General features: G+C 73.9%; 41 protein-coding genes (1 of these 41 running past the window's edge). 18 read left to right on the top strand and 23 right to left on the bottom strand.

All coding sequences use genetic code 11. The annotated features are described in order from the left end of the window. Positions 1-241, bottom strand: the 5' portion of a protein-coding gene (locus ABEB07_RS10565) for a hypothetical protein (RefSeq protein WP_425588984.1). It extends 200 nt beyond the left edge of the window; only the first 241 of its 441 coding nucleotides appear in the window; the start codon lies at positions 239-241; its stop codon lies beyond the left edge, outside the window. A 587-nt stretch (positions 242-828) separates the two neighbouring features. On the opposite strand from ABEB07_RS10565, the gene ABEB07_RS10560 reads away from it, so the two are divergent. From ABEB07_RS10560 to ABEB07_RS10535, 6 genes are all read left to right on the top strand, one after another. Beyond that, the gene (locus tag ABEB07_RS10560) at positions 829-1,314 is read left to right on the top strand and encodes a hypothetical protein (RefSeq protein WP_345668038.1); all 486 of its coding nucleotides are present in this window, start codon (positions 829-831) and stop codon (positions 1,312-1,314) included. Between the two features lie 11 nt (positions 1,315-1,325). Beyond that, the gene (locus tag ABEB07_RS10555) at positions 1,326-3,626 is read left to right on the top strand and encodes a hypothetical protein (RefSeq protein WP_345668036.1); all 2,301 of its coding nucleotides are present in this window, start codon (positions 1,326-1,328) and stop codon (positions 3,624-3,626) included. Then, positions 3,623-4,144, top strand: coding sequence for a hypothetical protein (locus ABEB07_RS10550; protein ID WP_345668034.1), 522 nt, complete (start codon positions 3,623-3,625; stop codon positions 4,142-4,144). The genes ABEB07_RS10555 and ABEB07_RS10550 overlap by 4 nt, the downstream gene beginning before the upstream one ends. Positions 4,145-4,398: 254 nt before the next feature. Further along, positions 4,399-4,911, top strand: a complete 513-nt coding sequence (locus tag ABEB07_RS10545; RefSeq protein WP_345668032.1) for a hypothetical protein — start codon at positions 4,399-4,401, stop codon at positions 4,909-4,911. Between the two features lie 126 nt (positions 4,912-5,037). After that, positions 5,038-7,350 (top strand): hypothetical protein, encoded by a 2,313-nt coding sequence (locus ABEB07_RS10540; protein WP_345668031.1) that lies wholly within the window; start codon positions 5,038-5,040, stop codon positions 7,348-7,350. A gap of 214 nt (positions 7,351-7,564) precedes the next feature. Beyond that, entirely contained in the window at positions 7,565-7,909 is a 345-nt protein-coding gene (locus tag ABEB07_RS10535; protein WP_345668030.1) for a hypothetical protein, read from the top strand. Between the two features lie 24 nt (positions 7,910-7,933). Here ABEB07_RS10535 and mycP read toward each other — a convergent pair whose 3' ends face one another. Both mycP and eccB read right to left on the bottom strand, forming a co-directional pair. After that, positions 7,934-9,202: a type VII secretion-associated serine protease mycosin gene (mycP, locus tag ABEB07_RS10530; protein ID WP_345668029.1), complete on the bottom strand. Its 1,269-nt coding sequence runs from the start codon at positions 9,200-9,202 to the stop codon at positions 7,934-7,936. Positions 9,203-9,222: 20 nt separating this feature from the next. Beyond that, positions 9,223-10,755 carry a type VII secretion protein EccB gene (gene eccB, locus ABEB07_RS10525; RefSeq protein WP_345668028.1) on the bottom strand — a complete coding sequence of 511 codons (1,533 nt, stop codon included), beginning with the start codon at positions 10,753-10,755 and terminating at the stop codon, positions 9,223-9,225. 340 nt (positions 10,756-11,095) lie between these two features. Here eccB and eccE point away from each other — a divergent pair, with 340 nt between their 5' ends. The 8 genes from eccE (at position 11,096) to ABEB07_RS10485 (ending at position 23,563) form a co-directional block, all read left to right on the top strand. Next, positions 11,096-12,301 (top strand): type VII secretion protein EccE, encoded by a 1,206-nt coding sequence (gene eccE / locus ABEB07_RS10520; RefSeq protein ID WP_425588985.1) that lies wholly within the window; start codon positions 11,096-11,098, stop codon positions 12,299-12,301. Then, the gene (locus tag ABEB07_RS10515; RefSeq protein WP_345668026.1) at positions 12,298-13,080 is read left to right on the top strand and encodes a hypothetical protein; all 783 of its coding nucleotides are present in this window, start codon (positions 12,298-12,300) and stop codon (positions 13,078-13,080) included. Before eccE ends, ABEB07_RS10515 begins: the two co-directional genes overlap by 4 nt. A 486-nt stretch (positions 13,081-13,566) precedes the next feature. Further along, positions 13,567-17,139, top strand: a complete 3,573-nt coding sequence (locus ABEB07_RS10510; protein WP_345668024.1) for an SCO5717 family growth-regulating ATPase — start codon at positions 13,567-13,569, stop codon at positions 17,137-17,139. A 421-nt stretch (positions 17,140-17,560) separates the two neighbouring features. Continuing rightward, positions 17,561-19,465: an ABC transporter substrate-binding protein gene (locus ABEB07_RS10505; protein WP_345668022.1), complete on the top strand. Its 1,905-nt coding sequence runs from the start codon at positions 17,561-17,563 to the stop codon at positions 19,463-19,465. Between the two features lie 12 nt (positions 19,466-19,477). Further along, positions 19,478-20,554, top strand: a complete 1,077-nt coding sequence (locus ABEB07_RS10500) for an ABC transporter permease (protein ID WP_345668020.1) — start codon at positions 19,478-19,480, stop codon at positions 20,552-20,554. Then, positions 20,551-21,513, top strand: a complete 963-nt coding sequence (locus ABEB07_RS10495; RefSeq protein WP_345668018.1) for an ABC transporter permease — start codon at positions 20,551-20,553, stop codon at positions 21,511-21,513. The genes ABEB07_RS10500 and ABEB07_RS10495 overlap by 4 nt, the downstream gene beginning before the upstream one ends. Beyond that, positions 21,510-22,508 carry an ABC transporter ATP-binding protein gene (locus tag ABEB07_RS10490; RefSeq protein ID WP_176150741.1) on the top strand — a complete coding sequence of 333 codons (999 nt, stop codon included), beginning with the start codon at positions 21,510-21,512 and terminating at the stop codon, positions 22,506-22,508. Before ABEB07_RS10495 ends, ABEB07_RS10490 begins: the two co-directional genes overlap by 4 nt. Next, complete coding sequence (locus ABEB07_RS10485; protein ID WP_345668017.1) at positions 22,505-23,563, top strand: ABC transporter ATP-binding protein; 1,059 nt, start codon at positions 22,505-22,507, stop codon at positions 23,561-23,563. Before ABEB07_RS10490 ends, ABEB07_RS10485 begins: the two co-directional genes overlap by 4 nt. Positions 23,564-23,868: 305 nt before the next feature. On the opposite strand, the gene ABEB07_RS10480 is transcribed toward ABEB07_RS10485, so the two are convergent. From ABEB07_RS10480 to rimP, 9 genes are all read right to left on the bottom strand, one after another. Beyond that, entirely contained in the window at positions 23,869-24,816 is a 948-nt protein-coding gene (locus tag ABEB07_RS10480; RefSeq protein ID WP_164584179.1) for a bifunctional riboflavin kinase/FAD synthetase, read from the bottom strand. Between the two features lie 214 nt (positions 24,817-25,030). Then, complete coding sequence (locus ABEB07_RS10475; protein WP_345668016.1) at positions 25,031-29,248, bottom strand: trypsin-like peptidase domain-containing protein; 4,218 nt, start codon at positions 29,246-29,248, stop codon at positions 25,031-25,033. 263 nt (positions 29,249-29,511) lie between these two features. Next, positions 29,512-30,417 carry a tRNA pseudouridine(55) synthase TruB gene (gene truB / locus ABEB07_RS10470; RefSeq protein ID WP_345668015.1) on the bottom strand — a complete coding sequence of 302 codons (906 nt, stop codon included), beginning with the start codon at positions 30,415-30,417 and terminating at the stop codon, positions 29,512-29,514. Next, positions 30,414-30,881 (bottom strand): 30S ribosome-binding factor RbfA, encoded by a 468-nt coding sequence (gene rbfA / locus ABEB07_RS10465; RefSeq protein ID WP_164587727.1) that lies wholly within the window; start codon positions 30,879-30,881, stop codon positions 30,414-30,416. The genes truB and rbfA overlap by 4 nt, the downstream gene beginning before the upstream one ends. Positions 30,882-30,972: 91 nt before the next feature. Further along, positions 30,973-31,269, bottom strand: a complete 297-nt coding sequence (locus ABEB07_RS10460) for a DUF503 domain-containing protein (RefSeq protein WP_164587726.1) — start codon at positions 31,267-31,269, stop codon at positions 30,973-30,975. 241 nt (positions 31,270-31,510) lie between these two features. Further along, positions 31,511-34,582, bottom strand: a complete 3,072-nt coding sequence (infB, locus tag ABEB07_RS10455; protein WP_345668014.1) for a translation initiation factor IF-2 — start codon at positions 34,580-34,582, stop codon at positions 31,511-31,513. A gap of 150 nt (positions 34,583-34,732) precedes the next feature. Continuing rightward, a complete protein-coding gene (locus ABEB07_RS10450) occupies positions 34,733-35,029 on the bottom strand; it encodes a DUF448 domain-containing protein (protein WP_164585122.1) in 297 nt (98 codons plus the stop codon). Positions 35,030-35,131: 102 nt separating this feature from the next. Continuing rightward, positions 35,132-36,118, bottom strand: a complete 987-nt coding sequence (nusA, locus tag ABEB07_RS10445; protein ID WP_164585123.1) for a transcription termination factor NusA — start codon at positions 36,116-36,118, stop codon at positions 35,132-35,134. Positions 36,119-36,120: 2 nt separating this feature from the next. Continuing rightward, positions 36,121-36,630, bottom strand: coding sequence for a ribosome maturation factor RimP (rimP, locus tag ABEB07_RS10440; RefSeq protein WP_164585124.1), 510 nt, complete (start codon positions 36,628-36,630; stop codon positions 36,121-36,123). 295 nt (positions 36,631-36,925) lie between these two features. Here rimP and ABEB07_RS10435 point away from each other — a divergent pair, with 295 nt between their 5' ends. From ABEB07_RS10435 to ABEB07_RS10425, 3 genes are all read left to right on the top strand, one after another. Beyond that, entirely contained in the window at positions 36,926-37,648 is a 723-nt protein-coding gene (locus ABEB07_RS10435) for a hypothetical protein (protein WP_345668010.1), read from the top strand. After that, entirely contained in the window at positions 37,645-38,112 is a 468-nt protein-coding gene (locus ABEB07_RS10430; protein WP_345668008.1) for a ferritin-like domain-containing protein, read from the top strand. Before ABEB07_RS10435 ends, ABEB07_RS10430 begins: the two co-directional genes overlap by 4 nt. A gap of 118 nt (positions 38,113-38,230) precedes the next feature. Beyond that, complete coding sequence (locus ABEB07_RS10425; RefSeq protein ID WP_345668007.1) at positions 38,231-39,166, top strand: aminoglycoside phosphotransferase family protein; 936 nt, start codon at positions 38,231-38,233, stop codon at positions 39,164-39,166. Positions 39,167-39,268: 102 nt separating this feature from the next. Here the strand turns inward: ABEB07_RS10425 and ABEB07_RS10420 are convergent, their stop codons facing one another. The 3 genes from ABEB07_RS10420 to ABEB07_RS10410 form a co-directional block, all read right to left on the bottom strand. After that, a complete protein-coding gene (locus ABEB07_RS10420) occupies positions 39,269-40,972 on the bottom strand; it encodes a proline--tRNA ligase (RefSeq protein WP_345668006.1) in 1,704 nt (567 codons plus the stop codon). An 86-nt stretch (positions 40,973-41,058) separates the two neighbouring features. After that, a complete protein-coding gene (locus ABEB07_RS10415) occupies positions 41,059-41,643 on the bottom strand; it encodes a GNAT family N-acetyltransferase (protein WP_176150731.1) in 585 nt (194 codons plus the stop codon). A 36-nt stretch (positions 41,644-41,679) separates the two neighbouring features. Continuing rightward, on the bottom strand, positions 41,680-42,528 hold the full coding sequence (locus ABEB07_RS10410) for a GNAT family N-acetyltransferase (RefSeq protein ID WP_176150730.1): 849 nt from the start codon (positions 42,526-42,528) through the stop codon (positions 41,680-41,682). 265 nt (positions 42,529-42,793) lie between these two features. On the opposite strand from ABEB07_RS10410, the gene ABEB07_RS10405 reads away from it, so the two are divergent. Continuing rightward, a complete protein-coding gene (locus ABEB07_RS10405) occupies positions 42,794-44,779 on the top strand; it encodes a SpoIIE family protein phosphatase (protein ID WP_345668005.1) in 1,986 nt (661 codons plus the stop codon). Between the two features lie 78 nt (positions 44,780-44,857). Here the strand turns inward: ABEB07_RS10405 and ispG are convergent, their stop codons facing one another. The 8 genes from ispG to ABEB07_RS10365 form a co-directional block, all read right to left on the bottom strand. After that, a complete protein-coding gene (ispG, locus tag ABEB07_RS10400; RefSeq protein ID WP_164584914.1) occupies positions 44,858-46,015 on the bottom strand; it encodes a flavodoxin-dependent (E)-4-hydroxy-3-methylbut-2-enyl-diphosphate synthase in 1,158 nt (385 codons plus the stop codon). A 183-nt stretch (positions 46,016-46,198) separates the two neighbouring features. Further along, complete coding sequence (locus tag ABEB07_RS10395; RefSeq protein ID WP_176152148.1) at positions 46,199-47,491, bottom strand: M50 family metallopeptidase; 1,293 nt, start codon at positions 47,489-47,491, stop codon at positions 46,199-46,201. Between the two features lie 8 nt (positions 47,492-47,499). Further along, positions 47,500-48,762, bottom strand: a complete 1,263-nt coding sequence (dxr, locus tag ABEB07_RS10390; protein WP_345668004.1) for a 1-deoxy-D-xylulose-5-phosphate reductoisomerase — start codon at positions 48,760-48,762, stop codon at positions 47,500-47,502. A 63-nt stretch (positions 48,763-48,825) separates the two neighbouring features. Then, complete coding sequence (locus tag ABEB07_RS10385) at positions 48,826-49,056, bottom strand: hypothetical protein (RefSeq protein ID WP_345668003.1); 231 nt, start codon at positions 49,054-49,056, stop codon at positions 48,826-48,828. Between the two features lie 60 nt (positions 49,057-49,116). Beyond that, on the bottom strand, positions 49,117-51,054 hold the full coding sequence (locus ABEB07_RS10380; RefSeq protein WP_345668002.1) for an acyl-CoA dehydrogenase family protein: 1,938 nt from the start codon (positions 51,052-51,054) through the stop codon (positions 49,117-49,119). Between the two features lie 350 nt (positions 51,055-51,404). Beyond that, positions 51,405-52,850, bottom strand: coding sequence for an aldehyde dehydrogenase family protein (locus ABEB07_RS10375; RefSeq protein WP_345668001.1), 1,446 nt, complete (start codon positions 52,848-52,850; stop codon positions 51,405-51,407). Positions 52,851-53,428: 578 nt separating this feature from the next. Beyond that, positions 53,429-55,141 (bottom strand): PucR family transcriptional regulator, encoded by a 1,713-nt coding sequence (locus ABEB07_RS10370; RefSeq protein WP_345668000.1) that lies wholly within the window; start codon positions 55,139-55,141, stop codon positions 53,429-53,431. A gap of 180 nt (positions 55,142-55,321) precedes the next feature. Then, positions 55,322-57,671, bottom strand: a 2,350-nt coding sequence (locus tag ABEB07_RS10365) for an ATP/GTP-binding protein (protein WP_345667999.1), incomplete at its 5' end; no start/stop codon positions are given.

Raw genomic sequence — 57,671 nt, 5'->3', positions numbered from 1 at the left:
CGTGGACGTCGTGGTACTGGTCGTACAGATCGTGCGCCTCGGGGAAGCCGCCGCTCCCGTTGGCCAGCGATCCGAGCCTGATCGTCTGCGCGCTCACCCGCTTCGGATTGCCCGCCGACCCCTCGAGATCGCGCAGCACCGCGTCGACCCGCTTCACGAACTGGTCCAGCGCTTCGCCGCTGGCCTCCAGGTTCGCTGCCCTGGTGGTCGACACTCCTCCCACCATGTCCGCCGGAAGCACGACACTCCTCCCCGTTTCCCCGTGTACGCATCGTCGCGGGCCGGTCGGTGTGCTTCGCTCGATCGCAAAGGCGGCCGGGGCTCGCAACGCGTTCACCACTCTAGTCAGGCCCCGCAACCGGTCCAACCCAGATGTGCCCCAACCTCGTTACAACAGACGGCCGGCGATCGGTTTGCGCGCTTTGCCGTTGCCACCGCGAGGCGCCGTGCGGGGCCTGGCGCGGCGGGGCCCGGCTCTGGGCGCGCGTCGTCGGGGCGGGCGCCGGGCGCGGTCGCCGGTCCGGTACGGACTTCCACGGAACCTCCACACTTGCGGGTGACGCGGCGGGCGGCCCGGGCGGCGGGCGGCCCCGTGACCCGGCGACCTGCGGGTTCGCCGGGCGGGCGGCGTCCCGCCGGTGTCCTGCCGCCTCCGGGGGCGTGCCTCCCCGCCCGGCGTTCGGGCCGGACATTCGCGCCATGGCGGACGGGCCGCGGTCCTCGCCCGCCCCGGGTTGCTAACTTGACCGCGCACCGGACACCGCGACACCGCGACATCAGTGCCCCTCCGCGTGGACGGCGGGCGGGCGCACGGGGAAGGGGGCCACCATGGCGTGGGACGAGTGGGAGAAGCTCAAGACGCGCGCGGCCGAACGGCAGTCGACCGGCATGCGCCTCAACCACGTGGACCCGGACGGCGGGAGCGGGAACGCGGGCGACAGTTCCGGTGACCTGGTGGCGCACACGGACGACCTCGGCGCGGTCGGACACGAGGCGTACATCCTGTGGGACGGGATCAGGAGCGAGGCCGACATCGCCGGGGCCGGTGCGGGCAAGGGCGACACCGGTTCGACCATGCAGGCGGCGGCCGCGCTGAAGTCCCACGGTTTCGCCACCGGCGGCGCCCTGGAGACGACCGTGTCGGTGTGGACGACGCAGGTCAAGTCCGTACTGCAGGCTTGCGCGCACATCTCCAACCACCTCGACTACACCAAGGCGCGCCACTCGGCGGACGACGCTCAGATCTCCGCCGAACTGCGCCGCCGCGACGGCTCGGCCGTGTCGGTGTCCGCGCTGAACGGCTACTTCACGTAGGGAGACGGCCGATGGCCCTGAAGTACACGGACCTCCTCGACGTCGACCTCGGCAAGCTCGGTACGGCGGTCTCGGACTGGAAGAAGACCGTCGACGGTCTCAAGAAGCTGGCGGACAGCGCCCGCACCGGCCTGGCGGCGAAGTCGGACGCGGCGCGGTGGGCCGGCGTCAACGCCACGGTGACACGGGAGTTCATCACCAAGACGGCCAAGGAGATCTCGGATCTGCACGCCGAGGCGAACAGCGTCCGCCAGGTGCTCGACGACGGCCACACCGAACTCCTCGCGCTGCAGAAGCAGATCAGGACGGCCGTGCGGGACGACGCGGGCGACCTCGGCGTCCGGGTCGACGATCTCGGGGGCGGCAAGGTCCGCTGCTACTTCCCGCACGTCCGGGGCGACAGCGACGAACGTTCGGAGGACCAGCTCAAGGCGCGGCAGGAGCTGGAGAACCGGATCAACGACATCCTGTCGCACGCCGCGGAGATCGACGACTCCGTCGCCCGCGCGCTGGGCAGGATCCACGGCGGCGACGCGTACGACGCGGGGCACAGCACGTACGGGTCCCTGAACGACGCCGAGGCCGAGCGCGCGGTGGAGCTGGCCCGCAAGGGCGACGCGATGTCGGACGCGGAGCTGCGCGAGCTGAACCGGCTGCTGCGGTTCAACTCCCGTGAGAGGGACGGCGAGTTCGCGACGCAGTTCTACCAGGGGCTCGGCGGTCCGGAGAAGACGCTGCAGTTCTACGCCGAGATGTCCGTCGACGGCACCGATCCCGGCGCGGCGAAGACCCGGCTCGACGAGGTGCGGGACCTGCAGAAGGTCATGGGGTACACGCTGGCCAACGCCACCGACCCGGACCACAAGTACCACCTGTCGGACGACTGGAACACCCGGTTCCGGCGCCTGGGCACCCAGCCGATCGGCTGGGAGCGCGGGCAGATGAACAAGCCGTACGGCTACCAGGTGCTCGGCGGCCTGCTGCGCTACGGCGACTACGACGCGCGGTTCCTCACGCCCATCGCGGAGCACATCACCCAGCTCCACAAGGAGGACCCGTACCGCTTCGCGCTGAACAAGCCGGCCGGCAGCCCGGACGCCTACGGTTTCAATCCGTCCGGGAAGCTGGGGACCGGCAACGACCCCCTCAACAGCGTGCTGGAGGCACTGGGGCACAGCCCCGAGGCGTCGGAGAAGTTCTTCACCCAGCCGCCGACCGCCTACAACGAGGACGGCACGGTCAAGAAGGACGGGCACCTCGGCTTCGGTTCGTATCTCGACCTGTTCACCGACAAGGACTTCGAGTGGACGGTCGACACCAATGACACGAACGTCCTGGCCGACGAGGACAAGACGAAGAAGGCCCTGGCCTTCGGCCCCGAGGCCCTCGGCCACGCCCTGGAATCGGCGACGACGGGACGCCCGTACGACAGCGACGACACCGGCGCCGCCATCCGGCACACGGAGGCACGGTCGCAGCTGGTGCATGACATCGTCGACAAGTTCGGCCAGAATCCCGAACTCATCCGGCACAACGAGAACGGCGATCTGGAAGGCGAGGAGACCGGTCCGCTCTACGCGTTGCGCGGAAGCCTCGGAGACATGAGCGCCGAATACATGGTCGACTTCCAGCAGTCACTCGCGCATTCCAAGGGCGACCAGTTCGCTACCTTCGGGGTCTCCGCGGAGCTCTCTCCGACAGAGGCACATCGATTCCTCGCCGAAGTCGGCCAGGACCCGCACGCCTACGCGTCGATCACCACCGCGCAGCAGGCACAGACAGCGCGCATCGTGAATGACGTGATGAACGGGAGCAGCCACTCGTCCGTATCGGACGTGAACCGACTCAGCGACGCCACCTATCCCGGCGGAGTGATCGCGGGCATCATGAGCGAGGCGCGGGCGGACGCCGTCCTCGACTACCACGCGGCTTCGGACAAGGAGTTCAACGAGGCCGCCGCGGACAAGCAGAAGTGGGTGAACCGCATCCTGGGGATGGGGCTGGAGAAGGTGGGCGAGCGGGTTCCCGTCGCCGGCGCTCCTCTCGAATGGGCCTCGGAGGACATCCAGGAGTCCATCATGAAGAGCATCGAGCAGGACTCGTCGGACCAGGCCGAGACGGATGCCACGCGGGCGTACGACTCGGGGCGCCAGGCAGCCAGGGACTCGGCGATGCAGGCTGTCGAGATCGCGACGCGGGGCAAGGGAATGGACCCCGATACGCTCAACGACCTCGGCAATGCCGCAGCGAATGGTGCGGACCAGGGACACACCACCGGGGCGAAGATGGAAAGCGCGGGAGACGCGTCGTGATCCGCGGCAGAGGAGTCGCCCTGCTCGGCGTCCTCGTGGGGCTGGCGCTGAGCGGGTGCTCCGCAGGCGAGAAGAAGAACTACACCGTGCCGCAGGAGTTGTGCGGCGCGAAGGTGACGCCAGGGCTGACGAGCGCCTTGCTTCCGGCGGGAGACAAGCTGCGGGTGGAGCCGTCGCAGTCGGGCGGTCCCAGTCCGCGCCAGTTCTGCGACGTCCTGGTGGACGGAAACATCGAGCTCAAGGTCGAAGGCGGGTGGCAGCCCTCCGGGACCACGGCGCAGCAGGCGGCGAGCAAGGCGTTGACGTTCGAGACCCGCTCGACCGAAGGCGGAAGGTTCGCGCTCTCGGACGACAAGGCTTTCACCGTGGTCGACTGCGCGAACGCCGAGCACAAGGCCGGGAGGTTCTCTTTCGAAGTCGCCATCTCCCATCCCGACGGTGATATCGGCGAGAAGACGCAGCGTTTCCTCGCCGCTTTCTCCGAGTCCTACGCGAAGAAACTGCCCTGCCGGAATTGACCTGGGCGGCCGTCTACGGCCGGCGGAGCCGGACGAGGAGGCCGTGAAGAGGCTCGCCACCGGTTCTGCCGCCGCCTGCACGGAGCGGGAGTCCTCCAGACCCGGTTCCTGTGCCTGTCGCCCTCGGATGCGCCAACCGGTCTGCACCGAACCTCCACATCGGGCAATTCCCCCAGAGTGGACATGACCCAATCTTTCCCTTCCGGCGGTTGCTAACTTGACCGTGCTGCATGGTGTGCGGAAGGGGTTGTGGGATGGCGTGGGACGAGTGGGAGCGGCTCAAGGCCGAGGCCGGTGAGCGGCAGTCGGCTCGGATGCAGTTGAACCATGTCGATCCCGGGGGCGGCACCTACGGGCCGTACGTCGTGCCGAGCCAGTACGGCGATCTGAAGGTCAAGAACGGTCGGTTGGAGAAGATCGGCACGTCCGCGCACACGCTGTACAACCAGCTGTGGGACAAGGCCCGTGTCGCCGTCCCCAGCAGTGACTCCGCCGCGACGGACCTGTCCAAGCAGGGCTTCGCGCTGGGCACCGGCCTCCAGCACGTGTCGGACCGCTGGGAGCAGCAGCTGAAGTCGCTGATGGACGCGTGTGCGCAGATCGCCAACCACATGCACGTCACCAAGAAGCTGCACGCCGGTGACGACGGCTACATCCAGCGGCAGATGAGCAGCATCGACACGCTGGACGCGGGCTTCGACGAGCGGGTCGGTGCGCCGGGCAGGAAGAACCCCGTCCACGGGACGCCCCCCGCGAAGAAGGACTAGCGGAGCCCTGCGGGGGTGCCGTCCCGGCACAGACGCGGTCGCCCCGCACGCCTCCGGTCCTCGCCGACACCGACATCAGCCGACCGTACTCGCCACCTCCAGCCACCTCCAGGGGACGACGAACCGATGGATCTCGAGGCCCTGCGCCACGCCAACTTCAGCCTGCTCGGCGACGCCGTCACCGACTGGTCGACGCTCGTCACCCACCTCAGGGAACTGAGGAAGGACGCCGACGACACCCTGCGCAAGGCGGCGGGCGAGGCGGACTGGGCGGGTGTGAACGCCCAGGTGTCCAAGGAGTTCATCGGCAAGACCGCCGGGGAGTTCGCCGACGCCCACACGCAGGCCACGACGATCCGCGACATCCTCCAGGACACCCTGGGGGAGCTGAAGGGCTACCACCAGCAGCTCACCGAGGCCATCGCGCGCGGGGAGAAGCAGGGGATGAGGGTGTCCTCCGGCGGCGGAGGCGGGTTCACCGTCACAGCCGGCGAGGCCGGCGACGCGGCGGGGCAGAAGGCCGAGCAGGGCGATGTCGACGCGCTGTGCCGGGAGATCCAGGGCATCCTCGACAAGGCGACGGAGAGCGACACTTCGGCCAGTACCGTCCTCCAGGCGATCTCCGACCAGAGCGCGCTCGGCTTCTCGGACGCCCAGTACAAGGACCGCGACTCCGCGGACGCGGCCGTCAAGGAGGCCGACGCGCTGGCCGCGCTGGCGGGGAAGAAGCCCGAGGACCTGACGGTCGAGGACTTCGACCGGCTGAACACGGGGCTGAGGAAGTACGCCGACGACCCGCTGTTCGCGGAGCGGTTCGCGACCGATCTGGGGCCGCGCAAGACGTTGGAGTTCTGGTCCGGGCTCAATGATCCGGCCCGGGGGAACTGGGACGTCGGGCAGAAGCGGCACGATCAGTTCGACGACGTGCAGCGCAACCTGGGGCTGGCGCTCGCCCACGCCACACAGAGCGACTCGGCGAAGATGACCGAGTGGAAGCGCACGATGATCGACCTCGGTGACAAGCCGCTGTACGGCAACCACGGCGGGCCGATGGGGTTCCAGGTGATGAGCAACCTGATGCGGACCGGGGACTACGACGACCGGTTCCTGAAGGACTACGGCACCAAGCTCATGGCGACCGAGCGCGAGCTCACCGACAAGGGGCGGCACGGGAACGGCTTCTGGCGGTGGTCGCCGTCGATTCCGCTGCTCAACCGGATCGGCGAGGACAGCGGCGCCGATCCGCTCACCGGTTACCTCAAGGGCCTGTCCAACAGTCCGGACGCCGCGACGGAGTTCTTCAACCAGGAGTACGTCTCGAAGAACGATCCGGACGACCCCTTCGAGCGGGACACGGACGACAACGGCAAGAAGGGGAAGGTCTCGCTGTCCAACTTCCAGTACCTGTTCGAGGAGCGGGAGTGGCCGCAGGAGAGCGACTCCCACGGGGACGATCTGGACACCGGGAAGAACAATCTCGCGCTCGCGCTGGAGGCGGCGACGACGGGGCATCCGGCGGGCGAACTGCCGACGGCCGACACCGCCCCGCACACCAAGGGCCAGGCGAGCCTGTTCAACTCCCTCGTCTCGTCCGTGGCGGACGACCCCGAGCGCCTCACCAAGAACGGCTACATGTCCGACAGCATGGGCCAAATCGCTTCGGAGTACCTCCCGGACATCAACAGGGCGACGAGTGACGTCACCAGGGACGCCGACTCGAAGTCCTGGCAGGCCGTGGAGCGGTTGTTCCCGGTCGCCGGGAGCGACGCCGAGCTGGGTCACACGGACGTCACGAAGTTCCTGTACGCCGTGGGCCAGAACGAGGAGGGGTACGCCGCCGTCGAGGTCGGTCAGCAGGCGTACACGGCCAAGTTGATGGATCACCACCTGAACCCCGAGCTGCCCGCCGACCAGCGTTTCTCTCAGGATCCGCAGACCACGGTCCACTACATCTCCGAACGTTCGGGAGAAGTGTCGGGAACCCTCGGACTCGGACGCCAGCAGGCCCTCGGCGAGGCGGCTTCCGAGAAGGACAAGGACTACGACTACGCGGTGTCCCAGTACAAGAACTGGATCTCCGGCGGGGTCGGGACGGCGGTCGGGGTGGGTACGTCCGGCATCGCGACACCGTGGGTCGGAGCCGCGGTCGGAGGCGGTGCGGGCACCGTCACCAGTGCCGTGCTGGAGAAGGTCTTCAAGGATGCCGAAGGACATGCTCTGGACGACGCCGCCGACGCGATGGGCGACCGTTGGCAGGCCGGCCTCACCAAGAACAACGAGTACGTCGGCCTCGGCGCGCAGAGCGCCGCGGAGAAGTACCACCTGACCAATGCCGGGGATGTGGACACCTGGGCCCGGGAGGGCGCTCGCCAGGGGTACATCAACGCGCGGGCCGTCCTGGACGGACAGGCTCCCGGGAGCACCACCAACTTCGGATGACCCTCTCCCCCATCGGACGATCATGAACCTTTCACGCACCCTCGCACACCGTCGCTCCTTCCTCACCGTGTCGGGAGCGATCGCCTTGCTCATCGCTCTGCCGGGATGCGGGGGGAGCACGCAGAAGCGCGAGTACACGGTGCCGGACTCCCTGTGCGGGACGTCCGTCGACGCGCAAGCACTCTCGGCGTTCCTTCCCTCCGGGAAGAGGCTCATGACCAAGGCGACCACGACGGCGCAGGGTTTCAAGTGCGGCGTGACCGTGGACGGCAAGCTGGTCGTCACCACCTCTCAGGAATGGTGGAACGCCATGTCCGTACGCGAGTTCGCGCGGGGCATGACCCTGGACGACCCCGACCACGACACGGACGACGGTGTGTACGCCTACTCGGGACATCAGGCGTTCGGCAAGGCCGACAGCTGCCACAGCGCCAAGCACAAGGGCCAGGTGCTGTTCACGGCGATCCAGGCCACCGGCTCCGACCACCGCGACGCCGGCGCCATGAAGCGTCTGATCACCCGCTACACGCAGGCATCCACGAAGACACGGTGCGGTTGACGACCGCGCCGGAAAGCCGCGTCCTCACAACGCCCCGCTCGCCCTCCCCCGGCGCCGGCGGGCGTCTCGTACCGCTATCGCTGTGCCGCTGAGGGCCGCTACCAGGATCAGGGCGCTGATCGCCACGTAGGTGCCCAGGCGGTGGTTGCGTTGGGTGGGGGTCTCGCCGAAGTGGAGGGGGGCGACGGCGGGGGGCTGGGCGCGGGTGACGCCGCCCTCGGGACGGGGGGACTGGACCGGGCGGGCCGGGTCGACGTCGGTGAGGGCCCGGACCGGGTCGACCACGCCCCAGCCGACCAGGCGGTCGTGGCCGGGGATGGAGCGCTCCGCCGTCTGCTCGATCTGGGCGACGATCTCGCGGGCGCTCCAGTCGGGGTACTTGGACTTCAGCAGGGCGGCCACGCCGGCCACGTAGGGCGCGGAGAAGCTGGTGCCGTTGTCGGAGCAGTGGCCGCCGCCGGGGACCGTCGAGATCATGTCCACGCCGGGTGCGGCCACGCCGACGAACTCGCCGGACTGGGAGAACGCGGCGCGCTCGTTGTTGCGGTCGGAGGCAGCCACCGCGAGGACGCCCTCGTAGGACGCCGGGTAGGTGATCTGGACGGTGCCGCCGAGGCCGTCGTTGCCGGCCGAGGCGACGACCACGACCTGGTGGCCGAGGGCGTAGTCGACGGCCTGTTCGAGCGCGGAGTCGGGGCGTACGGCGTTCGCCGTGTCCTGGGAGATGTTGATGACGTCGGCGCCGGCGCCGACCGCGTGCCGGATGGCGTCCGCGAGGGTCTTGGCCGTGCCGTCGCCCTCCGCGTCGTTCTGCTTGATCGGGATGATCGTCGCGTCGGGGGCGAGGCCGACGAAGCCGGTGCCCTTGGCGGGGCGGGCCGCGATGATGCCGGCGACGCGGGTGCCGTGGCCCACGGTGTCCGTGGTGCCGTGGGCGTCGCCGCGCTCGATCTTCTCGCCCCTGGCGTTCTTCGGGGGCAGGTTGTTCATGCCCTTGGACGCGTCCACCGCCTGCTTGAGCTGCGGGTTCTTGACGTCGACGCCCGTGTCGATCACGGCGACCCGGACGCCCTTGCCGGTGGACAGCGCCCACAGTTCGTCGAGGTTGACGCGTTGCAGGGCCCAGGGCCGGCCGGTGTACGGCTTCGACGGGAAGGTGCACTGGCCGTCGTCGGCGTGGGCGGCGGCGGGCAGGGCGAGGACCGAGGTGGCCGCGGTGAGCGCGGTGGCCGCGGCGACGACCGCGGCCCGGATGGGCGTCCCCGCGCGGCGGCGGGCGTGTGCCTTCAGCATGAGTGCGTCTCCTCCGGCCGCTACGAGCCCTGCGGCTGGCGGGCCGCCGCCTCCGACAGGCGCGGTCCGGTCGGCAGGAACGTCGACCACTCCATGGGGACGGGAGTGGGGTTGACCTTGGCGTACCCCAGCCGGGTCTGGGCGATCTTCGCCTCGTTGAGGGCGTCCTTGCGCTGCTGGGCGGTGGTGCCGATGCCCTTGTCGTCGGTGGCGCTGTCGCTGTTGGACTGAAGGGCGTAGCGCAGGCCGGTGTCGGTGACCAGGAAGACCCCGCCCGCCTGGGTCTCGGTGCCCTGGAACTGGCGGAAGAGCAGGCCGGAGCCGGCGGTGACGTACGCGCTGGAGGAGCCGGTGGGCAGGTCGGCGGGGAAGTCGGCGCCGGCCCAGGTGGACAGGGTGGTCGTGCCGTGTCCGTCGACCGAGCGCAGTACGTTGCAGACGGTGTCGCGGCCGCCGGCGGCACCGCCGCCGTCGTTGACCGTCCGCGGCTTGTAGGCCGGCCAGGTCTTGTCGCCCTCGAACGTCGTGCTGTCGGTGACCGCGCCGGGGCTGACCTGCTGTGCCTCGCCCGCCTGCCCGACGTCCACCAGCTGGCGGCTGTTGAGCAGCAGGGTGGCGGTGAACTCCGAGATCCGCGCCACCCGGCCGCGCAGCACCACGTAGTACTGCATGCGCCGGCCGTCGTACGCCTTGATGACCATGCCGATCTTGTCGTACTGGTCGTACTGCTGGAGGCCGCTGAACGCGCCGGCCTTGGCGCCCGCGGCGCCGTCGATGTGCGGGACGGCGATGTCGTCGCCCTTGTGGAAGGTCGCCAGCCACTCCTGCGAGACGCGCTGCGGTGCGCGGCCCTGGGTGTCGAGCGCCTTGAGGAGTTCCGTGCCGGCCGGGTCGGCCAGCCGGTAGCGGTAGCCGCGCGCGTCGACGACGTACTGCGTCCTGCCGTCGGGGGCGACGACGTACATCAGGTCGCCGCCGGTCGTCCGGTCGCGGCCCTCGACCTTGGCCCAGTCCTTCTCGGCCAGGACGAACGCCGCCTTCTGGATGGCCCGGCCGCCGGCGCCGGGGCGTTCGCACACCGCCCACCGCTTGGCGGCCTCGGCCTCCTCGGGGGCGGGCAGCCGGTCGGGGGCGTAGGGGATGCCGATGGTGGCGCCGTGCGGGGGCTTGCCGCTGTCGAGGACCTTCTCGTCGACGGTGATGACGCTGTCCTTGGCCGGGTCCAGCAGGAGCCGGGCCGACGCCATGTTGAGGACCGGGTGCAGCTGCACCTGCTTGCCCGTCTTCAGCACCACGTACCGCGTCGTGGACTTGCTGGCGACGATGACGTGTTCGCCGGGGGTGTCCCAGCCCTTGGGGGCGGTCGGGCTGAACATGCCGATGCCGCCGAAGACCGCGAGGACGACCGCGCCGACGACGACGCCGGGCACCACCGCGCCCAGCGGCTTGGGGGCGCCCTCCTCCGAGCCCGACGCGGCGGGCCGCAGGAAGGACGCGAGCATGCGGCGCTTCGCGAAGGTGTAGGCGTTGAGTTCGTCCCGCCGTGATGCCATCTGTTCCGCTCTCTCCCCGTGCAGAGCTGTGAAGGGGGTGTGGAGAATGCGCGCGCTCCGTGCCCGTCCCCCGGACTGCCTCTGGTGCCTCGGCTGTCAGCACCGGCCCCTACTATGCCTGTTGCGGCGCACCGCCCGCGGCACGGGTAGGGTGCTGGGGCCCGGAAGGGGCCGTGCACGAGGGTTTTCGGGAGAGTTCGGGGGTTTTGCAGTGGTGGCTTCCGCAGCACGGACCCGGTCGCGATCGCAATCGGGGTCACGATCGGGCGACGGGGGACGGTCGGGCTCCCGCGCGCCCCGCACCGGCACACGTGTGTCCGGCCCGCTCGCCGCACCCCGTCTGACCTCGCGTCCGGGCAGCGGCGGCGCCTCGGCCCGGCAGCGGCTCGTGCTGCTGGAACTGGCCGCCGCGCTGGTGCTGTGCGGCTGGGCGGTCGGCACGGTCGCGCTGGTCGCGGCCGCCGTGGTCGCCGCCGCGCTGGTGGCGCTGGCCTTCGTCCGCCGCCGCGGCCGCACCCTGCCGGAGTGGCTGGGCACCCTGCTCGCGCTGCGCGCCCGCAGGCGGCGGGCCGCGAGCACGCCGGCGCCCCAGGGCGTCGAGCCGGGACTCGCGCCGGTCGTCGAATGCGACCCCACCCTGCGCACCCACTCCTACGGCGGCCACGACCGGCGGCCGGTCGGCATGATCGGTGACGGCACCTTCGTCAGCGCCCTGGTGCAGGTGGAGGCCGACGTCGCCGCGCTGCGCGCCGAGCGGGGCCGGCAGCCGCTGCCGGTGGCCCTGGTGCGCGACGCGCTGGAGGTGGACGGGATCCGGCTGGAGTCGGCGCAGATCGTGCTGCACACCCAGCCCGCGCCCGCGCTGCACCTGCCGCAGCACTCGGTCGCCGTCACCAACTACGCCCCGTTGCAGGCCCGGACGGGCGCCCCGGCGGTGCGCATCACCTGGATCGCGCTGAAGCTGGACCCGGAGCTGTGCCGGGACGCGGTGGCGGCGCGGGGCGGCGGTCTGGAGGGCGCGCAGAAGTGCCTGGCCCGGGTGACCGACCACCTCGCCAGCCGGCTGACCGGCGCCGGTTTCCGCGCCACCGTGCTCAACGAGGAGGAGCTGACCGCCGCCCTCGCCACCTCCGCGTGCGCCAATCCGCTGGTGACGGCGGAGGCCGGACGGACCGAGGTACGGGAGCGGCGCACCGAGGAGCTGGGCCGCAGCTGGCGCTGCGACAACCGCCGCCACACCACCTACTGGATCCACCGCTGGCCGCAACTGGGCGGCCAGGGAGCGTCGTTGGCGCAGCTCGTGGCGCAGCTGACCAGTGTGCCGGCGCTCGCGACCACGTTCAGCCTGACGCTGTCGCGGGCGGAGCGGCGGGAGACCGCGCTGTGCGGGCACCTGCGGGTGACCGGCCGCAGCGACGACGAACTCGTGGCCGCGCGGCGGTCGTTGGAGGACGCCGCCCGGCAGGTGGGCGCGCAGCTCGCCCGGCTCGACCGGGAACAGACGCCCGGCATGCTCGCCACGCTGCCCCTGGGAGGCGCCCGATGACCGCCACCAGCGCACGGTCGGCCCCTTCCCCTTCCGCCGCCGGGCCGTCCGCCTCCGCCGCCGCGCGGATGCGCGACCGGCTGCGCAGCGGCCTCGGGCTGAGCGGCCCGCGGCACGCACGGCACGCGCTCTCCGCCGAGCAGGTGGACTCGCTCGCGCTGCCCATCGGGGACGACGGCGTCGTCGTCGGCGTGGACACCGAGGGGCAGCCCGCCGTCCTCGGGCTCAACCGGCCCACGCCCTACGACGTCGTGCTGATAGGGAGCCTGTGGACGGCGCAGGTGCTGGCGCTGCGCGCGGCGGCCACCGGCGCGCGGGTCGCCGTGGAGACGGGCCGTCCCCAGGCGTGGATGCAGATGGTGCACGCCATGGGCGGCGGGCAGAACGGCCTGGCCGTGTACGAGGTGGGCCGGGTGCCCCCGCAGGGCGCGTCGGCGGGCACGCCGGTGCTGGTGGTGCGGGACTGCGGCATGCGGCCGCCGCGCGGGCGGGTGGTCTCCGGACCCTGGCAGTCGGTGGTGACGCTGCTGCCGTACCTGAGTCCGGTGGCGCCCCGGCTGATCCGGCAGGCGCGGCTCGTCGGCGTGCAGCGGATCTCGCCGGACGAGGCCACCGAGCTGGGCCGCACGATGGCGTTGCCGCGGCCCGACATCGAGTCGCTGCCCACGCTTCCCGACGGGGTCACCCTGTGGTGCGCCGACCGGGACCGGCAGTACGTGATGACGCAGCCGACCGACGCGGAGATCGGGTTGCTGGGGACGCCCCGGCGGATGGACTGAACGGTCGCGGTGTTGACGGCGCGGGGCGGGAGCAAGGGCACGCGCGCGGGCGTCGTCGGGGCGGCGGGGTGGTGAACGGGGATGCGGGTGACCGGGATTGGGTGAGGGTGACCGGTTCGTCCCCCTGTTTCGGGCGGGTTGGCGTCGCGTCTGCCGCCGTTTCGGTGCGGTGGGCGACCGTCCCCATGGTGATGTTCCGTCCGGTTTCGACCAGTTGCCGGGGATGCGGGCGGGCCCGCCGGGGCGCGGCGTCGTGTCGCTGACGGGTGCGGAGGGCTGGACGGGCCTGCCGTGAGCGCGCTTGTGGTGATTAGGCTGGGACCGGGCGCCACATCAGAACCCGCGGCTGAGCCGTCGGCGCCCCGGGGGAGGCCGGGCGGGCCGGATCGGTTCCGTTCCGCCGGCGACCGCTTCCGACCGACCCCAATGGACGCCAACGGTCGCCCCAGCACGGCATGAGGGTGCTCGACCACACCAGGAGGAACTGTGAACAGCGATCGGGACGGGAACCGCGGGGGCTGGGCCACGCCTGGCGACGACCAGTCCGACGCGGCGTCCGCCGTGGAGGCGACGGGCGAGTTCACCATCGACTACGCCCCGCCGGCCTGGTACACGCAGAACTCGTCGGGCTCGGGCGGCGACGCCCAGCAGTCCGCGCCGGCCGCCGCGGCCACCCCGGCGACCCCGCCGCCGCCCCCGCCGGTCGGTCCGCCGGTCCAGCTGCCCGATCCGCCGCCGGGCAGCGGTTTCCAGCCCGCCTGGACGCCGCCGCCCGCCGTCGCCCCTCCGGCCCCGGACGCGGAGCCCGCCGACAACGGCGACCTCGTCAGCGGCGCGACGATGCGGATCTCCGCGGCGGCGCTGAAGCGGGAGTTCGCGGAGCGGGACGCCGCGAAGGGGATCGTCGACCCGGCGGCGGGCGAGGACGCGGTGCCGCCGGGAGCGGCGGACGACTCCGCGAGCGGCTCCCTGAGCGGCTCCGCGGACGGCGCCGCCGACGGGCCCGGTGAGGCGGCGGCCGTGGCCGGCGGTACGGCTCCGGGCACGGAGGACGGTGTCGCGGCGGCCTTTGGCGACACATCCGCCGAGGCCGACGCGGAAGCCGTGGCCGGCGAGGACGTACGGGCGGACGACGGCGAGGACGTACGGGCGGACGGCGGGCACGACGCCGAGGCGGTCCCCGAGGCCGAGCGCGCCGCCGCGGCGGCGGCCGGGAGCGGTTCCGGGTCCGGCGCCGACGAGGACGGTGACGACGGCTCCGGCACGGACGCGGCCGGCGACGCCGAGGAGTCGGCCGGTGCCGCGCCGGTCGCGGACGGCGTCCCCGACGACGTGCCCGCCGCGCAGGACGACGCGACGCCCGCCGGGTCGGACGACGACGTACGGGACGCCGTGGCCGAGCCGGCTCCCGACTCCGAAGGCGAGGGCGACGCCGCCGTCGTCCCGGCCCCGGCGGACGACGTGCGGGACGCCGTTCCGGCGGCGGCCGCCGAGGACGCCGTCGCGGAGACGCCGCAGGGGTGGGGGCCGCCGCCGGTGCCGCAGAACACGGTTCCGCCGCTTCCGCCGGCCTACCGGCCCGCCGCTCCGGCCGCCGCGGCGCAGTGGCCCGCGCAGCCCCAGCCCGGTCAGCCCCAGCAGGCTCAGCCTCCGGCGCCCCCTCAGCAGCCTCCCTTCCAGCCGCAGGCCCCGCAGCCCGCGCCGACCGGGTGGAACCCGCAGGGCGTGCCCCAGCCGGGCGCGACACCCACTCCCCCGGCGCCGCCCGCCGGTTACGGCTTCCCGCAGCCCGCCGCGCAGCAGCCCGCGCCGACCGGCCCGGCACAGAGCGGCTACGGCTTCCCGCAGCCCCCGAACACCCCCAACCCGCCCGCACAGCACGCCGGTTACGGCTTCCCGCCGCCCGCCGCGCAGCAGCCCGTGCCGACCGGCCCGGCACAGAGCGGCTACGGCTTCCCGCAGCCCCCGAACACGCCCAACCCGCCCGCACAGCACGGCGGTTACGGCTTCCCGCCACCGCCCGCGCCCCAGCCTCCCCAGGAGGGGCAGCCGCAGGACCGGCCGGACGCGGGCCCTCGCCCCGACCCGGCGGCCGACCCCTCGACCGCCGCCCCGCAGACAGCCCCGCAGCAAGCAGCCCCGCAGCAGGGAACCGACGCGCAGGGCACGCCCCGGGCCGCGCAGCCCCAGACGGCCGACCCCCGCGCCGCGCAGCCACAAGCCGCGCAGCCCCAAACGGCGCAGCCCCAGGCCGCGCAGCCTCAGGCGTGGGCGCCGCAGCAGCCCGTCGATCCCCGCACCGGTACCGCCTGGCCGCAGCCGATCCAGCACGACCAGCGGCAGCCGACCAACCCCGGTGCCGCGCCGCTCGGTTACACGGCCGCCGTGGAGCTGTCCTCCGACCGGCTGCTCAACAACAAGAAGCAGAAGGCGCGCAGCACCCGTCCGGCCGCGGCCGGCTCGCGCTTCCGGATCGGCGCCAAGAAGGAGGAGGCCGAGCGGCAGCGCAAACTGGAGCTGATCCGTACGCCGGTGCTGTCCTGCTACCGGATCGCGGTCATCAGCCTCAAGGGCGGCGTCGGCAAGACGACGACCACGACCGCGCTCGGCTCCACGCTGGCGACCGAACGGCAGGACAAGATCCTCGCCATCGACGCCAACCCGGACGCCGGCACGCTCGGCCGCCGGGTGCGCCGGGAGACCGGCGCCACCATCCGCGACCTGGTGCAGGCGATCCCGTACCTCAACTCGTACATGGACATCCGGCGGTTCACGTCGCAGGCGCCCTCCGGACTGGAGATCATCGCCAACGACGTCGACCCGGCCGTGTCCACGACGTTCAACGACGAGGACTACCGGCGCGCGATCGACGTGCTGGGCAACCAGTACCCGATCATCCTGACCGACTCCGGCACCGGTCTGCTCTACAGCGCGATGCGCGGGGTGCTGGACCTCGCCGACCAGCTCATCATCATCTCCACGCCCTCCGTGGACGGCGCCTCCAGTGCCAGTACGACGCTGGACTGGCTGTCCGCGCACGGGTACGCCGACCTCGTCTCGCGCTCCCTCACCGTGATCTCCGGGGTGCGCGAGACCGGCAAGATGATCAAGGTGGAGGACATCGTCACCCACTTCGAGACGCGCTGCCGCGGGGTCGTCGTGGTGCCGTTCGACGAGCACCTGGCGGCGGGCGCCGAGGTGAACCTCGACATGATGCGGCCGAAGGTGCGCGAGGCGTACTTCCAGCTGGCGGCGCTGGTGGCCGAGGACTTCGTCCGGCACCAGCAGGCGCACGGGCTGTGGACCTCGGACGGCAACCCGCCCCCGGTGGCGGCCCCGCCGATGCCGGGCCAGTCCGCGCCGGGCCAGCCGATGCCGGGCCAGCCCTACCCCGGTCAGCAGCCCTACGCCGGCCAGCCGGGCCAGGGCTACCCGGCCCAGCAGCCCTACCCGGCCCAGCCCGGCCAGCCCATGCCGGGCCAGACCGCACCGACCCCCTACTCCGGTCAGCCCGGACAGCCCGGACAGCCGGCCCCGTACGGCCAACCGGGGCAGTACGGCCAACCCCCCGCCCCGGACCAGCAGGGCCAGCAGGGCCAGACCGGGTATCCGGGCCAGCCCGGACAACCCGGCCAGCCCGCGCCGGGCCAGTTCGCACCCCAGGCCCCGGCACAGCCGCAGCCGTACGGGCAGCCGTACGGGCAGCCCGGCCAGCCGCCCCAGCCGCAGGGACAGCCGGGCCAGACCGGACAGCCGCCCTACCTCCAGCAGCCCGGCCAGCAGCCCTACCCCCAGCAACCCGGCCAGCAGCCGATGCCTCCGGGGCAGGTCCAGCCTTACCCGGGCCAGCCGTACCCCGGTCAGCCGCCGGCTCCGGGCCAGTTCGCGGCCCAGCCGCAACCGCAGCCCCAGCCGTACGCACAGCCCGGCGAGCCGGGACAACCCGGCCGGCCCTACCCGCCGCAGCCCGCCCAGGACAGCCAGGGCGGCCAGACCCCGCCGCCCCCTGCCCCGCAGAACCCGCAGAACCCGCAGCACCCGCAGCACCCGCAGCAGTAGCCCGAAAGCACCAGACCGAGCACCGGAACGAGCACCCGACCGCCGCCGCCCAGCGGCAACCGGGTGATTCCCAGGCCCGCGCCGTCCCCGACGGCGCGGGCCTTCGCGCGTGCGCGGGCAGAACGGCGAAAACACGCCGCCACGCCCTCACCAGGAGGGCGTCAGTGGTCTCGACCAATGGGAGCAACATCGTGGTCAACTCGTTGTTTCCGCAGGCCACATGGGGTTTGGCAAACCGTTGACGCGCGCAGACTGCCGCTGATAGACACTCACTTCATTCCGCCGGCGCGCCACCCGATCAAGGTCCTTCCAGCTCGTTCACGCCCTTCCACTCCGTTTCGGCCTGTTCACATCTGTTCGAAGCCCGCCCCGCGCGGGGCGCACCCCGCCCCGCGCGTGCGATGACGCGAGGTCACGAGCCATGAACACAGAAGATCAGCACGGCAGAGGACGTACCGGACCCCGCCCGAGGAGAGCACGGCTCCTCGCCGCGGCCGGCGCCGCCGCCCTCCTCCTCGCGTCCGGCCTCGCGGCCCCGGCGGCCTCGGCCGCGCAACAGGCCGGCAACACCCAGCAGGGGCAGGAGCAGGCACAGGGGCAGGGGCAGGGGCACGGCGGCAAGGTGCTCACCGTGGCCGTGGCGCAGAGCGTCGACTCGCTCAGCCCGTTCCTGGCCGTACGGCTGCTCAGCACCAGCGTCAGCCGGCTGATGTACGAGTACCTGACGAACTACGACCCCAAGGACGCCCACGCCGTCCCGGGTCTGGCCACCAAGTGGGAGTCGTCGCCGGACAAGCTGACCTGGACGTACACGATCCGCTCGAACTCGAAGTGGTCGGACGGGCAGCAGGTCACCGCCGAGGACGCGGCCTGGACGTTCAACAAGATGATGACCGACCCGGGCGCCGCCACCGCCAACGGCAGCTTCGTCGGCAACTTCGCGAAGGTCACCGCGCCCAGCCCCGCCCAGCTGGTGATCCGGCTGAAGAAGCCGCAGGCCACGATGACCGCGCTCGACGTGCCGATCGTGCCCAAGCACGTGTGGGAGAAGGTCCAGGACTTCTCGAAGTTCAACAACGACAAGAGCTTCCCGATCGTCGGGAACGGGCCGTTCGTCCTCACCGACTACAAGCCGGACAGCTATGTGAAGCTGAAGGCCAACAAGGACTTCTGGCGGGGCGCGCCGAAGTTCGACGAACTGGTGTTCCGTTACTACAAGGACCAGGACGCCGCCGTGGCCGCCCTGCGCAAGGGCGAGGTCTCCTTCGTGGCCGGCTCGCCGTCGCTCACCCCGGCGCAGGCGGCCTCGCTCAAGGGCGACAAGGACATCCACGTCAACGAGGGCCCGGGCCGCCGCTTCTACGCGCTGGCCACCAACCCGGGCGCGCAGGCCAAGGACGGCACGAAGTTCGGCGACGGGGACCCCTCGCTGCTGGACGAGCGGGTGCGGCACGCGCTGTTCATGGCGGTGGACCGCAGGACGATCGTCGACAAGGTCTTCCAGGGCCACGCCGTCCAGGGCCAGGGCTACATCCCGCCGCGCTTCTCGTCGTACTACTGGCAGCCGTCCGCCGGGCAGGACCTGGCGTACGACCCGGCGAAGGCCGGGCAGCTGCTCGACCAGGCGGGTTACCGGAAGAACGCCGACGGCAAGCGGGTCGGCAAGGACGGCAAGCCGCTGAACTACCGCGTGCTGTGCCACGCCACCGACCCGAACGACAAGGCGGTCGGGAAATACCTCCAGGAGTGGTGGGGCAAGATCGGCGTCGGGGTCAGCCTCGACTGCCTGGACAACGTGACCGACCCGTGGCTGGCCGGCAAGTACGACCTCGCCTTCGACGGCTGGTCGGTCAACCCCGACCCCGACTTCGTGCTCTCCATCCACACCTGCGCCGCCCGCCCGCAGACCCCGAAGGACACCGGGGCCACCGACAACTTCATCTGCGACAAGACGTACGACGACCTGTACGCCCGGCAGCTCGCCGAGTACGACCCCGCCAAACGGGCGGACCTCGTCAAGCAGATGGAGTCCCGGCTGTACGACCTGGGATACATGAACGTCATGGCCTATCCGAACGCGGTCGAGGCCTACCGCACGGACCAGATCAAGTCGATCACCACCATGCCGTCCGCCGCGGGCAACATCTACGGCCAGGACGGCTACTGGAGCTGGTGGTCGGCGGTGCCGGCCGACTCCGACGGCTCCTCCGGCGGCGGCACGTCCACCGGCGTGGTGATCGGGATCGTCGCCGGGGTCGTCGTCCTCGGCGGGCTCGCGGTGCTCTTCGCGGTGCGCCGCCGGTCCACCGCGGAAGACCGCGAGTAGGGACGCGTACCGATGACCGCTGAAGCGACACCCTCGGCCCTGGACGCGGCCGTCGCCGGCCCGGGCGGTTCCGGTCCGGCCGCGGCCGGGCGCGCCCGGTCCGGCCGCCCCGGCGCCGGGTACGCCCGCTACGTGGCCGGCAAGCTGGGCGGCGCCGCCGTCTCGCTGCTGGCCGTGCTCGTCACCAGTTTCTTCCTGTTCCGGCTGATCCCGGGCGACCCGGTGAAGTTCATGACCGGGGGCCGCCCGGTCTCGGCCGGGCAGATCGCCGCCTACCGGCGGGAGTTCGGCCTCGACCTGCCGATGTGGCGGCAGTTCACGCAGTACTGCGGCAAGGCGCTCACCGGGGACCTGGGCACCTCGTACCAGTTCCACGTGCCGGTCACCGACAAGATCACCGAGGCGCTGCCGAACACGCTGCTGCTCACCGGCACGGCCTTCGTCCTCTACACGGCGCTGGGCGTCTTCCTCGGCACCCGCTCGGCGTGGCGGCACGGCCGGCTCGGCGACCGGTTCCACACCGGTCTCGCGCTGACCCTGTACTCCATCCCGTCGTTCTGGCTGGGGCTGCTGCTGATCATCGTGCTGTCGGTCGGCGCGGGCCCGGTCCCGGGCCTGTTCCCGACCGGGGGCATGGAGTCGGGCGGCAAGGAGGGCTTCGCCTACGTCGTGGACGTCGTCCACCATCTGGTGCTGCCGGTGGTGACGCTGGTCGCGGTGGAGTACGGGCAGACGCTGCTGGTCACCCGGTCGGCGCTGCTGGACGAGATGGGCGGCGACTATCTGACCACCGCGCGGGCCAAGGGGCTGCGCGACGATCTGGTCAGGCGCCGGCACGCCGTGCCGAACGCCATGCTGCCGACCGTGACGCTGATCTTCGTCAACCTCGGGCGGACCGTGGCGGGCGTCATCCTGGTCGAGACGGTCTTCTCCTGGCCGGGGCTCGGCGGACTGTTCTACCAGGCGCTGAGCGTGCCCGACCTGCCGCTGGTGCAGGGGCTGTTCTTCGTCTTCGCCGCGGCGGTGATCATCATGAACACCCTCGCCGACCTGCTGTATCCGCTGCTCGATCCGAGGGTGGGCCGATGACGAGTGCCGAGACCACCGAGGCCGCCGAGCCCACCGGGGCGGCCGGGGCCGATGGGGCCGCCCCGGGCCCGGGCCCGCGCGCGCTCTCCTGGCAGCGCCGGCGGGCCTCCGCCGCCCGCTTCTGGCGCGCGTTCCGCACACACCGCGCGGGCGTGGTCGGGCTGGCCGCGCTGGTGCTGTTCGCGCTGGTCGCGCTCACCGCGCCGCTGACCGTCGGGTCGGACGTGGCGAGCGTGACGGCCGCGCCGGGGCAGCCCCTGCAGAGCCCGAGCGGTCACTTCCCGCTCGGCACCGACCAGTTCGGGCGCGACCTGCTGGGGCTGGTGATCTGGGGATCACGGGTGTCGCTGCTGGTGGGGCTGCTGGCGGCGGTGCTGTCGGTGGCGATCGGCGCGGTCATCGGGATCACGGCGGGCCACTTCCGCGGCTGGTACGCCACGGTGCTGATGCGGGTCACCGACTGGTTCCTGGTGATGCCGACGCTGGTGCTCGCCATCGCGCTGGCCACCGTGCTGTCGCGCTCGCTCGGCACGGTCGTGCTCGCCATCGGCGTCACCACCTGGCCGACCACCGCGCGGCTGGTGCGGGCGCAGACGCTGGCGGTGGAGTCCCGGCCGTACATCGAGCGCGCCAAGGCGCTCGGCGGCGGGCACTGGCACATCATGTCCCGGCACGTGCTGCCGAACGTGATGCCGCTGGTCCTCGCTCAGACCACCCTGATCATCTCCTCGGCGATCCTGGCCGAGGCGACGCTCGCCTTCCTCGGGCTCGGCGACCCGACGGTCGTCTCCTGGGGCGGGCTGCTCCAGGACGCGCGGGAGGCGGGGGCGGTCAGCTCCGGCGACTGGTGGTACCTGGTGCCGCCGGGCATCGCCATCGCGGTCGTCGCGCTGGCGTTCACGCTGTGCGGGCGCGCGGTCGAGTCCGTCCTCAACCCCAGGCTGGGGGTGTCGCGTTGAGCCTGCTCGACGTACGCGATCTGCACGTGACGTATCCGGGCGGGGCCGCCGCCGTGCGCGGGGTCGACCTGGCGCTGGCGGCGGGCGAGAAGCTCGGCGTCGCCGGGGAGTCCGGGTGCGGGAAGTCCACGCTGGCGCTGGCCCTGCTGCGGCTGCTGCCGGCCGGGGCGCGCGTCGGCGGGGAGATCCTGCTGGACGGCGAGGACGTGCTCACGATGAAGTGGGGGCGGGTGCGCGCGGTGCGCTGGGCGGGCGCGTCCATCGTCTTCCAGGGCGCGATGCACTCCCTCAACGCCGTGCACCGGATCGGCGACCAGATCGCCGAACCGATTCTGCTGCACAGGAAGGCGAGCGCGGCGGGCGCCCGGAAGCGGGCCGGCGAGCTGCTGGAGCAGGTGGGGCTGCCGGCGGCCCGGGCGAGCGCGTATCCGCACGAGCTGTCCGGCGGGCAGCGCCAGCGCGTGATGATCGCGATGGCGCTGGCCTGCGATCCGCGGCTGATCATCGCGGACGAGCCCACCACCGCGCTGGACGTGATGATCCAGGCCCAGATCCTGCGGCTGATCGAGGAACTGGTGAGCGAGCAGGACGTGGGCCTCATCATGATCAGCCACGATCTGGCCGTCCTCGCCGACACCTGCGACCGGCTCGCGGTGATGTACGCGGGCCGGGTGGTCGAGGAGGGCCCGGCCCGGCAGGTCTACGACGACGCCCGGCACCCCTACGGCCGGGCCCTGTCGGAGGCGTTCCCGCGCATCGGCGACCCGGCCTCCCGGTTCGCGCCGCGCGGGCTGCCCGGCGATCCGCCGGACCCGGCGGCCGTGCCGTCCGGGTGCGCGTTCCATCCGCGCTGCCCGGTCGCCCTCGACCGGTGCGCCACCGAGGACCAGGCGCTGCGGGCGGCGGGCGCGGGCCGGCGGGCGGCGTGCGTGCACGTGGCCGGAGAGGTCCCGGCGGCCGGGGCGGAGGCGGAAGTGAGGAGCGGCACCGTATGACGAGCGCGACGACGAACACGACGACGAGCACGCCGGCGCTGCTGAGCGTGGCGGACCTGCGCATCGCCTTCCCCGGGCGCAACGGCGCGCCGCCCGCCCGGGCCGTGGACGGGGTGGACCTCGACATCCGGCCCGGCGAGATCGTGGCACTGGTCGGCGAGTCGGGGTGCGGCAAGACGACGCTGGCCCGCTCCCTGCTGGGCCTGGTCCCGCCGACCTCGGGCCGCATCCTGTTCGACGGCGCACCGCTCGCCTCCTCCGCACGGGCGCTGAAGGCGTACCGCAAGCGGGCGCAGCTGGTCCTCCAGGACCCGAACGGGTCGCTGAACCCCCGGCACACGGTCTACGACGCGGTCGCCGAGGGCCTGCGCATCCACGGCTACGGCGGTGACGAGCGGGCGGCGGTCGCCGGGGCCCTGGCGCGGGCCGGGCTGCGCCCGCCGGAACGGTTCTTCCTGCGCTACCCGCACGAGCTGTCCGGCGGCCAGCGGCAGCGGGTGGTGATCGCGGGCGCGCTGGTGCTGGAGCCCGAACTGCTCGTCGCCGACGAGCCGGTGGCCTCGCTCGACGCCTCGGTGCGCGGCGAGATCCTCGCGCTGCTGCTGCGGCTGCGCGCCGAACTCGGGCTGTCCGCGCTGGTGGTGACGCACGATCTGGGGCTGGCCTGGAACATCGCCGACCGGGTGGCGGTGATGTACCTGGGCCGGATCGTGGAGACGGGCGAGGTCGAGCAGGTGCTCACCGCGCCCCGGCACCCCTACACGCAGGCGCTGTTGTCCGTGCTGCCGGAGGCCCCGGGCGCCCCGGTGGTCCTCACCGGCGAACCGCCCGACCCCTCCCGCGTCCCCGGCGGCTGCCGTTTCCACGCCCGCTGCCAGATCCTGGCGGGCGGCGAGGCGGAACGCGCGGGCGTCGCCGACGCCTGCCGGAGCCAGGACCCGGGGATCCTGACGGGCGGCGGCACGGCCCAGGTCGCCTGCCACTGGGCACACGCCCGGGCGGGCGCGGAGACGGGGGCGGGAACGGGCGCGGAGAGGGCGACGCCCGCCCAGTGACGGGGGCGGGTGCGGGTGCGGGGGTTCCGGCGCCTCGGCGGGGCGGGACGCCCGCGTCCCGGCGGGGCGGGGCGCCTATGCCTCGCTGGGGCGGGGCGCCTATGCCTCGCTGGGGCGCGGAACCTACGCCTCGCCGGGGCGGGATGGCTGTGCCTCGGCGAAGTGGGGCGGCCGCGCCTTGAGGGAGGTGGGATCCGCCCGCGTCTTGAGGGGGCGGGGCCCGCCTGCGCCTTGAGGGGGCGGGTCCTGCGCCTTGAGGGACGGGTCCCGCCTGCGCCGTGAGGGACGGGTCCCGCCCGCGTCTGCTAGGCGTCCGCCGCGATGATCTCGCGGCACTTCTTGACGTCCTCGGCCATCGTCTCCAGCAGGGCGTCCAGCGAGTCGAACTTGGCCTGGCCGCGGACGAAGGCCAGGAAGTCGACGGCGACGTGCAGGCCGTACAGGTCGAGGCCGACCCGGTCGATGGCGTACGCCTCCACCGTGCGCTCGGTGCCGTCGAACTGCGGGTTGGTGCCGACGGAGATCGCGGCCGGCATCACCTCGCCCTGGGCGTGCAGATAGCCGGCGTAGACGCCGTCGGCGGGGGTCGCGGTGTGCGGGAGGGTCTCGACGTTGGCGGTCGGGAAGCCCAGTTCTCGGCCGCGCTGCGCGCCGCGCACGACGACGCCCTCGACGCGGTGCGGGCGGCCCAGGATCTCGCGGGCGCCGCCGACGTCGCCCTCGGCGACCAGGCGCCGGGTCAGGGTGGAGGAGAACGGTTCGCCGCCGCCCGCGGAGCCGGTGACGTACAGGTCGACGACCTCGACCTCGAAGTCGTGGAGCTTGCCCTGCTCGGCCAGGAAGTCGACGTTCCCGGCGGCCTTGTGGCCGAAGCGGAAGTTCGGGCCCTCGACGACCGCCTTGGCGTGCAGCCGGTCGACCAGCACCTTGACCACGAAGTCGGCCGGGGACAGCCGCGAGAACTCGGTGGTGAACGGGAGCACCAGCACCGCGTCCACGCCCAGGTCCGCCATCAGTTCGGCGCGGCGGTGGTGCGGGGCCAGCAGCGGCGGGTGGCTGCCGGGGCGGACGACCTCGCTGGGGTGCGGGTCGAAGGTGACGACCACGGCCGGGACGCCCAGTTCGCGGGCGCGGTTCACGGCGTGCTCGATGATGAGCTGGTGGCCTCGGTGGACTCCGTCGTAGGAGCCGATGGTGACGACGCTGCGCCCCCAGTCCTGGGGGATGTCCTCCAAGCCACGCCAGCGCTGCACTGTGACCGCTCCTCGTCGAACCCGTGTCCGTGTTGCCTTGGTTGCCTTGCTGCTTGTCCGCGGGGCTGCTCGTCCGCAGGTCTAAGGGTGCCATGCCCGGCGCCCCCCGCCCGCATCGGCATGGGGGCTGTGACGGGGCGCACGTCACCGGGCCGGCGGTGCGCCGTCCGCCGGCCGCGCCGGCCGCCGGTCGGGCGCGGGCCGGGACCGCCGGTCAGGCGAGGGCGGGGGCCGCCGCGAGGTCCAGCAGGGTACGGCGGGCGCTGGGGCCCACCACCGCGGTCCAGTCCTGCGGGGCGTCGGTCAGCCAGCCCGCCACGCGGGCGGCGAAGCCGGGCACGTGCCGGCCCAGCTCCGTCAGGGCGCGGTCGAAGACGGCCGCGCCTTGAGGGGTGCGGACGAGGAGCAGGCCGATGCGCCGGACGAGGTCGCCGAGGTCCTCCTCGGCGCCGCGGGCGGCGGTGTGCAGCACCGCGTCCAGCACGGCCGGGTCGCTCTCGTGGGCCAGCAGCGAGTCGAGCAGTGCCCGGCGCGTCCCCTGGCGGTCCGGGGCGCCGGGCGTGGCGAGGACGCCGCCCAGCGCGGCCCGCAGGGGTGTGGGACCGCCCTCCAGGAGGCCGGTAACCAGCGGGAACAGCGCCGAGCGCGCGACCGGACCGGACTGGAGCCGCCGGTCGACGTGGGCGGCCACCTGTCCGGCGGTGTCGGGCCGGTGCGCCACCGCCGCGCTGATCAGGGCGGCCACGCGCGGAGCGAGCGCGGCCGGGGCCGCATCGGCCAGGACCCGCAGCGCCTCCGCCGCACCGCCGCCGGGCCCGTGCCGCAGGCGTTCGCCGAAGGCGGCGAGGACCGCCTCGGGGTGGGTGACCAGGGCGGGGGCCAGCGCGCTCGGCGGCAGGTTCGCGTCGCCGGTGGCGAAGTGCCGCAGCGCCCGCGGCAGATGGCGGGCGCGGGTGCGCGGGTCGGCGACGAGGAGGGCGAGCGCGCCGCCGTGCAGGGCGGCGTCGGCGGGCCGGGCGAGCAGGGTCAGCGCGGCCTCGCGCAGCGCTTCGAGGTCGGCGTCGGTGCGGACGTGCTCGACGGTGCGCAGGGCGTGCGTCACCGCGGCGGCGCGCCGGTCCGGGCGTGCGTCGCGCGCCCACCGGGCGACCGCACGGCAGAGCAGGGCCGGCTCCTCCTCGGCGAGCGCGGCGAGCAGTTCGTCGGCCCGCTCGTGCGCGGACTCGACCAGGGTCTCGGTGAGGTCGTCCGGGGCGCGGTGCCGGTGGGTGTGCAGCAGCGCCTGGGCGGCCGTGGCCACGGTGGCGTCCGGCGCGGCGGGCAGCGGCCGCTCGTCGTCGAACCAGCGGACGAGATGCGGTTGCACGGCCACCGGATCGGCGGCCAGCAGCCGGGCGGCGGCGTCGAGATAGCGGACCGGGCGGGGAGCGGGGGGCGCGCAGGGCGCGGGGGGCTCCGGTGGCGCGGACGGTGGGGCCAGGAGCGAGCCCTGCGCGCTCCGGGAGTGCTGAGAGGACTGGACGCGGTCGGGTGCGCCGTGCGCGCCCGGCGCTTCCCGCGGGCCGGGTGAGGGCCGCGCGGAGACCGGCCCCTGCGCGACTCCCCCGTTGTCCGCGGAAGCGGGCCCTACCGCGTACGCGAGGGCCGGATGCGCGGAGCCGGTCGGCACGTGGGCCGGTCGGTCGGCGTCGAGAGGCGCGGGACCCGAGTGCGCGGCACCGGCGCTCTCCGCGTGCGGCAGCCCCCGGGGCGCCGGATCGGTCGGCAGGAGGCGGCGGAGGAGGTCGCAGTGGTCGGCCGGCGGCAGGTGCAGCGCGGTCCAGAAGCCGGGTCCGAAGCCGTCCGGCACCGGCAGTTCGCACTGCTGCCAGGCCACGATCCGCTCCGCGAGCAGCCGCAGCACACCGGCGTAGGGCCGCGCGTCCGGCACGCGCAGCAGGACGCCGGTGAGCAGCCGGGACGGCCACCAGGCGCCGGGGTCCACGTCCAGCGCGCACACCAGTTCCTCCAGCCGGACGGCGAGCCGCCGGGTGCCGTGCTGGCGGGCCAGGAGCAGCAGGGCGTGGACGACGGGGCCGATGCGGTGGTGCGGCACGGGCGGCACGGGGCGTGTCTCGCCGGGGATGTGCCGTTTGTGGACCAGGACGCGCAGCGCCTCGTCCAGGTCGAGGTGGGCGCCCTGGATCCAGTCGGCCAGTTCCTCGTGGGCGAAGCGGTAGCCGTCGCCGGCCGGGACGAGCAGGCCCTCGGTGAGGACGGCGGAGGCCCAGCCGGTGCCGCCGCCGAGCCGGGCGGGCGCGGGCCCCCACGGGAACACCGCCTCGAACGTCGCCCGGTCCAGCTCCCCACCGGGGCCGAGGCTGCGGCGGGCGGCCTCGTGCACCTGCCCGCAGACCCGGGCCGCGAGCCGCCGTACGGCGGTGCCGCGCAGGTCGTTCTCGGCGGCGAGGCGGACGGCGACGCGCAGGCACATCAGGTCGAGGTGGGCGGCGAGGACGTCGGCGCGGTCGAGCGGGGGGTGGCCGGGCAGGCCGGGCAGGGCCGCGCGCACCTCGGCGAGGAGGCGGAGGGTGAGGGGGTGGCCGGCGTCGGCGTCGACCAGGGCGCCGTCCGGGACGCCGTAGCGCAGGCGGGCCCGGCGGGCCTCGTCCGGTGTGAGGTCGCCCAGGCGCAGCCCGGGCGGCGGCTCGGTGGGGGCGGCGCGTACGTCGTCCTGCGGGGCGGGGGTGTGCAGCAGGCCGGCCGGGAAGCGGGCGGCCGCGCTCTCCCAGTACTCCTCCCGGCACGCCACCACCAGGCGCGCGCCGGTTCCGCGCAGCCACCGCGCGGTGCCGTCCGTCCACTCGGCCAGCCGGTGGTCCAGGGCGGCGGGCATCTCCTCGGGCCCGTCCAGCAGGAGCAGCAGCGGACGGCCGTGGGCGTGCGCCAGCCGGGCGACGCGCGCCGGGGTGAGGTCGGCCAGTTCGGTGGGGAAGGGGACGCGGGCGGCGGCGACGATCCGGGCCGCGCGGTCCAGGGCGCGGTCCGCCGCGTCCGCCACGCCGTCGTCCGCACCGTCCAGGTCGGCGCCGCGCAACCACAGCGTGGGGGTGGGGGCGTCGCCCCGGGCGCGGCGGCCGGTGAGGGCGGCGAGTTCGGTCGTGCGGCCGCTGCCGGGCGCTCCGACGAGCCCGAGCACGACCGACGGGCCGGCGCCGAAGGCGTCCAACTCCCTTGCTGTTTCGGCGCGTTCGACGCGGATCGGGAATCTGCCGGGGTGGTGGGCAGTGGGGGTGCGCGGGGCCGTCTCGGTGTCGGCCGGCCACGACAGGCGGGCGCCGTCCGCCGCCGGAAGGCCCGCGACCGGGATGTCCGGGCCACCGGGTCCTGGGGCGGGGGCGGGCAGGGAGGGCGGCGCGCCGGGGCCGGAGGGCGGCGGGGATGCGGGCGCCGTCCGCAGGGCCGGGTGGGCGTACGGTCCGGCGCACCCGGAGAACAGGGTGTGGGCCGTGGGCGCGGCGGGGGCGGCGTGCCGGGGCAGGGCGTCCTGGGGGCCGTCCTGGGCCACCGAGGTGGCCGTCAGCTCCAGGACCGCCGCGAGGTTGAGGTCGGGGCCGTAGGCGGGGACGGTGGCCGCGTTGCGGGCGAGCAGGTCGGCGAGCGGGCCCTCGGTCAGGGCCGTGCCGCCCGCCCGCGCGGGGCCGGGCGACGGCGCGCGCAGCGGGACGGCGAAGCGGGCGTCGCGGTCGCCGGAGCGCAGCGCCGTGCCGAGGACGGCCACGACGGCTCCGGTCGCCGCGTCCAGCACCGGACCGCCGGCCGTGCCGCCGCCCCGGCGCAGCGCGTCCCGGCCCGCCGTGCCGATGGCCAGTTCCAGCGCCCCGTCCAGGAGATGGCGGCCCTCGGTGGCGGTGTACGTCACGGAGGCCGGGCCGAGGACGCGGGCCTCGCGCCAGCCGCCGGCCGCGATCCGTACGTAGGCGCCGGTGCCGACGGCGTCCCGGGCGGTGACGGGGAGCGGCTCCACGCCGAGGCCCTCGGTCCGTACGAGGGCGAGGTCCAGTTCGGGCAGCGGTGTCACCGCGTCGGCGCCCACCACGCAGGATCTGCCGCCCGCGCCCGGCGCGTGCAGCACGAGCCGGGTGAGGCCGTCGACGGCCTCGTGACTGGTGAGGACCGTGCCGTAGTGGTCGGCGGCGAAGCCGGTGCCGCGCGGGCGGCCGGCGAGGTCGCGGAGGCAGACCAGGGAGGCGTCCAGGGCGCGGTCGAGGGCGTCGGCGGGGGCCTGCCGCCGGCTCGCCCCGGCGGTGGGCTCCGTGTCACCGCCGGCCGGCGCCGGGACGATCCCGCCCGTCGTGGTGCGCGCGCCCGGTCCGGCCGGTTCGCCGCCCGTGCGGTCGCCGCCCGGCCGGCGGGCGGGCGCGGCCGTGGTCCGCGCGTCGTGTGCCGCCATGGTCGTGCCTCCCGCCGTGTCGCCGCACCTTCGTGTCCGGATGCTCCGACGGTAGGCAGGAAATGATCAGCGGGAAAGATCGCGCGGTGAACGCGCCCCCTCGCACTCCCCCGGTTCACTCCGAGCGCCCGCGCGGTCGGGTGAATAGCGCGGCGTGGCGGGACGCACCCTAGGAGTGGGGGAACCGGGGGAGATCGTGGAGCGGCGGCCACAGGGGGTCCTGTGGCCGCCGCTCCACGGCAGGCGGACGGGTCCGCCGGGCGTCAGCCGAAGACGGCCAGGCTCTTGGCCTTGCCCCGCTGCTCCTCCACCAGGGCCAGCAGGCGGCCCTCGGGGGTGAACACGGCGACGGAGCCGCGGCCCGCGTACTCGTCGGGCATCTCCAGGCGGACGCCGTTGGCGAGCAGCCCGGCGCGGCGGGTGTCGACGTCCCAGCGCGGGAACGCCGCGGCGGCGGCCTCGGCGACCGGCATGACGGTCAGCTCCTGCTGGAGCTGGTCCAGGGTCTTCGCCGCGTCCAGCTTGTACGGGCCGACGCGGGTGCGGCGCAGCGCGGTGAGGTGGCCGCCGACGCCGAGGTCGGCGCCCAGGTCGCGGGCGAGGGCGCGGATGTAGGTGCCGGAGGAGCACACCACCGAGACGACCAGGTCGAGCACGGGGGTGCCGTCGGCGGCGACGGCGTCCCTCAGGTCGTACACCTGGAAGGAGGAGACGGTCACCGGGCGGGCCGGGATCTCGAACTCCTCGCCCTCGCGGGCCCGCTTGTAGGAGCGCACGCCGTTGATCTTGATGGCGCTGACCTTGGACGGCACCTGCATGATGCCGCCGGTCAGCTTGGCGACGGCCGTGTCGATGGCCTCGCGGGTGATCCCGGAGGCGTCGGCGGCGGAGGTGATCTCGCCCTCGGCGTCGTCGGTCAGGGTGTTCTGCCCGAGGCGGACGGTGCCGACGTACTCCTTCTCGGTCAGCGCGAGGTGGCCGAGAAGCTTGGTGGCCCGCTCCACGCCGAGGACGAGGACGCCCGTCGCCATGGGGTCGAGGGTGCCGGCGTGGCCGACGCGGCGGGTCTTGGCGATCCCGCGCATCTTGGCCACGACGTCGTGCGAAGTGAAGCCCGACGGCTTGTCGACGATGACAAGGCCGTCGGGCGGGGTGGGCTTGCTGGTCATTCGGTGGTGTCGTCCGTCTCGTCGGCGTCGGCCCCGTCTTCCTCACCGGGCTTCCGGTAGGGGTCCGCCCCGCCGGCGTACGCGGCGCCCGCGGACTTCTCGCGCACCGCGGCGTCGGACTGACGCGCCTTGTCGAGGAGGTCCTCGATGGTGCGGGCGGTGTCCGGGAGGGCGTCCGCGACGAAGGTGAGGGTGGGGGTGAACTTCACGCCGGCCGCACGGCCGACCTCGGAGCGCAGGACGCCCTTGGCGCTCTCCAGGCCGGCCGCGGCGGCCTGGCGCTCCTCGTCGTCGCCGTAGACCGTGTAGAAGACGGTCGCCTCCCGCAGGTCGCCCGTGACCCGGGTGTCCGTGATGGTGACGTGCGAGCCGAGCCGCGGGTCCTTGATCCCGCGCTGCAGCTTCTGGGCCACCACCTCTCGGATGAGGTCCGCCAGCCTTTTCGCCCGCGCGTTGTCGGCCACTGGTCCGTCTCCCGTTCTTTCTTCTTCTGCGTTCTGTCGGGTGGTGCGGTGGGGTGCGGCGCGCACCGCGCCGTACGGCCCGCTGGGGGCCTCAGTCGTCGTCCTCGCCGTGGATGCGGCGTCGTACGGACAGCAGCTCCACCTCGGGGCGGCCGGCGACGAGCCGTTCGCACCGGTCCAGCACGTCGGTCAGGTGCGTCGCGTCGCCGGAGACCGCGGCCAGGCCGATGACGGCCCGCCGGTGGAGGTTCATGTGGTCCACCTCGGCCACGCTCACCGCGTACTTGCGCTGGAGCTCGGCGACGATCGGGCGGACGACGGAGCGCTTCTCCTTCAGCGAGTGGACGTCGCCGAGGAGCAGGTCGAAGGACAGAGTCCCCACGTACATGTGTGTGCCGGGTTGCCCGCCGGTGCGGGGTCGATGCTCCTGCCTCGGTGCGGGCAGGGACATCAAGAACGGTACCGCGATCCCGGCGCGGGCTCGACGGGGTTTCCTCCCGCCCGGCCCGGCGCCCGGGTCCCGGCCGTTCCGGCGGTGCGGCCGTGGGGTGCGGGCGTGGGCCCGGACACGGCCGCACCGGCCGGCGGGAACCAGGTCCCGCCGGCCGGTGCCGAGGCTCCGTGGGGTGTTACGCCCGCGGCTTCTCGCGCATCTCGTACGTCGCGATGACGTCGTCGATCTTGATGTCGTTGAAGTTTCCGAGGTTGATACCGCCCTCGAAGCCTTCGCGGATCTCGGTGACGTCGTCCTTGAAGCGACGCAGACCCTCGATGTTGAGGTTCTCCGCGATGACCTTGCCATCGCGCAGGAGGCGCGCCTTGGTGTTGCGCTTGACCTCGCCGGAGCGGATGAGGACACCCGCGATGTTGCCCAGCTTGGACGAGCGGAAGACCTCGCGGATCTCCGCCGTACCCAGCTCGACCTCTTCGTACTCCGGCTTGAGCATGCCCTTGAGGGCCGCCTCGATCTCCTCGATCGCCTGGTAGATGACCGAGTAGTACCGGACGTCCACGCCTTCGCGCTCGGCCATCTGCTGCGCACGGCCGGCCGCGCGCACGTTGAAGCCGATCACGATGGCGTCGGAGCCCATCGCCAGGTCGATGTCGGACTCCGTGACCGCACCGACGCCGCGGTGCAGGACGCGGATGTCGACCTCTTCGCCGACGTCCAGCTGGAGCAGGGAGGATTCCAGAGCCTCGACCGATCCGGACGCGTCGCCCTTGATGATCAGGTTCAGCTGCTGGACCTCGCCGGCCTTGAGCACCTTGTCCAGGTCCTCCAGCGACACGCGGCGCGTGCGCTTGGCGAACGCGGCGTTGCGCTCGCGGGCGGCGCGCTTCTCCGCGATCTGGCGGGCCGTACGGTCCTCCTCGACCACGATGAAGTTGTCGCCCGCACCCGGGACGTTGGTCAGGCCGAGGACCTGGACCGGCGTCGAGGGACCGGCCTCGGCGACGTTGTTGCCGTTGTCGTCGAGCATGGCGCGCACGCGGCCGTAGGCGTCGCCCACCACCATCGTGTCGCCGACCCGCAGGGTGCCGCGCTGGACGAGCACCGTCGCCACGGCGCCGCGGCCGCGGTCGAGACGGGACTCGATCGAGATGCCCTGCGCGTCCTGGTTCGGGTTGGCCCGCAGGTCGAGCGAGGCGTCGGCCGTGAGGATCACGGCCTCCAGCAGCGAGTCGATGTGCAGACCCTGCTTGGCGGAGATGTCGACGAACATGGTGTCGCCGCCGTACTCCTCGGCCACCAGGCCGTACTCGGTCAGCTGACCGCGCACCTTGGTCGGGTCGGCGCCCTCGACGTCGATCTTGTTGACCGCGACCACGATCGGCACGTCGGCCGCCTTGGCGTGGTTCAGCGCCTCGACCGTCTGCGGCATGACGCCGTCGTTGGCCGCGACGACGAGGATCGCGATGTCGGTCGACTTCGCACCGCGGGCACGCATGGCGGTGAACGCCTCGTGACCCGGGGTGTCGATGAAGGTGATCCGACGGTCCTCTTCGTTGACCTCGGTCGTGACCTGGTAGGCACCGATGTGCTGGGTGATGCCGCCGGCCTCGCCCGCGATGACGTTCGTCTTGCGGATGGCGTCGAGCAGGCGGGTCTTGCCGTGGTCGACGTGACCCATGACGGTGACGACCGGCGGGCGGACCACGAGGTCCTCCTCGCCGCCCTCGTCCTCGCCGAACTCCAGGTCGAAGGACTCGAGCAGCTCGCGGTCCTCCTCCTCCGGGCTGACGATCTGAACCGTGTAGTTCATCTCGTCCGCGAGGAGCTGGAGCGTCTCGTCGGAGACGGACTGCGTGGCCGTGACCATCTCGCCGAGGTTCATCATGACCGCGACGAGGGAGGCCGGGTTCGCGTTGATCTTCTCCGCGAAGTCGGTGAGCGACGCACCGCGCGACAGGCGAATGGCTTCGCCGTTGCCGCGAGGCAGCATCACGCCGCCGACCGACGGGGCCTGCATGGCCTCGTACTCCTGACGGCGCTGCCGCTTCGACTTGCGACCGCGACGCGCCGGACCGCCGGGACGGCCGAAGGCGCCCTGCGTGCCGCCACGGCCGCCGGGGCCGCCGGGACGACCGCCGAAGCCGGGGCCGCCGAGGCCGCCGCCGAAGCCGCCGCCGCCACCGGGACCGGGGCCGCCGGGACGACCGCCGAAGCCGCCGCCGCCACCGGGACGACCGCCGCCACCGCCGCCGCCGTAACCGCCGGCGAAGCCGCCGCCACCGGGACGACCGGCGCCGCCGCCGGGACGACCCGCACCGCCCGGACCCCGGCCGCCGGGGCCGGGACGCGGGCCGGCAGCGGGACGCTGCGGCATCATGCCGGGGTTCGGACGCGGGCCGCCGGGACGGGGACCGCCGGGACCGGCCTGCGGACGGGGCATCCCGCCCGGAGTCGGACGGGGACCGCCGGGACCGGCCTGCGGACGCGGACCGCCGCCCTGGGCGCCGGGCGCCTGCGGACGGGGACCGGCGCCGGGAGCACCCGGGCCGCCGGGCCGCTGGCCCTGCGGACGGGGCGCCTGCGGGCGCGCCATGCCGGTGGAGCCACCGGAGGTGAAGGGGTTGTTGCCCGGACGCGGACCGGCCGGACGACCGCCCGGACGGGGCGCCTGGCCACCGGGGCGCGGCGCGCCCTGGCCCGGACGGGCCTGACCCTGGCCCTGACCGCCGCCGGGACGGCCGCCGCCGGGCTTGGGAGCGCCGGGACGGGCGCCGCCGGGGCGGGCACCCTGCGAGGGGGCCGGGGACGGCGCCGGAGCCGACGGCGGAGCGGTGAACTCCGGCGTGGTGGGCGCGGCCGGGGCCGGACGCGGGGCGGGCTTGGGACCCGGCACCGGACGCGGGCCGGAAGCGGCCGGCGCGGGAGCCGAGGGTGCCGAAGGCGCCGCCGGCGGCTGGGCCGCGGCGGGCTTGGGGGCGGCCGGCGGCTTGGGAGCAGCCGGACGGGCCGCCTGCGCCGGGGAGGGCGCGGCGGGCCTGGGGGCGGCCTTCTTCGGGGCGCCCGGCTTGGCGGACCGGCCGCCGCCGTTGCCCTGCTGGAAGGCGTCTGTCAGTTTGCGTACTACGGGCGCCTCGATCGTCGAGGATGCCGATCGGACGAATTCACCGAGTTCCTGGAGCTTGGCCATGACGACCTTGCTCTCCACACCGAACTCCTTGGCGAGTTCGTATACCCGGACCTTAGCCACTTCGCTCCTTTGAGGTCCGGGTTGCGGCCGGACCGTCGCTAGTTCATGGGCGTACTCATCGCGTACTCATCGAGTGCTCATCGCAATCTCGACCTGCTTTCGACTCGCGAGGTACCAGGCCGCACGGGTTCTTCCGCACGACTTGTCTTCCTACCGTGTTGCCTGCTCGGCAACTGTTGTCCGCTCGACGTGCCGGCGCAACGCCTTTGTGTCGAGCGCTCCCGGGGCGCGCAGCGCCCGCGTGAACGCCCGGCGGCGCACCGCCTGGTCGAGACAGACCAGGGCGGGGTGTACGTACGCACCCCGGCCGGGCAGCGTACCGCGAGGATCGGGGACGCACTCGTCCTCGATCGCCACGATCCGCAGCAGTTCCGTCTTGGCCGCTCGTTCCCGGCACCCCACACAGGTGCGTTCAGGGCACACTCGGGCCCGTGTCCGGCCAGACACCGCTAAGTCTACCTCCCCGAACGCACCTCACCCCTTCGGGGCAGGATTCGCACACGTGCCGCGCCCAAACCTGTCGTGATCTGAGCGCCTTTCGGCCAGGATCTATTCCCCGGCCTGCTCGGTGTCCGGACGGATGTCGATGCGCCATCCGGTGAGCCGGGCGGCGAGCCGGGCGTTCTGGCCCTCCTTGCCGATGGCCAGCGACAGCTGGTAGTCCGGCACGGTGACCCGGGCCGAGCGGGCCGCCAGGTCCACGACCTCGACCTTGTGGACGCGGGCCGGGGACAGGGCGTTCGCCACCATCTCGGCCGGGTCGTCCGACCAGTCGACGATGTCGATCTTCTCGCCGTTCAGCTCGCCCATGACGTTGCGCACCCGGCCGCCCATCGGGCCGATGCAGGCGCCCTTGGCGTTCAGGCCCGAACGGGTGGACCGTACGGCGATCTTGGTGCGGTGGCCGGCCTCGCGGGCGATCGCGGCGATCTCCACCGAGCCGTCGGCGATCTCCGGGACCTCCAGGGCGAAGAGCTTCTTCACCAGGTTCGGGTGGGTGCGCGAAAGGGTGACGGACGGACCACGCACGCCCTTGGCCACCCGGACGACGTACGAGCGCAGCCGCATGCCGTGCGGGTACGTCTCGCCGGGGACCTGCTCCTGCACGGGCAGGATGGCCTCCAGCTTGCCGATGTCCACCAGGACGTTCTTCGGGTCGCGGCCCTGCTGCACCACACCGGTGACGATGTCGCCCTCGCGGCCGGCGTACTCGCCGAGCGTCGCGTCGTCCTCGGCGTCGCGCAGCCGCTGCAGGATGACCTGCTTGGCGGTGGTGGCGGCGATGCGGCCGAAGCCGGACGGGGTGTCGTCGAACTCGCGGGGCGCCTGGCCCTCCTCGATGTCCTCCGGGTCCTCCTTCGCCCACACGGTCACATGCCCGGTCTCCCGGTTGAGCTCCACGCGCGCGTGGCGGCGGCTTCCCTCGGTGCGGTGGTAGGCGATGAGGAGGGCCGACTCGATCGCCTCGACCAGCAGGTCGAAGGAGATCTCCTTCTCCCGCACCAAGCCCCGCAGGGCGCTCATGTCGATGTCCACGGCTACGCCTCCTCCTCTTTCTTCATGTCCTTGTCGTCCTTGCGGTTGAACTCGACCTGCACGCGCGCCCGGAGGACGTCCGGGAAGGCGACTCTGCGGGTCGTGGCCTTGCGGCCCTTGACTCCGGGCACCTCCAGGTCGAGCCCCTCGTCGTCCACCCCGAGGATCCTGGCCACCAGTTCGCCGCCCTCGGCCAGCTGGAACTTCGCCAGCCGGCCCGTGGCGCGCACGTAGTGCCGCTGTTCGGTGAGGAGGCGCTCGGCGCCGGGGGTGCCGACCTCGAGGGTGTACTCGCCCTCGCCCATCGCGTCCGACTCGTCGAGCTTCGCCGAGAGCGCGCGGCTCACATCGGCGATCCGGTCGAGGTCCGCTCCGGTGTCGGAGTCGACCACGACCCGCAGCACCCGCTTGCGGCCGACCGAGTCCACGGCGATCTCTTCGAGATCCAGGCCCTGGGAGGCGACGAGGGGTTCCAGCAGTTCCCGCAGCCTCTCGCTCTGGGTGGTGCTCATCCGGGTGACTCCTCGGCCGCGTGTGCTGTTGTGGGATGGTCGCGTGTCCGGTCAAAGGGTATCCGGTTCCAGGGGGTGTTGCCGTCCACCTGGCCTGGGGCGGTGCCGCTGAGCCGTGTCCGCGGGGTGCGCGGGTACGGTGATCACGGGCGGGCCGCCGCACTGCTTTTCCGGTTTGCTGCTCTTCCGGCTTCCCGGTTTCCCGCTTGCCTGCTTTTCCGCTTGCTCGCTTGTTCGCTTGTCCGCTTGTTCGTTTGCCCGCCTTCCCGTTCGCACGCACCCGAGGACGACCGCCGTGCCGTTGCCGCCATCCCCGCGCGCCCTGTCCTGGGGGCCGCGCCGAAGGAGCCTGCTCGCCTCGGCGGCCGGCGCCGCCCTGCTCGCGGGCTGCTCCGCCGGAGCCGACGACCCCGGCGCCGCGGACCGCGGCCCGTCGCCCGCCGAGCGGGCGCGGACGCGCGCGGCCGAGGACAGCGCGGGGCTGGCACGGCGCTACGACGCCGTGATCGCCGCGCATCCGGCGCTGGCGGAGCGGCTGCGGCCGCTGCGGGCGGAGGTGCTGCGGCACGCGGCGGCCTTCGGCGGCGCCGCGCCGTCGCCTTCCCCCACGGGGTCCCCCTCCGGGACGGCCACGGGGTCGCCGGCCGCGCCCGCGGGCCCCACCGCGACGGGCGGGGCCACGGCGCCCGCTTCCAGCACGGCCACGGCGACGGCCACGGGCGGGGAGACCGCCCCCGGCGGTGCCACGGCCACGGGCGGGGCCGCGGCGACGGACGGGCCGGGGGCGGCCGGAGCGTCGTCGGGCGGGCCGTCCAAGGGGCCTTCGGGCGCCGCGTCGCCCGCCGTTCCCGTCAAGCCCGCGGACGCCCTCGCCGCGCTCGCCGCCGCCGAGCGCGCGCTCGCCGACGCGCGGGCGGCCGCGCTGCTCGACGTCCCCGGCGAACTGGCCCGGCTGCTGGCCTCCGTGGCCGCGGCCGGGGCGGCGCACGCGTATCTGCTGACGGAGGGTGAGAAGTGAGCCAGGCGGACGACGCGCGGGAACTGACGGCCGTGCAGGCGGCGCTCGCGGCGGAGCACGCGGCCGTGTACGGGTACGGCGTGGTGGGCGGGCGGATCCGCCGGGAGCGGCGCGCGGAGGCCCGGACGGCGTACGACGCGCACCGGGCGCGGCGGGACGCGCTGGTGCGCCGGGTACGGGACCTGGGCGGGCGGCCGGTGGCGGCCGCCGCTGCCTACGCGCTGCCGTTCGCGGTGCCGGACTCGGCGGCGGCGGCGCGGTTCGCGGCGGTGCTGGAGGACCGGGTGGCCGGGGTCTACTCCGACCTGGTGCGGGCCGGTTCGGGCGCGACGCGGCGGGACGCCGCCGGTGCGCTGCGGGAGGCCGCGGTGCGGGCGGTGCGCTGGCGCGGGGAGAGCGTAGCCTTCCCTGGTCTCGCCGAACGGGCCGGCGCCGGTACGGGGGCGGCGACCCCGACGCCCTAGCACGCCGCGCGCGACGGTGTCCGGCAGCACGGCGCGCCCGTAGGGACGCGGCAGGCGCCCCGGCGCAACGACCGACAGGGAACGCGTCGCGACGCGTCCAGGAAGGAACGACTCGCGCATGGCTTTCGAAGCACCGACGCGGCTGGTGCGGGCGCTCGGGGAGACGTCGCCCGAGGGCGACGACTGGCTGGAGCGGCTGCCCGAACTGGCCCGGCGGGCCGTCTCGGAGCGCGGGTTGACGGTCGAGCGGGTGCAGGCGCCCGGCGGGCGCAGCAGCCTGGTGGTGCTGGTGCGGACGGCGCGGGACGCGCCGGCCGTGCTGAAGCTGGCGCCGCCGCGGGCCAGGCCGGCCGCGGAGCTGGCCGCGCTGGCGCACTGGGACGGGCGCGGCGCCGTACGGCTGCTGGAGGGCGGCGCGGCGGACGAGGGCGTACTGCTGCTGGAGCGGCTGCACCCGGACGTGTCGGTGCGGTCGCTGCCGGAGGCGCGGGCGCTGCTGGAGGCGGCGGACACGCTGCGGCGGCTGTGGGTGGCGCCGCCCGTGAACCCCCAGGACCCGGAAGCCCCCGAGGGCGCGGGCGGGCTGTTCGAGACGGTGGCCGAGCGGACCGGCCGGCAGGCCGAGGCGATGCGGGCGGGCACGCCGCCGGAGGCCGAGGCGGGGGCGCTGGTCGCGGCGGCGCTCGCGGTGCGCGAGGAGTTGCTGGCCGCGCCGCCGGAACAGCTGCTGCTGCACGGCACGTTCCGGCAGAGCAAGGTGCTGGCGGGCGACCGGATGCCGTGGCTGGCGGTGGGGCCCGATCCGGTGGTCGGCGAGAGCGCCTTCGATCTGGCCCGGCTGGTCCGGGACCGGGTGGAGGACCTGATCGCCGCGCCGTCCGGTCCGGCCATCACCCGGCGGCGGGTGAAGCGGCTGGCGGAGTCGCTGGAGGTGGACCGGGAGCGGCTGCGCGGCTGGACCCTGTTCCGCGCGGTGGAGTCGGGCCTGCGGGCCCGCCGGGTGGGCCGCCCGAAGGACGCGGAACTCCTCCTGGAGTTCGCCACCTGGCTCTGAGCCATGCCGCGTGCGGGGGCGGCCGCCCGGAGGCGCCGGGGGTGGAGAACAGCCCCACCGCCGCGTCCGGAAGGCGGGTGGTGGGGCTGTCGGGGGGAGTCGTCACGCGGTCAGGCGGGTGAGGGCTTCCTCGACGGTCAGTTCCTCGCGCTCGCCCGTGCGGCGGTTCTTCAGCTCCAGGACGCCTTCGCCCGCGCGGCGGCCGGCGACCAGGATCCGCGGGACGCCGATGAGTTCGGCGTCGGTGAACTTCACGCCCGGGGAGACGCCGGCGCGGTCGTCGACCAGGACGCGGACGCCGGCCGCGGCCAGCTTCTGCGACACGTCGAGGGCCACCTCGGTCTGGAGGGCCTTGCCGGCGGCGACCACGTGCACGTCGGCCGGGGCGACCTCGGCGGGCCAGACCAGGCCGTGCTCGTCGGCGTGCTGCTCGGCGAGGGCGGCCACCGCGCGGGAGACGCCGATGCCGTAGGAGCCCATGGTGACGCGGACCGGCTTGCCGTTCTGGCCGAGCACGTCGAGCTTGAGGGCGTCGGTGTACTTGCGGCCGAGCTGGAAGATGTGGCCGATCTCGATGGCGCGGTCCAGCTTGAGGCCGGTGCCGCACCGGGGGCAGGGGTCGCCCTCGCGCACGACCACCGCGTCCACGTACGCGTCGACCTCGAAGTCACGGCCGGCGACGACGTTCTTCGCGTGCGTGTGCTCCTTGTTGGCGCCGGTGATCCAGGCGGTGCCGGGGGCGACGCGCGGGTCGGCGACGTACGTGACCTTCTCCCCCAGGCCCTGCGGGCCGACGTAGCCGCGCACCAGGTCGGGGCGGCCGGTGAAGTCCTCGGCGGTGACCAGTTCGACGGCGGCCGGGGCGAAGTGCGCCTCGACCTTGCCGAGGTCCACCTCGCGGTCGCCGGGCACGCCCACGGCGACGATCTCGCCGTCCACCTTGACCAGCAGGTTCTTCAGCGTGGCGGAGGCCGGGACGCCGAGCGAGGCGGCCAGGGTCTCGATGGTGGGGGTGTCCGGGGTGGGGATCTCCTCCAGCGCGGGCACGCCGGAGCCGTCCACCGGCTTCAGCTCGTAGGTGATCGCCTCGGTGTTGGCGGCGAAGTCGCAGTTCGGGCAGTCGGCGAAGGTGTCCTCGCCGGCCTCGGCCGGGGCGAGGAACTCCTCGGACTTGGAGCCGCCCATCGCGCCCGCGGTCGCCGCGCAGATGCGGTAGTCGAGACCGAGGCGCTCGAAGATCCGCTGGTAGGCCTGGCGGTGCAGGCCGTAGGACGCGGCCAGGCCCTCGTCGGCGGTGTCGAAGGAGTAGGAGTCCTTCATCAGGAACTCGCGGCCGCGCAGGATGCCGGCCCGGGGGCGGGCCTCGTCGCGGTACTTGCTCTGGATCTGGTAGAGGATGACCGGCAGGTCCTTGTAGGAGGACGCCTGGTCCTTCACCAGCAGGGTGAAGATCTCCTCGTGGGTGGGGCCGAGGAGGTAGTCGCCGCCCTTGCGGTCCTTGAGGCGGAACAGCTCGCCGCCGTACTCGTCCCAGCGGCCGGTCGCCTCGTACGGCTCCCTGGGCAGCAGCGCGGGCAGCAGGACCTCCTGGGCGCCGATGGCGTCCATCTCCTCGCGGACGATCCGCTCGACGTTCGCGAGGACCTTCCTGCCCAGCGGCAGCCAGCTCCAGATGCCCGCGGCGGTGCGGCGGACGTAACCGGCGCGGACCAGCAGCTTGTGGCTGAGGACCTCGGCGTCGGCCGGGTCGTCGCGCAGCGTCTTCGCCATCAACTGGGACATGCGCTGGACCGGTGCGTTGGCCATGGTTCTCGTACTCCTGCCGGGTATGGGTGATGGCTAGGAGGTTAGCCGGGCGGGGTGGGCCGGTGGAAATCGGTTAACCGCGGCGGTCAGCGGCGGCGCAGCGGCAGCGGGGCGCCCATGACGGCGTACGGCTTCGGGGCGCTGGGGAAGACGACCTGGCGGGCCAGATCGGTGTAGCCCAGGGAGTGGTAGAGGCCGCGCGCCGGGCTGTCGGCGTCGATCGCGGAGAGGATCGAGCGGGACTCGGCGGCGCCGTCGGTGAGGGCGGTGATCAGGGCGCGGCCGACGCCGCGGTTCTGGTGGCGCGGGTGGACGTGCAGCTCGGTGATGACGAAGGAGTCGTCGAGCCATTCGTCGTTGTCGCGGGCGCGCAGGTACGGCTCGACGACGGTGGACCACCAGTGGGCGCGGTCGTTGGGCATGCCGTAGACGAAGCCGGCCAGCCGTCCGTCGGGGGTGGTGGCGCCCAGGGCGCGGGCGCCCGGGTTGTTCATGTGCCGCAGCACGATCTGGCGGCGTACGGCGACCTCCTCGGCGCCGAGTCCGAAGGCGACGGCCTGCACGGCCAGCGCCTCGTCCACACGGGCCGGCAGGTCGAGGGGACCGATCTCGATGTCGTCCGCGATCGCGTCGGGGCGGTGGCCGGAGCCGTGACCGGGAATGTGCGCCATGCGGGGAGACTACCCGGCACACGCCCGCACAAGAGCTCAGAACAGCACGCTGGTGAAGGCGCCGGTCTCGCGGAAGCCGACGCGGTGGTAGGTGCGGCGGGCCGGGGTGTTGAAGTCGTTGACGTACAGGCTCACCACCGGGGCCACGTCGGCCAGCGCGTACCGCAGGACGGCGGCCATGCCGGGGGCGGCCAGGCCCCGGCCGCGGTGCTCGGGGGCGACCCAGACGCCCTGGATCTGGCAGACCCGGTCGGTCGCCGCGCCGATCTCGGCCTTGAACATCACCTTGCCGTGCTCGTCGACGCGGGCGAAGGAGCGGCCGGAGCCGACGAGTTCGGCGACCCGGGCCTGGTAGAGCAGGCCGCCGTCGCCGGCGAGCGGGGAGACGCCGACCTCCTCGGTGAACATCGCCACGCACGCCGGCATGATCGTCTCCATCTCGTCCTTGCGGACGCGGCGGACGTACGGGTCGGGGGCGATGTCGGCGGGCATGCGGTCGGCGACCATCAGCGGCTGGCGGGCGCGGACCTCGCGGGCCGGGCCCCAGCTGGGTTCGAGCAGCCGCCACAGCTGGGTGGTGGGGGTGGCGGGGCCGACGATGGAGGAGCAGCGGCGGCCGGCCCGGCGGGCGCGGTCCGCGAAGGCCCGCACGGCGCGCGGGGTGGCGCATATGGGAACGAGGTTGGCGCCCGCGTAGCACAGCGAGGTGAGCGTCCCGTCCTCGTACCAGCCCCACATCTCGCCGCCGAGCCGCCACGGGTCGAGCCCGGCGACCCGCACACGGGAGGCCACGAAGGCGTTCACGACCGGCTCGCGGTCGAGGACGGCGAGCGCGGCGTCCAGGTCGCTCGGTTCGAGCACCCGTGAGGTGGTCTGGGTCAACACGTACGGGGCCTCACGCTGGGGGTATCGCTGATCTCCGCACTGTACCCGCCGAATCCGGGCCGCGCCGCCCCCTGTGGGACAGGGCCTTGGGGGGTGGGCGGAGGGTGTGCTGCGGGGCCGGCGACACACTCCGCCCGAACGGCGACGGGTTTCCCCAGAACGGTAAGAATGGTACAAGGAGAGACGAACGGGACGGCCTCGGGAGAGCGGTGATCGCGGTGACGGCACACCGGAGGACCGTCCGGAGCGAGGAGGGGGTCGGGCCATGAGCGGGGCGGGCACGGCGGACCCCGCCCTGGACCCGGACTTCCCGCTCCAGGTCCTGCGCGATCTGGGCACCGGTGTCTTCACGCTGGACACCGCGGGGCGGATCACCTACGTCAACCCGTGGGCGCAGCGGCTGCTGCGCCGGGAACTCGACGACATGCTCGGCGAGGACGCGCACGACCTGCTGCACCGCCGCCCCGACGGCTCGCCGGTGCCGCGCGAGCAGTGCGCCATGCAGACCCCGATGCGCGGCAGCCGGACCGCCGAGGAGGGCAGCGAGGAGTACTTCCTGCGCTCCGACGGCACCACCGTGCCGATCATCTGGTCGACCACCCCGCTGCGGGTGGCGGGCCGGGTGGCCGGGCTGGTGGTCGTCTTCAGCGACTTCAGCCTGCACCGCGCGGCCGAGGAGCGGATGGCCGCGCACACCGCCGCCCTGGAGGCGCTGACCGCCCGGCTGAACCTGCTGGCGGACGTCTCCGCGGTGCTGATGACCGCCCTGGACTCGCACCACCGGATGCGCCGGCTGCTGCGGGTGCTGGTGCCGGAGCTGGGCGACTGGGCGTCGGTGTCCCTGTACTCGGAGCGGACCGGGGCGCTGGAGCGGGTCGCCGTGCGCTGCCCCGCCCACCAGCGCCGGGCCAAGCGGCTCCAGGGTCCGCTGCCGCCGCTGCCGGCCGGCGTCCGCGCGGCGGTGGCCCGGATCCTGAGCGCCGACGAGCCGGTGCCGCTGACCGCCGAGGAGATGCGCGACCCGGACGCCCCGCTCGCCACCACCCACGGGAAGCTGTTCGAGCGGCTCGGCGGCCACTCGGCCGTGGTCGTCCCGCTGACCGCCCGCCGCAACCACTACGGGATGCTGACCCTCGGCCGCACCGGGGACTCCCCCGCGCCCACCCGCGCCGAGATCAGACTGCTCGCCGACATCGGCCGCCGGCTGGCGCTGGTGCTGGACAACGCCCGGCTCTACCAGGAGCAGCGCAACGTCTCCGAGACCATGCAGCGCCAGCTGCTCGCCCCGCTCCCCCAGGTGGACCACCTGCGGATGGCCGCCCGCTACCTGCCCGCGCAGCGCGCCATGGAGGTCGGCGGCGACTGGTACGACGCGTTCCTGCTCGCCGACGGGGTGATGGCCCTGGTGATCGGGGACGTGGTCGGCCACGATCTGAAGGCCGCGGCGCACATGGCGGAGGTGCGCAACATGCTGCGCGCCCTGGCCTGGGACCAGCAGCATCCGCCCAGCCTGATCGTGTGCCGTCTGGACGAGGCGGTGACGAACACCAGCGACGCCCCGATGGCCACGCTCGTCTTCGCCCGGATCGAGGGCCCGGAGGGCGGGCCGTGGCGGATGAACTGGGTCAACGCCGGGCATCCGCCGCCGCTGCTGGTGACCCGGGAGGGCGACGCGCGGTACCTGACGGGCGGGCACGGTCCGCTGATCGGCATGAGCGCCACCCTGCACCTGGGCCTGAGCTGGCCCGACGCTTACGAGGAGCTGCCGCCCGGGTCGACGCTGCTGCTGTACACCGACGGACTGGTGGAGAGCCGGGGCCGGCCGATCGACCTGGGGCTGGCCAAGCTCCGCCACCACGCCTCGGTGCTGGTGCGGCGGCCGACCGGCGGGACGGTGGACGAGTTCTGCGACGAGCTGCTGCGGCGGATCGCGCCCAGCGGCGACGACGTCGCGCTGCTCGCGCTGCGGCTGCCGCCGTCGGGTGCGGGCGCGCCCGGCGACCGCAGTGCGCCGCCGCCCCCGCAGTCGCCGTACAGTCCGGCCGCCCCGGACCGCTCCGCTCCCGGTTCGCTCCAGGAGGACGCGCCGGTCAAGGACCCCACGCGGGGGCTGCGGGGGCAGTTCCCGGGGGACGGCCCGCCGGAGGGGTTCGGGGGCGGGCCGCCGGAGGAGGTCCGGGACGGGCCGTCCGAGAAGTTCGGGGGCGGGTCCCCCGAGGAGGGGTCGGGGGATTCGGACGAGGAGGAGTGAGGGCGGCTGCGGCCGTGTGCCGGGCGCGCCCTCGGGTCGCCGCGGGTTTCGGGCGCGGCCCTCGGGTCGTCGCGGGGTTCAGCCCGCGACCGAGATCTCCGGTTCGCCGGAGGCGACGCCCTCGGCCTCCATCTGCTCGGCCAGCTTCATGGCCTCCTCGATCAGGGTCTCCACGATCTTCGACTCCGGCACGGTCTTGATGACCTCGCCCTTCACGAAGATCTGCCCCTTGCCGTTGCCCGACGCCACACCCAGGTCCGCCTCGCGCGCCTCGCCGGGACCGTTGACGACACAGCCCATCACCGCGACCCGCAGCGGCACCTCCATGCCCGTCAGACCCGCCGTGACCTCCTCGGCCAGCTTGTACACATCCACCTGCGCGCGCCCGCACGACGGACACGACACGATCTCCAGGCCCCGCTGGCGCAGGTTCAGCGACTCCAGGATCTGGATGCCGACCTTGACCTCCTCGGCCGGCGGCGCCGACAGCGACACCCGGATGGTGTCGCCGATGCCCTGGGAGAGCAGCGCGCCGAACGCCACCGCCGACTTGATCGTGCCCTGGAAGGCCGGACCCGCCTCCGTCACACCCAGGTGGAGCGGGTAGTCGGACTGCTCGGCCAGCTGCCGGTACGCCTCGATCATCACGACCGGGTCGTTGTGCTTCACCGAGATCTTGATGTCCCGGAAGTCGTGCTCCTCGAACAGCGACGCCTCCCACAGCGCCGACTCCACCAGCGCCTCCGGCGTCGCCCTGCCGTACTTCTGGAGCAGCCTGCGGTCCAGCGAGCCCGCGTTCACCCCGATCCGGATCGGCGTGCCGTGGTCCCCGGCCGCCTTCGCGATCTCCCGGACCTGGTCGTCGAACTTCTTGATGTTGCCCGGATTCACCCGCACCGCCGCACACCCCGCCTCGATCGCGGCGAACACGTACTTCGGCTGGAAGTGGATGTCCGCGATCACCGGGATCTGCGACTTGCGCGCGATCGTCGCCAGCGCGTCCGCGTCGTCCTGCGTCGGACACGCCACCCGCACGATCTGGCAGCCCGACGCGGTCAGCTCCGCGATCTGCTGCAACGTCGCACCGATGTCCGACGTACGCGTCGTCGTCATCGACTGCACCGACACCGGCGCGTCCCCGCCCACCGGGACCGTGCCGACCTGGATCTGCCGGCTCTTGCGGCGCTCGGCGAGCTTGGTCGGAACGGACGGCATGCCGAGAGAAATCGCAGTCATCTGCTGTGCAACCCCAAGTCGTGGATCAAGGTCCGGCCCCGTTCAGCGGCGGGCTCCAGGCTTCGAGATTACGGTACGTGGCGCTGCCCGGGCACATCCCACCCGGCAAACCACTCATTGGTAGGCGGCCGGAGCGGTGGACCGCCCGGCCGCCCGGTGAACGCCCGGGAGCCAGGGCCTGTCCTAGGAGATTTTGACCGGGTTGACCACGTCGGCGATCAGGACGAGCGCGGTGAAGCAGATGAAGACGCTGGCCACCACGTAGGCCACCGGCATCAGCTTCGCCACGTCGAACGGACCCGGGTCCGGGCGGCGCAGCACCCTGGCCAGCCGGCGGCGCAGCGACTCCCACAGCGCGCCCGCGATGTGGCCGCCGTCCAGCGGCAGCAGCGGGAGCATGTTGAACAGGAACAGGGAGAGGTTGAAGCCGGCGACCAGCATCAGGGCCATGGCCAGCTGCTGGGTGGGCGGGATGTGCAGGGTGAAGATCTCGCCGCCGACGCGGGCCGCGCCGACCACGCCCATCGGGGAGTCGGGCTGGCGCGGGGCGCCGTCGAAGGCCGCGTCCCACAGGGCGGGGATCTTGCCGGGCAGGTCGGCGATGGAGTCGACGGCCTCGCCGAGGCGGTCGCCCATCCAGCTCACCGACTGGCCGAAGTCCTGGCGGGCGACGCCGGTGGCGGCGCTGAAGCCGAGGAAGCCGGCGTCGACGTACTTGCCCTCCACGATCCGGCCGCTGGAGTCCTTCTCGGCGACCTGGTTGGTGGCGATCTTCGCGTGCAGGGTGACGTCCTGGCCGCCCCGCTCGACGACGATCGGCACGTCCTTGCCGGGGTTGGCGCGGATGAGGTCCGACAGGCGGTCCCACTCGTCGGTCTTCACGCCGTCGAAGGAGACGATGCGGTCGCCGGCCTTCAGGCCCGCGGCGGCGGCCGGGGAGGGCGCGTCGGTGGCCTTGCAGGTGTCGCGGTTCTCGCTCTGGGCGATGACGCACTTGGAGACCGAGCTGACGGCGGTGGTCTGCTGCGAGATGCCGAAGCCCATCAGGACGGTGAGGAACAGCGCGACCGCGAGGATCAGGTTCATGAAGGGGCCCGCGAACATCACGATGACCCGCTTCCACGGGGCGCGGGTGTAGAACAGGCGCTTCTCGTCGCCCGGCTGGAGTTCCTCGAAGGCGGCCGAGCGGGCGTCCTCGATCATGCCGCGCCAGGGCGAGGTGGAGCGCGCGGCGATCCGGCCGTCGTCGCCCGGCGGGAACATGCCGATCATGCGGATGTAGCCGCCGAACGGGATGGCCTTGACGCCGTACTCCGTCTCGCCCTTCCTGCGGGAGAAGATCGTCGGGCCGAAGCCGACCATGTACTGCGGCACCCGGATGCCGAACAGCTTGGCCGTGGACAGGTGGCCCAGCTCGTGCCACGCGATGGAGAACAGCAGGCCGATCACGAAGACGACTATGCCGAGGATCATCATCAGGGACGTCATGCACGCGCCTCCGCGGTCGCCGTCTGCGCTGTCAGTTCCCGGGCCCGGGCGCGGGCCCAGGCCTCCGCTTCCAGGACGTCCGGGACCGTCAGGGAAGTTCCCGTCCCGGGCGTGCCGTGTTCCTCGACCACCTGTGTCACGGTCTCCATGATGGCGTTGAAGGGCAGCGCGCCGCGCAGGAACGCGTCGACGCACTCCTCGTTGGCCGCATTGAACACGGCCGGGGCGGTGCCCGCGAGGCGGCCCACGTGCCGGGCCAGGCCCACGGAGGGGAAGGCGTCGGTGTCGAGGGGGAAGAACTCCCAGGTCGACGCGGTGCTCCAGTCGAAGGCGGGCGCGGCGTCGGGGACGCGTTCGGGCCAGCCGAGTCCGATGGCGATCGGCCCGCGCATGTCAGGGGGCGTCGCCTGGGCGAGGGTGGACCCGTCGGTGAACTCGACCATCGAGTGGACGTACGACTGCGGGTGCACGACGACCTCGATGTGCTCGAAGGGGATGTCGTACAGCAGGTGCGCCTCGATGACCTCCAGGCCCTTGTTGACGAGGGTGGCGGAGTTGACCGTGATCACCGGGCCCATCGCCCAGGTGGGGTGCGCGAGGGCGTCCTCGACGGTGACGTCGGCCAGCTCCGCCTTGGTGCGGCCGCGGAAGGGGCCGCCGGAGGCGGTGACGACGAGTCGGCGTACGTCGGCGCGGGTGCCGGCGGCCAGCGCCTGGAAGAGCGCGGCGTGCTCGGAGTCGACCGGGATGATCTGGCCGGGCTTGGCGACGGCCTTGACCAGGGGGCCGCCGACGATGAGCGACTCCTTGTTGGCGAGCGCCAGGGTGCGGCCCGCCTCCAGGGCGGCGAGGGTCGGGGCGAGGCCGATGGAGCCGGTGATGCCGTTGAGGACGGTGTGGCAGGCGGAGGCGGCGAGCTGGGTGGCCGCCTCGGGTCCGGCCAGGATCTCCGGCAGCGGCTCGCCGGCGCCGTACTCGGCGGCGAGCGCCTCGCGCAGGGCCGGCACGACGTCCGCGCGGGCCACGGCGACGGCCCGGACCCGCAGCCGGCGCGCCTGCTCGGCGAGGAGGCCGACCCGGCCGCCGTTGGCGGACAGAGCGGTGACCCGGAAGCGGTCCGGATTGCGCAGCACGAGGTCGATGGCCTGGGTGCCGATGGACCCGGTGGACCCGAGGACCACGACGTCCTTGGGGCCGTCCCCGGCGACGGGATCGAAGACGAGGTGCGGATCGGCGAGAGGGGCTGGACGGTCGCTCATCCCCCCATTGTGGCCGCACCGGCGCCGTCCTTTGACAGCGCGTCCCCCGGGCGGGTCCCGCCGTCATCGGCGGCGCTCCTCGGGCCACGGCCTGAAGCGCCGCCGTCCCCACTCCACGGCCTGCTCCCGCATCCGGCCCCGCAGCCAGGCCGCCCAGAAGACGAGCGGGGTCGCCACCAGGGCGAACAGCAGCGCCGCGCCCCAGCCGACGCCGGAGCCGGCGAACCGGAGGAAGAGAGCGACGGCGGCGTACGTGGCACCGGCGCCGAGCACGTACTGGATTCGCTTCCGCATGGGGCGCGGATACCCCGGCGGGGCGCCCGCACGGCCGCGGGGCTCCGCCGGGGCGGGTGGTCAGCGGACGGGGCGGTGGACGTTCTCGCGTCCGCTCGGTCCGGGCGGCGTCTCGGCGATCCACGGGCCGTCGTCCGAGGGGTCGATGACGCCGTGCTCCAGCCACTCGTAGACGCCGCCGAGGACGCCCTTGACGACCTTGTTGTCCAGGTCGTCGGTGTTGGTCCACAGCCGGTCGAAGAGTTCGCCGACCCGGATGCGGGACTGGCGGCAGAAGGCGTCGGCGAGCTGGTACGCCTCGCGGCCGTGCTCGCCCCGGCCGCGCAGGAGTTCGGCGCGCACGCAGGCCGCGCTCATCGCGAACAGCTCGGCGCCGATGTCGACGATCCGGCCCAGAAAGCCCTGCTTGGTCTCCATCCGGCCCTGCCAGCGGGACATGGCGTAGAAGGTGGAGCGGGCGAGCTTGCGCGCGGTGCGTTCGACGTAGCGCAGGTGCGGGGACAGGTCGACGTGGCCGGCCGGGTGGAACTCGGCGTAGGAGCCGGGGAGTTGACCGGGTCCCGCGACCAGCTTCGGCAGCCACTTGGCGTAGAACAGGCCCGCGTTGGCGCCCGCCTTCGCCTTGTCGGGCAGGGACTTGTCCGGGTCGATGAGGTCGCCGGCGACCGAGAGGTGGGCGTCGACGGCCTCCCGTGCGATCAGCAGGTGCATGATCTCGGTGGAGCCCTCGAAGATGCGGTTGATGCGCAGGTCGCGCAGCATCTGCTCGGCGGGGACGGCGCGTTCGCCGCGGGCGGCGAGCGAGGCGGCGGTCTCGAAGCCGCGGCCGCCGCGGATCTGGACCAGTTCGTCGGCCATCTTCCAGGCCATCTCGGAGCCGTAGAGCTTGGCGAGGGCGGCCTCGATGCGGATGTCGTTGCGGTTCTCGTCGGCCATCTGGGAGGACAGTTCGAGGACGGCCTCCAGGGCGAAGGTGGTGGCGGCGATGAAGGAGATCTTGGCGCCGACCGCCTCGTGCAGCGCGACCGGCTTGCCCCACTGCTCGCGGGCCGCGGACCACTCGCGGGCGATCTTCAGGCACCACTTGCCGGCGCCCGCGCACATCGCGGGCAGCGAGAGGCGGCCGGTGTTGAGGGTGGTGAGGGCGATCTTGAGGCCCTGACCCTCCTCGCCGACGCGGTTCGCGGCCGGGACGCGCACCCGGTGGAAGCGGGTGACGCCGTTCTCGATGCCGCGCAGGCCCATGAAGGCGTTGCGGTTCTCCACCGTGACGCCCTCGGAGCCGGCCTCCACGACGAAGGCGGTGATGCCGCCGCGGCCCGTCTCGGACTTCGGCACCCGCGCCATGACGACGAGGAGGTCGGCCACCACCCCGTTGGTCGTCCACAGCTTGACCCCGTCCAGGACGTAGTCGTCGCCGTCGCGCACGGCGGTGGTGGCCAGGCGTGCCGGGTCGGAGCCGACGTCCGGCTCGGTCAGCAGGAAGGCGGAGATGTCCGTGCGGGCGCAGCGCGGCAGGAAGGTGTCCTTCTGCTCCTGGGTGCCGAACATCTTCAGCGGCTGCGGGACGCCGATCGACTGGTGCGCGGAGAGCAGCGCGCCGATGGCCGGGCTGGCGGAGCCGGCCAGGGCGAGGGCCTTGTTGTAGTACATCTGGGTGAGGCCCAGGCCGCCGTACTTGGTGTCGATCTTCATGCCGAGCGCGCCGAGCTCCTTGAGCCCGGTGATCACGTCGTCGGGGATGCGCGCGTCGCGTTCGATGCGGGCCGAGTCGACCTTGGACTCGCAGAAGTCGCGGAGTTTGGCGAGGAACTCCTCGCCGCGCTCGACGTCGTCGTCGGCGGGGAGCGGGTGGGGGTGGATCAGGTCGAGGCGGAAGCGGCCGAGGAACAGCTCCTTGGCGAAACTGGGCTTGCGCCAGTCCTGCTCCCGTGCGGCCTCGGCCACCTCGCGCGCCTCGCGCTCGGTGACGGTGGGTTTGGACGTTGGTGCGGACATGAGGCTCACCTCGCCGCCAAGTGGGCTATAGGGGATGTCGGTTACCGACCGGTCGTGCTGGTTCACCCGTACCCGCCCGAAGGCCGGGATCACCGCCCCGCGGGGCGGGAGCGCCCGCCTCGCGGCGGTGCGACGGTGCGTGTCCGGCCGGTCGCGGAACGGATTCCTCCCAGCATCGCGCCGTACGGCCCCGGTGGCCAGTCGTACGGGCCGATCCGCGCGACGCGGGCGAGCCGGGGCCCGACGGGCCCGTACGGGCCCCGGGACGGCACGACGACGGCCGGAGCCCCCGCACACGGGCTCCGGCCGTCGTCGTTCTGCGGTCACCGGTTCGGCGACCCGGGGCGGTCCTACAGGGCGAGGCCCGTCAGGACGAGGACGCGCTCGTAGGTGTAGTCGTCCATCGCGTAGCGCACGCCCTCGCGGCCCACGCCGGACTGCTTGGCGCCGCCGTAGGGCATCTGGTCGGCGCGGTAGGAGGGGACGTCGCCGATGACGACACCGCCGACCTCAAGGGCGCGGTGGGCGCGGAAGGCGACCTGGAGGTCGTGCGTGAACACGCCCGCCTGGAGGCCGTACTTGGAGGAGTTGACGGCGGCGAACGCGGCCGCCTCGCCGTCGGCCTTCTGCACGGTCAGCACCGGGCCGAAGACCTCCTCGCGGGCGATGGTCACATCGGCCGGGACGTCGGCGAGGACGGTCGGCGCGTAGGAGGCGCCGTCGCGCTTGCCGCCGGTGAGCAGGGCGGCGCCGGCGTCGACGGCCTCGCTCACCCAGGACTCGACGCGCTGGGCGGCGGCCTCGCTGACCAGCGGGCCGACGTCGGTCCTCGGGTCGGCGGGGTCGCCGGTGACCTGGGCCTCGACGGCGGCGACGATGCGCGGCAGCAGCCGGTCGTAGACGGCGGCGTCGGCGATCACGCGCTGCACCGAGATGCAGGACTGGCCGCCCTGGTAGTTGGAGAAGGTCGCGATGCGGTTCGCGGCCCAGTCCAGGTCCTCGTCGCTCGCCCAGTCGCCGAGGACGACGGCCGCGCCGTTGCCGCCCAGCTCCAGGGTGCAGTGCTTGCGCGGCACCGAGTCCATGATCGCGTAGCCGACCTGCTCGGAGCCGGTGAAGGAGATGACCGGCAGCCGCTCGTCCTGGACGAGGGCGGGCATCTTGTCGTTGGCGACCGGCAGGATGCTCCAGGAGCCGGCCGGCAGCTCGGTCTCGGCCAGCAACTCGCCGAGGATCAGGCCGGACAGCGGGGTGGCCGGGGCCGGCTTGAGGATGATCGGGACGCCGGCGGCGATGGCCGGGGCGACCTTGTGCGCGCACAGGTTCAGCGGGAAGTTGAACGGCGCGATGCCGAGGACGACGCCCTTGGGGAAGCGGCGGGTGAGGGCCAGGCGGCCCTGGCCGCCGCCGTCGGTGTCCAGGCGCTGGGCCTCGCCGCCGTTGAAGCGGCGGGCCTCCTCCGCGGCGAACCGGAACACCGAGACGGCACGGCCGACCTCGCCGCGCGCCCACTTGATCGGCTTGCCGTTCTCGGCGGAGATCAGCTGCGCGATCTCCTCGGTGCGCTCGGTCAGGCGCTTGCCGACGTGGTCCAGGGCGGCGGCCCGTACGTGGGCGGGGGTGGCGGCGAACTCGTCCAGCGCGGCGTGCGCGGCGGCCACGGCCTCCTCGACCTGGGCGTCGGTCGGCACGCCGACCGTGCCGACCGTGCGGCCGTCCCACGGGGAGGTGACGTCGAAGGTGTCCTCGCCGGTGACCTGGCGGCCGGCGAGCCAGAAGGCGGTGGTGGAAGTCATTGTGACGAGTCCGGCCCTTCCGCGTTGGGGGTGGTCTGCTTGCGTCGTCAACGGTAGGGCGACGACGCGCGCACGGCGCTTGTCCGGGGTGGAGCAGTGGGGGGCGGGGGTGCGCCGGTTTGGCAGAGGCGGGGTGGGCGGCCGGCGCGGGGCGGTTGGCGGGTGAGCGGTCGCGGGCGGCCGGGTCGAGCCACCGCCACCGACGCGGAGGAACGGCCACGGCCGGGCCGGGGAGACGGGCGGGCACGCGGCCCGGGCGAACGCCTGCGGCCGGGCCGGGCAAGCGGCGACACGGCCTGGGCGAACGGCCACGGCCGATCCGGCGAGCGGCTGTCGACGGGGCGAGCCGGGCAAGTGGCCACGCGGCCCGGTGAAACGGCCATGGGCGGTCCGGAGCGGCTGCCGCCCGGTCATCGCCACTGGCGCGCGGACGAACGCCTGCGGCCGGGCCGGAGAGGCGGGCACCGGCGGCCCGGGCGGGCGGCCACGGACGGTGCGGGCGCGTGGCCGCGGCCGGTCGGGGCGAGCGGGTGGGGCCGGTCCCGGGCAGCGGGCGCGGGTGGTGGGCGCGAGGGGTGTTACGGCTGGTCCGGGGTGGTGGTTTTGAGGGCCAGCCAGAGTTCCATGCGGACGTCCGGGTCGTCCAGGGAGCGGCCGAGGATCTCCTCGACCCGGCGCATGCGGTAGCGCAGGGTGTGGCGGTGGACGCCCAGGTCGGCGGCGGCCGCGTCCCACTGGCCGTGCCGGGAGAGCCAGGCGCGCAGCGAGGCGACCAGGTCGCCGCGGCCGGTCGCGTCGTGCTCGTACAGCGCCCGCAGCAGGCCGTCGGCGAAGGCCCGCACCGCGTCGTCCGCGAGCAGCGGCAGGACGGAGCCGGAGGCCAGCTGTTCGTGCTCGACGAGCACGCGGCCGCGCCGCCGGGCCACCGACAGGGCCTGTTCGGCCTGCTTGTAGGCGCCGGCCGCGGCGATCGGGCCGGCCGGGGCGGACAGGCCGACGACCAGCTCGCCCCCCTCCCCCGCGCGCTGCTCGGACGGCGCCGCGGCCCGGGCGGCCTCCAGCGCGGCGGCGTGCTCCGCGCAGGCGGCGACGGCCGCGCTGCCGTCCCCGGCGAGCACCACCAGCCGCTCCCCGTCGGGGACGACCAGCACCGCCTCACCGGAGCGGGCGGCCGCCGCCTCCACGATCTCGGCGAGGCCCGCGAGCGGGTCGCCGCCCAGGACGACGGGCGGGGCGGCCGAGGCGGTGGGCTTGGCCGTCTGGGCGGTGGGCTTGGCGGCCGGGACGGCGGGCTTGGCGGCCGGGACGCGGGCGTGGGCGTCGGCGTGGGCCCGCGCCGCCGACGCCGAGGCGGACTCGGCGACGATCACCCTAAAGGGCGCGTCCAGCAGCCCGCCGTACAGGTCACCGGCGACGCCGCGGGCGTGGTCGGGCTGCCCGGCCAGCAGCATGCGCAGCACAGCCGCGCCGATCCGCTGCTCGGCGGCGTGCAGCGAGCGCGAGCGTTCGGTGGTGAGGGTGAGCAGGGCGATGGCGGAGTGCACGGCGTAGCGCTCGGCGGTGCCCAGCGGCGCGGCGGTGCCGACGGCGAGGGCGGCGCGCGGGCGGCGGCCGGTGCCGATGGAGTGCAGTTCGACGCGGTCCTCGGTGTCGGGGCCGCCGACCACGGCGGAGGCGGGCGCCGGCCGGTCGCGCAGCCGTTCGACGTCGGCGGTGAGCCGGGCCGCCCGGCGGCCGGCCCACTCGGGCGCGGTGGCGACGACGGCGCCCGAGGCGTCGTAGAGCGCCGCCCAGCCGTCGACCTGCGCGGCCAGCGCGGCGAGCAGTCCCTCCGGGCCGGAGATCAGGGCCTGCCGGGTCAGCTCCCGCTGGGCGGCGAAGCCCGCGGTGACCGCGCGGTACTGGTCGGCGGCGATCGCGGCGGAGACGGCCTTGCTGATGGCGAGGAACGGGGTGCGCCGGGGCACCTCCAGCAGCGGCAGCCCCTCCGCCTCGGCCGCCTCCACCAGCGCGGCCGGCACCTCGTCGTAGTTCACCCCGACGGCGAAGCCGAGCCCGACGACGCCGGCCCCGACCAGCCGCTTCACGTAGCGGCGCATCGCCTCGGGGTCCTCCGCGTCCAGCTTGAGCGCGGTGATCAGCAGCAGCTCGCCGCCCTCCATGTACGGCACGGGGTCGGCGAGCTCGCTGACGTGGGCCCAGCGGACGGGCACGTTCAGGCGGTCCCCGCCCGCGCGCACGGTCAGCTTGAGCGCGGAATGGTGGACGAGCGAGGCGAGCGTCGGGGGCATGGGGCCTTCAGATCTGCGGAGGTCGGGTGAGGGGTGTGGCGTTTTGGCCGCCGCGTATGAACGACCTCTGCCGATTGTGCCTCACCGTACGATCGGCGCGAGTCGGTACACCGGCCGGTCCGCGCCGGTCCGGTGTGCCCCCGTCCGCCACCGTCCGCCCTCGGCCGCCCCCGGCCTCCCTCACCCGCGCAGGTCCACCAGCAGCGGCGGGGCGTGCTCGCCGCGCACCCCGGTCAGCGACAGCACCGCGTGGCCCGGCGGCAGCTCGTGGGCCAGCTGGGAGGCGGACCAGCGCTCGCGCTCGACCTGCTTGGTGGTGACCGCGTCGGTGGTGACGGCCTTGCCGGTGACCAGCTTGCGCAGGGCGTGGAGGGCGCGGGTCATGGGCTGGTCGGCGAAGACGGTGTGCTTGGCGACCTCCTTGGTCTCCACCCACTCGGTGCCCCAGGCGTGCGCGAACCGGCCGCCGTCCCAGGTGGTGACCCCGGCCAGCGCCATCCGGCAGCCGACGGCGCCCAGCAGCGGGCCGTGCAGCGCCTCGGGCACGTCGGCGACGGTGCGCAGCGCGAGGACCACTCCGGCGTTCAGCGCGCGCAGCCGCTGGACGCGGCGCACGGACTCGGGGGTGACGGCGCCGGTGGCGTCGTCCAGGACCAGGAAGGCCGAGTGGCCGCGCCGGGTGTCGCGTACGACGGTGTGGAACTGGGCGAGGACCAGCCGGGTGATCAGCCGCGACGCCTCCTCGTGGCCGCGTTCGGGCAGGTCGACGCGGACCCGCAGCGGGTGGTGGGCGACGGCGCGCAGTGAGAAGGGCCTGCCGCCGCCCTCGCCGGTGCCGAAGAAGTCGGCGAAGACGGGGCGGTCCAGGAGGGAGAGCCGGTCGGCGAGGGCCGGTCCCGCGTCGGTGGGGGTGCCGGCCTGCCGCATCCGGGCGTCCAGCTCGCGGCGCATCACCGTGTGCTCGTCGGCGGCGAGTCCGGCCCGCAGCGCGGCCAGCGTGCCCGGCTCGCCCTCCAGCAGTTCGCGCAGCACGGGCAGCGGCGGGAAGCGGCCGTGGACGGCGCGGTAGGGGCCGAGGAGCTGGGCGAGGGCGGTGGCGGCGCCGCGCGCGGTGACGCCGCCGGCGCCGTCGAGGTCGCCGACGAGGGCCTCGGCGAGGAAGGCGGCGGCCTCGTCGGGGTCGTCGGACTCGGCGTAGGGGTCGAGGTCGTGGACGGAGGCGGGGTCGCCGATCCGCACCACCACGTCGTACGCCGCGTCCCGGCCGAGCGGCGCCCCGGCGGCGGAGACGGCGACCACCGCGCAACGGCCGGTGAGCGCCTGGAGCGCGAGCGACTCGGTGATCGGCTCGGTGACGTACCGGGTCTTGCCGGAGCCGGGCGGGCCGACCAGGAGCAGGGAGGTGGCCAGCAGGTCGGGGCCGAGGGCCGCGCCGGCGTCGTGGTACGGGCGCGGGGTCCGCTCGGCGGGCACCCAGCGGCCGAGCCGCACCTGTCCTTCGAGCAGGTCGTGGCGGGCGGTGCGGCCGGGCAGGTCGCGGGCGCCGGAGGGGTGGACGAAGGCGGCGGCGCCGTGCCGCAGCACGGTGTCGGCGAAGGCGTCCGGGTGCGCCCCGTCCCGGGCCTCGGTCCAGGCCCGCTCCACGCGGGCGCAGTCCACGTCGGTCATCCGGCCGCCGGCCACCTCGGCGGTCAGCAGGTCGGCGGCCTGGTGCCGGCCGGCGTGGCGCAGTGCGGGCCACTGGGAGCGGGGCAGGTCGGCGGGGGGCGGGGCGGCGGGGTCGGCGGCGGCGCGGCGCCGGGCGGCGAGTTCGGCAGCGTAGGCCCACCAGCCGCCGACGCGGGCGAACGGCCACACCACCAGGGCGGTGATCAGCGCGTACAGGGCGTCGGTGAACAGCTGGGAGGCGAACAGGTCGTAGCCGCCGGAGACGAGGACGACCAGGGAGAAGACCGGGTCGGCGACGGGCAGCGGGTCCCAGTTCACCAGCGGGAAGGCGCTCGGGAAGACCAGGCTGAGCGCGCCGAGGGCGCCGAGGGCGGCGTACCCGGCGCGGGCGGGCTGCGGGCGGCGGCCCACGAAGTGCCGTACGACCTCGGGCCAGCTGCCCAGCCGGGCCACGGCGTAGACGAGGACGGCGAAGAAGAGGCCGTCGTAGACCACCCTGGCCTCGCGGCCCTCCATGCCCTTGGGCGAGACGGTGCCGGCCCACCACCAGTCGGAGGGGGTGAACAGGCGCAGCGGCGCCGACTCGTAGGGCACCGCGCCCTGCCGCCACAGCGACCACACGAGCAGCGCGAGCACGAGCGGGACCAGCAGTCCGACGACGGTGATCGACGGCAGCCGGTCGGGGGCGGCGTCCTTGGGCGGGCGGTGGCCCAGGCGCCAGATGCCGGGCGCGGCGGCCGGGCGGGGGGTGTCGAGCCAGTCGGCGACGGCGGAGCGCGGCGCGGCCGGTCCGGGGGCGTACGGCGCCCGGCGGGCGTCCGGCGGTCCGGCGGGCCGGGGCGGGGCCGCGGGGGCCCGCGGG

It is taken from the genome of Streptomyces similanensis (assembly GCF_039543625.1).
Lineage (GTDB): Bacteria > Actinomycetota > Actinomycetes > Streptomycetales > Streptomycetaceae > Streptomyces > Streptomyces similanensis.
This window is presented reverse-complemented; position numbering and strand designations above follow the sequence as displayed.

Coding starts and splice junctions, on each gene's coding strand:
- ABEB07_RS10460 (WP_164587726.1), bottom strand. CDS start 31,269: ATGTACGTGGGGACTCTGTCCTTCGACCTGCTCCTCGGCGACGTCCAC.
- ABEB07_RS10375 (WP_345668001.1), bottom strand. CDS start 52,850: ATGACTTCCACCACCGCCTTCTGGCTCGCCGGCCGCCAGGTCACCGGC.
- ABEB07_RS10505 (WP_345668022.1), top strand. CDS start 17,561: ATGAACACAGAAGATCAGCACGGCAGAGGACGTACCGGACCCCGCCCG.
- ABEB07_RS10395 (WP_176152148.1), bottom strand. CDS start 47,491: ATGATGATCCTCGGCATAGTCGTCTTCGTGATCGGCCTGCTGTTCTCC.
- mycP (WP_345668029.1), bottom strand. CDS start 9,202: ATGCTGAAGGCACACGCCCGCCGCCGCGCGGGGACGCCCATCCGGGCC.
- ABEB07_RS10555 (WP_345668036.1), top strand. CDS start 1,326: ATGGCCCTGAAGTACACGGACCTCCTCGACGTCGACCTCGGCAAGCTC.
- ABEB07_RS10385 (WP_345668003.1), bottom strand. CDS start 49,056: ATGCGGAAGCGAATCCAGTACGTGCTCGGCGCCGGTGCCACGTACGCC.
- truB (WP_345668015.1), bottom strand. CDS start 30,417: ATGACCAGCAAGCCCACCCCGCCCGACGGCCTTGTCATCGTCGACAAG.
- ispG (WP_164584914.1), bottom strand. CDS start 46,015: ATGACTGCGATTTCTCTCGGCATGCCGTCCGTTCCGACCAAGCTCGCC.
- ABEB07_RS10405 (WP_345668005.1), top strand. CDS start 42,794: ATGAGCGGGGCGGGCACGGCGGACCCCGCCCTGGACCCGGACTTCCCG.
- ABEB07_RS10535 (WP_345668030.1), top strand. CDS start 7,565: ATGACCAAGGCGACCACGACGGCGCAGGGTTTCAAGTGCGGCGTGACC.
- dxr (WP_345668004.1), bottom strand. CDS start 48,762: ATGAGCGACCGTCCAGCCCCTCTCGCCGATCCGCACCTCGTCTTCGAT.
- ABEB07_RS10495 (WP_345668018.1), top strand. CDS start 20,551: ATGACGAGTGCCGAGACCACCGAGGCCGCCGAGCCCACCGGGGCGGCC.
- ABEB07_RS10545 (WP_345668032.1), top strand. CDS start 4,399: ATGGCGTGGGACGAGTGGGAGCGGCTCAAGGCCGAGGCCGGTGAGCGG.
- ABEB07_RS10420 (WP_345668006.1), bottom strand. CDS start 40,972: ATGGCCAACGCACCGGTCCAGCGCATGTCCCAGTTGATGGCGAAGACG.
- ABEB07_RS10415 (WP_176150731.1), bottom strand. CDS start 41,643: ATGGCGCACATTCCCGGTCACGGCTCCGGCCACCGCCCCGACGCGATC.
- ABEB07_RS10380 (WP_345668002.1), bottom strand. CDS start 51,054: ATGTCCGCACCAACGTCCAAACCCACCGTCACCGAGCGCGAGGCGCGC.
- ABEB07_RS10540 (WP_345668031.1), top strand. CDS start 5,038: ATGGATCTCGAGGCCCTGCGCCACGCCAACTTCAGCCTGCTCGGCGAC.
- ABEB07_RS10485 (WP_345668017.1), top strand. CDS start 22,505: ATGACGAGCGCGACGACGAACACGACGACGAGCACGCCGGCGCTGCTG.
- ABEB07_RS10425 (WP_345668007.1), top strand. CDS start 38,231: ATGGCTTTCGAAGCACCGACGCGGCTGGTGCGGGCGCTCGGGGAGACG.
- ABEB07_RS10515 (WP_345668026.1), top strand. CDS start 12,298: ATGACCGCCACCAGCGCACGGTCGGCCCCTTCCCCTTCCGCCGCCGGG.
- ABEB07_RS10475 (WP_345668016.1), bottom strand. CDS start 29,248: ATGGCGGCACACGACGCGCGGACCACGGCCGCGCCCGCCCGCCGGCCG.
- ABEB07_RS10370 (WP_345668000.1), bottom strand. CDS start 55,141: ATGCCCCCGACGCTCGCCTCGCTCGTCCACCATTCCGCGCTCAAGCTG.
- rimP (WP_164585124.1), bottom strand. CDS start 36,630: ATGAGCACCACCCAGAGCGAGAGGCTGCGGGAACTGCTGGAACCCCTC.
- ABEB07_RS10560 (WP_345668038.1), top strand. CDS start 829: ATGGCGTGGGACGAGTGGGAGAAGCTCAAGACGCGCGCGGCCGAACGG.
- ABEB07_RS10500 (WP_345668020.1), top strand. CDS start 19,478: ATGACCGCTGAAGCGACACCCTCGGCCCTGGACGCGGCCGTCGCCGGC.
- eccB (WP_345668028.1), bottom strand. CDS start 10,755: ATGGCATCACGGCGGGACGAACTCAACGCCTACACCTTCGCGAAGCGC.